Below are 40588 nucleotides of genomic sequence, written 5' to 3'. Positions count from 1 at the left end.
AAATCAATGATTTGAAGCGAAAATATCGGTCAGGCAGGCTGGAAGTTCAGACTAGAATCAATTCCGCACCAGATCTCCGATCTGAATATCGGACCCGGTGGTCACAGTGCCAACCGAGAAACCGGCGGCGACATCGTCGATACGGACCTGCCCCTGATCCTGGGCGACCTCTCGCAGAACCTTGCCGGTAGCAGGGTCCTTGACCGTTCGTGTCACCCGCAAAATCTTCAGCGTGTCGCCGACTTTGACACCCGCTGAGGAACCCACGTTCAGAGTCAACGTCGAGCCGTCCACGTCGGCCACCAGGCCACGAACCAGGATCACCCTCGCGGGCACTCGGTCGGCTTTCCTGATTAGCTTGTCGGACAGTTCGCTAACGGCGGCCTCAGTTGCCTCACCCAGCACCGTCTCGCGATAGTCGCTGCTGGTCATCGAGATCCCCCCTGCGCCAAAACCGCCTCCACTCACGCCGATGCCTCCCAGCAGCAGGCCGGAGCGCTCCGACTTACCGTTTCCCCTCTCGGAAGCTAAGATCTCGGCTGTGTTGATATCCACGATTCGGGCCGTCAGCTTGACCTCTGCTTTCCCCTTTTTGGTACCTATGCCTCCGCCCCCAAATCTCCGCAGCTTACCGGCGATGGCACCCAGGCCGAATCCCTTCTTCTCGACCCCAAACTGGGTGACGCTGCCGATGATGATGGCGTCCACTCCCAGGAGCTTTCCGATCTCGGCCGCGGATCCGGGATTGGCGCGGTTGCTATTTGAAAAGTCTTGCTCGGCCAAGATGGTGTCGAGCTGCTTTCGCTCAATCACGCTGAAGGTGCCATTGTTGACCAATTCGTCAACGATCAGGTCACCTATTCCCTTGCCGACGTCCCAGTTGCTTTCCCACCATTTCTGAATGGTGGAAAAATCGAAGTCCATCACTGCCACCCGCTTCTTCTGCGCAAACAGTCCGGTGGAATAGAGTACGATCGTTAGAAAGACAGCCCCGATCCGTTTCATGTGAAATCCTCCATCTGCGGCCACTAGCAACAATGAAGCCCGCCCGCCACGCCTTGTAGTCAGGGCCGTTGTGGTTCACTCCTATCGTGTCAAGAAGCCCCTTGTCCAAGGCCGTGTGATCGAGTGTGACAACCGTAAGGGTGCCGTTTTCGGGGGGCCACATCCGATGCTGGCGTCTCAAGCGATGCCACCTGCCAAGCGACTCTCGCCCCCGGCGCAACACCTTTGCCCCCCAGAATCGCTCCCAGTGCCGAACTCCGGTTATTCAGCATCGCGCTCCCCAACGCCAGTCATGTGGATGCCACCGCTAAACCGGCATCCATCTTCCAGAGCGACTCGGGGGGAGGTGATTTTGCCTCGAACCTTTGCGGATCGATCTAGAAGAATTTTGTCTTCACCCTGAAGTTCTCCTTCCACAGTACCCTCGATCCGAATCACCTTGGCGATCATGTCGCCTTTGACTAGGCCATCATGGCCCACGGTGATGCTGTATCCGGGGAGCGACACCGTTCCTTCGATGCGGCCATGGACGACCAGATCCTGATCGCCGCTCACATCCCCCTTGATGACGATTGAATTCCCGATGAAAGCCCGTTTATTGAGTTGATCGGGGGGATCAGACAAGGTGTGTTCTAAAGACATGTGGTCCTCGGAAGAGATCAAGGGTTCGGGAGGGGGTTTTCTCCAAATGGTGAACTTGGGGCTTCGAGGAATTGCACGGACCACCCGGAGGAAAAGTCCATCCGGCACATAGCGGACCGTCTAGGCGCTCCCACCCCCGGCCAGCTACTGAAAGGATTCATCGCACTCAGCGATCGTGTCGGGATCGGTCGCGACCTGATCGGCCCATTCGCGGGTCTCGAACCAATAATGGCGGCGCTGTTCGAGCCAACCATTGGCCTTGTTGGCCGCAATCCAGCTATTGAAGAAATTCAAGGTGTCGAGATCGCCTTTGCGGATGGCCATCGCTCCCACCTCCGAAGCAAACGGCTCCTCGAATGGCAGGTACAGGGTCTCCGGGTTGGCCTCCACCCACGTCTCTTGATTCGGCTCGAATGATGCCGCAGCATGAGCGTCCCCCGAAACGACGGCCTGGATGACCTCGGTATCGGTATCGACCAACAGCAACATTGCATCGGGAAAAACACTCGCCACAAAGCCTACGGATGAGGCTCCCCGCCGAGTCGCGATCGTGACGCTGGAACTGTTGAAGTCGGCTAATGTTTCCAAGTCGGAGGCTTTCGCTACGCTCGCCACCAAGTAGACACCGATCCCGTTGTACGGTGACGTGTAATTGACCTTGAGATTCCTCCCTGGAAGGATCGCCAGGCCACTGATGATGGCGTCAAACTCCTCTGCCACCAGGGCCGGAATGATGTAGTGCCAGTTCGTCCGCTCAAATTCCACCATCACCCCGATATCCTCGGCCAATTTGGTCGCGACATCGATCTCAAAGCCGATCAGCTCACCGTTTGTATCGCAGGCCGACCAAGGCGTGAACAGGCCCAGTCCGACTTTCAGCGCTCCCCTGTCCTGGATCTCCTCCAGAACGCTATCGTAGGCCCACCAAGAGAACCCCTGGGCCATTCCCTGTACGCTAACAGGGCCAATCAGGACAATAACGACCAGAGCACACACGGCGTGAGTTCTCCGCATCAGACACCTCCTTTGAATGTGTAGTCAGTCGGACGGCAGACCGCCCGAGACGTTCCCGCCTCGGAACACCGGAACTGCCGAGAGTGATCCCGTTCGCTTTCCGAACCTCAGTCCAACTGGTGCGAACGGTGAACCGTCATCCGTCCGCAGAAACAGTAGTCCACGGAAATTCTTCAGGAACTGAGTATGGACTCCCCTATCGGTGAACCATTCCTGAATTTTCCAAGCCCGTTGGTGAAAGTCCCCGTGCCGCACGAACACCCCCTCTACCGGGTCGTAGCCCTCCTTGTTCCGGATTCGGAGCTCGATTCGAGCGGCAGCCTCCCGTTTGAAGATCGCCACGCCGGTTCCGATGTCGCTCGACTCTTCCACGAACAAAGTGAATTGATCTCCCAACTCGACCGGTTCCACGCCGACCTCCACGCCGGAATCGGCGTTGCGGTAGGTCAACAATCCACGGATTAAACTGGAATCAGCATCGACCTCGATCCAACCGCGCCTAATGTCCCCCGTCCCCGGGCTTCGCATGAGCCGACTGCCAAGAGAGGGAATGTCGAAGCGGCTCCCAGAGCCGAAGAGTCCCGAAACCTCCCGCCCCTGGGGATCGAAGGCGGTCACGGCCGCCGATGCATTCCGGCTCGGGTCGAGGTTGCTGAGCACCATCTGTATGGTCCACCCTCCCCCATCGACATAGTCGGGAAAATAGAGTGTTGTCCCGGCCGATGTCTGTTCCTTACCGCAAGCCTTGACTGTTTCTGCCGAGGGGGCTCCAGCCAATGAAAACGTCGCCTGTTTCGTGCGACCGTTCTCTGTAACCGCCACGATGATGTTCAGTTCAGCGTGGCCTGTAAGTCGATCCAGGAAATCGTCAGTTTCCTGAGGTTTCAGTCGGTCAAGGAGCGAGACGGAGTCAAACACCCCATCATCGTCTGACAGGTGCATCCACTCTGTCCGCTGCGTGGAGTCTGGATCGCGCCAGTTGAGGGTGACTGGTTGGTCTTCAAAATCATCGTAATCGGTGCCGAGAGAATCCTCTCCTCGCCAAAGAAGAATGGCCCCATACGAATTTGCATCTGGGAGACATACTGCGCTCAACAACGTAGTCCGGTCCCCTGTGGCAGCAGCAAAGCCCTCTTCTGGAGAATTCACCAACACTTCCCAATCACTGTCAGCAGTCTGGTTTTGACGTAGCGATTCGAACTTTTGCAGAGCATTCTCCAACGCCTCCAATGTCCGATCGGGTCTTCGCTCCGCATACACCACGGCGGGCAATCTGAACAACGCAACCAATGGGACAAGGGGTTTCTTCATGCTAGCCTCACCCACTTCGCCTGCAAGCCGTCGCTACAAGCATCTGATGAGGACTACTGTGACGACGATGTTGACAGCGACGATCCCCAAGGCTGCCCAGCGCAGAGCCACCCTCAACTCCGCTCGGGTGACCGCCGGATCCCTGCTGTAGCCGATGGCATGCGCCACGGCTTCGGCCTGCTGGGCGTGCATGCCGGCGGTTTCAAGTTGAATGACGACGCTACGTTTGTCGTAATAGGAACCCCACATCCGTTTGTCCTCTCCCGTCCACGTGCCGGGCCGGTCGTCTCCAGGGCCAGCAGCGAGGCGGCTCCACCCCGAACCCGGCACGCCAACGGTTCCTTTCGCTCCGGCGCGAGTAACAAAAGGCGTGCAACCCTCTAAATCAGAGGCAACAGGATCAGTATAGATCGTGTTCGTGAAACAGCCGTGAAAGTATTAGTTGTTATGGAGAAAGTGTTGTGAAATAATCGATCTGCTGGTGGTTTTAGAGACCTAAGCAGCTGGATCCTCCATGGAGTCGAGTCCCATCCGGTAGTCCGACGAGGTTGGGCGAATGAAGAGTCGCGACGATTTGAGGCAAGAAACCGAGCTGCCGCGGGACCGCATCTCCAGGTTGACCGCGGCGATCCTGCGTATCAGCGAGAGCCTCGACCTCAGTACCGTCTTGCGCGAGGTCGTCGACGGCGCCCGCGCGCTGACCGGCGCCCGCTTCGGCGGGGTGGTGACACTCGGCGAGTCGGAACAGGCCCTGGAGTTCGTCACCTCCGGCATCACTGCCGCCGAGCACCAACGGGTGGCCGAATGGCCCGACGGACTCCGTTTGTTTGAACACTTCCGGGATCTCCCGGGCCCGCTGAGACTGCGCGATTTTCCCGGCTACGTCCGGTCGCACGGCCATTCCCCAGGCCCGATTCCGTCGCAGACCTTCCAGTGCACGCCCATGCGGCATCGAGGCGTGCATACCGGCTACTTCTTCCTCGGCGAGAAGGAAGGCGGACGAGAGTTCACGAGCGAGGACGAAGAGGTCCTGGTGCTGTTCGGCGCGCAGGCGGCCACGGCCATCGTCAATGCCCGCACACACCGGGGCGAACAGCGGGCCCGAGCCAACCTGGAGGTCCTGGTCGACACTTCGCCAGTGGGGATCATCATCTTTGATGCCCGAACCGGCAAACCAGTGTCGCTCAACCGGGAGGCGAAGCGAATCGTCAGGAGCCTCGGCCAGCCGGGCCGGGACCCGGAGCAACTGCTTGAATCCCTGACGTTTCGGCGCGCTGACGGACGGGGGATCTCGCTTGAAGAGTTGTCTCTGGCCCAGGCTCTGAGCAGTGGCGAGACGGTGCGCGCCGAAGAGATCGTCCTCGAGGTTCCCGACGGCCGGAGCATTACGACGTTGATCAATGCTACGCCGATCCATTCCGCCGACGGCGCCCTCGAGTCCATGGTCGTCACCCTGCAGGATCTGGCGCCGCTGGAGGAGTTGGAGCGGATGCGGGCCGATTTCCTGGGCATGGTGAGCCACGAGCTACGGGTTCCGTTGACCTCCATCAAGGGCTCGACCACCACCGCACTGGGCACCTCACCGGCACCGGATCCGGTCGCAATACGGCAGTTCCTGCGCATCATCGACGAGCAGGCCGATCATATGCAGGGCCTGATCAACGACCTGTTGGATGCAGGAAGTATCGAGGCGGGCACGCTCTCGGTCGCTCCCGAGGCCGTCGATGTCGCTAGCTTGGTGGACCAAGCTAGGAACACGTTCCTGAGCGGGGGCGGCCGGCACACCGTCTGCATCGACCTCCCGCCGGACCTGCCCCGGGTTGAGGCCGACCGGCAGCGAATCGTCCAGGTTCTGAACAATCTCTTGTCCAACGCAGCCAGAAACGCTCCCCAGTCGACCCCCATCGAGGTCGCCGCTGTGAGCGACGGTGTCTATGTGGCGATCTCAGTCGCGGACGAAGGCCGGGGAGTGGCTCCAGAACTGCTGCCGCACCTGTTCCGCAAGCATACGCGTGTCGCCGGTCGCGGGATCGGGGGGTCTGGCCTGGGTCTAGCTATCTGCAAGGGTCTCGTGGAGGCCCATGGTGGGCGGATTCGGGCCGAGAGTGGAGGGCCCGGTCTGGGAACGCGGTTCACCTTCACGATTCCGGTGGCCGAAGAATCTGCGAGGAATGCGTCGGCCGATTCTGCGAGGAGTTCGTCTCGCCCGCCCGTGGAAGGTCCGGAGAAACCGCGCATCTTGGTCGTGGAAGATGACCCTCAGACGCTCGGCTACGTTCGGGACGCTCTCACGGCGGGCGGCTACGATCCGCTGCTGACGGGGGAAACGGACCAGGTCTCCCATCTGGTCAGGATGAAACAGCCCCAAATGGTGCTGCTGGACCTGGTGTTGCCCGGGACCGACGGCATCGAGTTGATGCAACGTGTCCCCGAACTGGCCGAGTTGCCCGTCATCTTCATCTCTGGCTACGGCGGGGATGAAACCGTCGTCCGGGCCCTGGATGCCGGAGCCACCGATTACATCGTCAAGCCCTTCTCGCCGACGGAATTGGTGGCGAGAGTCCGGGCTGCCCTGCGTAAGCGATATAAGCCACCCGAATCGTTTCGGTTGGGGGACCTGACCATCGACTACGAGGGACGCCGGGTCACCCTGGCCGACCGCCCGGTGCCACTTACGGCCACCGAATACGAGTTGCTGCGAGCGCTCTCGGTCAACGCGGGACGGGTCACGACCTACGCCACCCTGCTGCGCCAAGTGTGGGGCCGGGATGAATCCGGAGACCATCGTCCGGTGCGCGCCTTCGTGAAGCTGCTCCGCCGTAAGTTGAGCGATGACGCGGCCAGTCCGGCCTACATCTTTACCGAGCGCAGGGTCGGCTACCGCATGCCCAGGCCAAATGATCCGTGAGGTCTCCCGATCCGCAGTGGCTCCTGACAGACCACGATCAGTTGATCTTCTTGTAGGCTAATCCCTCTTGGTGGCGCTGGGACGGCTTTTCCTGAACCGTGCTTCTGGGCGACGCGGGACCGATCCCCCGTTTATTAGCACTTTGGCCGCCAGATGAAGGGACAGTTCCAGGTTGCCGTTTCGGGAGGATAAGGAAGGGGCTCCAACCTCCTCGGACCCCGGACCGAGCCTCGGTTCATCGTCCCTATACGTCGATTCGATGGAGGATCTGGGTGCACCGCTCTCCGCAGCCCGCAAACGACAATCGATAATTTCACGATAAAATCGCCATATCTGGCCGCTATTTCACGTCAGTTTCACCCGAATAGTATAGCCTGTCTATTGCTTTCCAAGGAGACAGTTCCATGGGCAATCAGTTATTTCGCGCTTGCTGTGTCCGCCAGGATGGCCCAAGTCCTGCAGCGTGGGTTCCGACCACTATCTGATTGTGATGACGTATCTGGCTTGCTGATTGTGATGACGTATCTGGCTTGGCTGGGAGGATCAAATGGTCGTTTCCGTACGATGCATATTGGCGATTCTATTCCTAACCCACTCGTACACCCACGCCGAAACGTTCTACTTTCCTCACTACGGAGATGGGGATGGCCTCAGGATGACTTTCGTCGTGAGCAACCATTCGGAGGCGACTGCTACGGGGACATTGAGTGTCTACGACACTCTTGGAGATCCGGCACCGCTGCCCTTTGAAAGCGGGGCTGCTTCGGAGGTCGATTTGACCCTTGCGCCCAACTCCAGCACGGTCTTGAGGACTCTGGGCACATCCGATCCACTCAGAACCGGTTTCGTGCGCGTAGAGCTGGACCAGGAGGAAGTTTCCGGAGTTGCCACCTTCAGATTTGCCTCGGGACTGGAAGCCAATGTGCCGTCAAGCCAGACGGGAAAGCGCTTTGCCCTGTCCGTTGAGCGGTCTTCCGACCTGGACACGGGGATCGCCATTTATCGGGAAACACCCAGTTCCATCCATCTGAAGCTTTACGATAAAAATAGAACTCTCGTGGATGAGCGGCCCTTTGATTTTTCGGGGAGTCAGACAGCGAGATTCCTGACGGAGCTCTTCCCCGACCTCTCCAGCGTATTTCAAGGCTCGCTCCTCGTGGAATCCGAAGGCCTGTTTGCCCTGGTGGGGCTTCGGTTGGGTGAAAGCATTCTATCCACGATTCCGGTTGTCTCACTGACGCAAGACTCCGAGGGCAATCAAGACTCTGTGGATCCGTTCGCCCATTGGAACGACCTGAAGCCCGAGCCGTGGTGGAGAGAGTCGGCGCCCTATTCCTGCCGGCAGGAAGAAAAACAGACTTCTCCATGGATGCGTGCCGGACTGATCGATCTTGGCGGGTCTGATCCCCTCACGTTAATCCGCTACTTCGGGAATGGGAGCTATTTGCGGTATGGTCATATGGGCTTTCACGGATGCACACCGCTGAAAAAATACCCCGACTCCTTCCACTTGGATCCGCCTGCCGATCCGACCTACTACTCCCTGGGCGATCTGGACATATGGGTCGACGTTGCCCGGGTGCCGTCGGATGCTTCGGGGTGGGTCGATGACGATGGGAGCCGTGTCGATATGAGCATGGCTCGGGCAGTCGAACTTCTGAATCAGCATGTCGCGCCCTATTTCAGGAGGATCTCGCAGGACAGTCTCCGCATTACCTTCCGTGAGGGCAACGAATTCGACGTCGAGGGGGATGGTGGACCGGGGGATGCGCAGACCCAGCAGTTCAAGCTTGTCGGAGCCTGTCTGGAGGGCTGCGAGTACGGAGCACCGGGGGGACTGAACCGCATCCTGGTCAATGACGTGGCCTCCGATACGGGAGGGGAGGCGTACAATGGTTGGGCCCGCTTTGGTCTCGTGAGCTTCCAGGCTGCCTACATGGAAACGATCGTCCATGAAATGGGTCACGGGTGGATGGCGTGGCCGCACTCCTATTCGGAGGTGCCGTGGCGGGCTGAAGCCGGCGAAGAAATCTCGCCGCCTAACCCCTATTCCAACTTCTTTGACATCATGTCCAGCCTAGCCTTCTCACCGATATCGGGCTGGGATCATGAGATGCCATCGACCCTGGCGATCAATCGCTACGCCGCAGGCTGGATCAAACCTGAAGATGTGGCGTTGCACCTGGTCGATAGCGCCACCTACACCTTGAGCAAACCGCGTGAAAGCGGGTATCAGTTTCTGGTTGTGCATTCCGGCCGTCCCAACGCTTTCACGACCTTGGAGGTTCTGGAAGAACGCCCTTCACAATTCAGGGCGAACATCGACGTGTACGACCCCTCGGTTCCAGGGGAATACCGGCCTCGCAGATACGAAGGAGTGCTGGTCAGCCGCTACGACCAGACCGCTGGAACGGGCACGGCAGCCCGAGTTGGACCGGCTCTTTACGATAAGGAGAATCCGAACTTTCTTGCTGACGTGAGCTGGGGCCGGGACGACTATTCACTGTTAAGCGACGGCGAGACGCGTGAGATCGGCGGGGGCGTCAGTGTCGATGTGAAGAAGAATACGGACGGCAGCTATGACGTGAGCGTCAGCGGCGGCAAGGTGGCGGAGTTCGAGGTCTGGTGTGCGCCCATGTGGTTCTCAGGCGAAGAATACGATACCGGATGCTATCTGGACCAAGCGGTCTGGGATGAGTAGATCACTGCCCGTTCCGTGGCGCCCATCGACAACCAAAGCGCAGGCCGATTCACACCAGAATAGTATGAACTGTGTCCAACCTGGCACTTCCCAGATCGACACGGCGTAGCTCCCTGACCCCACTACCCCAACGACCTGGTCGACCCCGAGGTGGAAGAGCCGCCGCGAGGCATCCTGATGGAGCGGTTTTCCGCTTCTGCCAACGTTGCCAACGGATTGCCCACATCAGCGCGGCTGTCACGGCGCCGTAGACGTCGAAATTTTCGCCTCCCCCTTGAGCGCAGCTACAGCCCTGGGGCACAGAGGGGCTTGTCGAACGAAACCGGGGGCGGCTCACGGACGACTGGGCGAGCTGTCTGGTTGGCGAGAGTCGGCAACCGGCGTCCGTCCGGCTCCGTTGATCCGCCGTGGTGGTTCTCCGGGCAGGCTTCGGGATCTGGCGTTTGAGCCGATGTCCGGGAGCTCAAACTTGACCGTTGAAAAGTGGGGTTCCGTGCCGATCGGGGAGTGCACACGAGACAATGGGGGGCATGTGCACCATGAGGGTTCTTCGACGTGCACGGAGACTTTTCTCTAACCTGCTGTCCCCGTTCGGGTTACGGATCGTCTCGCGGCTCGGCGATCCCGTACGGGGAAAGCGGAGGTGGACGGGAGCGACCCCCCCTTCTTGCCTCCCGGATCGGCAATGCGGGCCGGGCTGATGTGCACTCTCCGTGCCATCGCCTTGAAGGGGTCGCTCCCGTCCAATTGATCCCTGGCGGGAAGGCCTTAGATGACACCTGAGATGTGGCAGATTAGAGCGTGATGAGCGCCCGGAACAGTAACCTGGAACTGGCTCCTCACCAAGCGGCCAAGGTGCTTGCAGATGGCCGCCAATTCAGACCGGCATCATTCCTTTTTTCGTAGTCTGAAACACTCCCCTGACTGCCCGCTATTCTTGCATCGCCTCGCCGGAGTAGCCGAGTTTGAAATTCTTCTACGCTCGGCGGAGCAGACGGAAGAAGGGCGCTTCGCCGCATAATTTCACGGTATTTTCTCCCGATTATCCTCGGATTTCACGCTAGATTCATAGGGATTTTGCCATAATATTCTCATTCGCTCTTGGAGCCCTATGGGAGTTCACGTACCGGCCGGATTCTTCCCGAAGGCCAAGGAAGGTCCGAACCACATCAGAATACCAACTGGCTTGGGTTGTCGTACCAGGGCGTGTGCGGCGCAAGGGGCTCGCAATTTGGGCGGCGCGTTGCCCGCCAGTCGGATTGCTGGTCCACCTTAGCGTCTGTTGCTTCTGCCGGGGGTTTCCTCCGTGTTCGCTCCAGTTCTCATCGTCGGCACAGGACGGTGCGGTTCGACGATGCTGTCCAACATGGTCCGGCAGCACCCCGACCTGCTCAGCGTCTCGGAGTTTTTCACCTCGTTGGCCAGCCAGGCGTTCCTCGGCCAGCGGCTGTCCGGGGAGGCGACCTTTCGACGTCTCAACTCGCTGACGCCCGAAGGGCGGGCGTTGCTCGAAAACGGGTTGCAGCTGGACGAATTCCTTTACGAATTCGCTCCTGGATCGCGATACCAGCGGCACAATATTCCGCCGATCATGGGTTCGACGATGCCCCATATTACAGACGACGCGGAGCGCACCTGGGACGAGCTGGCCGCGGCATTGCGCGAAAGAGGCGACGAATCGCTTGCTGACCAATACCGGTTCGTTTTCGAATGGCTTGGTCGCCGCTTCGGCAAGTCGGTCTGGATCGAGCGTTCCGGGGCTTCGCTGCCGTTCGTGCCGACACTGGCGCGGTTATTTCCCGACGCGCGGTTCGTGCACCTCTATCGAGACGGCCGGGACACGGCCTTGTCCATGCAAAGGCATCACTTTTTCCGCTGGCGCGTGCTGGCCGCAGGAAGGATGCGCCGGCTCGGGATCGACCCGTTCCACCCGTTCAACGTGCCTGGCACCAGTCCTTGGGTTCCTTGGCTAAGTTGGATGTGGTTCAAATTCATCTTCTCCGCTGACCACTACCGGCGGCAAGTCATCGAGCTTCCATCGTTCGGGAGGTTCTGGAGCGACATGATTGAGCGAGGTACAAAGTACCTGAACGCCTTGCCGCCAGAACGAGTCCTGGCAGTGTCATACGAGAAGCTTCTCGCCCACCCGCGCGAGGAACTCGGCCGATTCATCCGGTTCGTCGGTTCGGAATTCGAGGATTCCCGTTGGATCGAGTCTGCTGCTTCAGTCGTCCGTCCACAAGAGGCTCGCTGGCCTCGCCTCGCTCCGGACGAGCATCGGACCCTGGCGGATGCGTGCGAGCCCGGCCAGTCCATACTGGGCTACAGTACCCGACCTTCCCTGGCTTAGTTGCGAATGATCAGTCCAGGCGGTTCGCCCTATCCCCCCTTGTCCGAGGAACGAATCGCCTCGGCCCGGGCAGAGTATGGACATTCCGTTGACACGTACTTGGAGCACCTGCACATCGGGGATCCCTTGGCCGACGACGTCGTGAACTGCTTCGATCGGACGACGCACCGAAAGGGATACCGAATGTTGATGCAGGCTATCGATAGCGGGATCGGTTCGGTGGACAACCCCCCGGCCGAACTGGTGGCGCTCTTTCAGCAGCTTGATCACATTCCATCCTGGATCGAATGGGACCGCATGAAACTTGCGAGCGCGAAGATCATCCGGAACGCCCTGTTGCCGGCCATGTCATTTGCGGTCTACGCGCTGCCCCACGCCTATCTTGCGACCGGCAACAAACCCCTGGCCTTTTCAAACGCCCTGCTCAGCAACACCGCCCGGCGCTATGCCGTCGCGACGCGGTTCTTTACCGAGGTCTTCATGCCGGGCAGCATGCGACGTCATGCAGACGGCTTCAGGTTCGCAGTCATCACGCGGATTCTGCACGCCCGGATTCGGAGCCAGATCCTCAAGTCGGGCCGGTGGGACATGACCTTGGGGCTGCCCCTGAACCAGGCGCACATGGCGATGGGGACGATCATCTTTTCGCTCTTTGTCATCGATGGGATGCGGCGTCTCGGAGGACGGTTCCGCCAAGAGGACGTGGAGAGCATCCTGCAGATCTGGCGCTATGTCAGCTACCTGTTCGGCGTCAGCACTGAAATCTCCTTCACGTCCGAAACGGAGGCACGCCACCTGACGAAGGTGGCTTGCAGCCTGGAGTTCGATCCGGACGAAAACTCGAAGCTCCTGTGCAGAGCGCTCATCGAGGCGGCCCCGGAGTTCCTGAAAATCGAGAACCCATTTGTGGCCCGCAAGTTTGTCAACCTCCTCTGTGCGCTTTCGAGGAGGCTGCTGGGTGACCGGCTGGCTGATCGTTTAGGGTATCCCGAGGAAAAGCGACGGTTGCTTTGCACAGCCGGGATTTCGCTGACTTGGATTCTCGAACGATTCCCGTCGCTGATTCCCTGGAAGCTCCGTCAGTACATGGGAGTGAGGTTCTGGATTGAGCAGGGAGAGTACGACCTACGAATGTACGGAGTCGACCGGTAGCCGTCGGGCGAGGCATGGGAATCGAGAGCCGCTGAATCGGGGATCAGGACCCGTGGCTACGGGCGCTCGCCTTGACCGGAAGACCATTCTTGAAAGCGTAAGATGCAAGGGTGTTCAACTCTGGCATCTCCTCGGACACGAGATCAAACCGCCACCGCTGGGCGATGCTTGCCAGGGCGAACGTCAGGTTGATCAGCGCGAACGCCTTGCCGGCACAGTCGCGACTGCCCAAGCTGAACGGCATGTACGAGCAGCGTGGCCGTGCCGGCTGTCTCTCGAGCCAGCGTTCCGGCCGGAACACCTCAGCTTGCGGGAAGTAGCGTTCCTCTCTTTGTGCCAAATAGTAGAAGAGCTGCACATTGGAGCCAGCAGGAATGAAGAAATCTCCGACGTTGCAATCCCGTATTGCCTTCCGTCCCAGGTAGTAGGCCGGCGGTGCCAGCCGCAGCACTTCGGCAATCACAGCCCCCGTGTACTGGAGACGTTCGTAGTCCTCAAGGGTCGGAACTCGTCCCTTCAACGTCTCATCGACCTCACGCTCCATCTGCTCGCGCACCCCGGGGTTCCGCGCGAGGTAGTACGTTGCCCAAGTGATCGTGGTCGCGGTTGTGGTCAAGGATGCGATCAGCATCTCGATAACGCTGTCGACCACTTCCTCCTCACTGAAGGCGAATACTCCGTCCTCGTCGCCGGCGCGAGCCAAATACGAGACCAGGTCGTTCCGCGCCGTTTTGTCAGCGCGGGCGGTGTCAGTCAGTGTGACGACTTGGTCGGCCATGTTCCGGTACGCGCGCTGGAGCCGCCGAAACGAATGCAGGATCAACCGGCGCAGACTCCGACTCGGTAGCAGGGACGAACCAACGTCGATGACACACAGCTTGAGTACCTTCCGTAGCATCTCGGTATCGACCTGTACGGTGTTTCCGAAGAAAACCCTGAGGGAAATGGAAAGGGTCAGATCTTGCGCCGCATTTTCCATGTCGAAGACTTCACCATCCCTCAACCGGTCCCAGATCGCCGCCGCTTGTTCAGCCATGATGGTGGAGTAGGTGCCGAGGTTCTTCCGGTGAAAATATGGCTGGACGAGGCGGCGGCGCCGCTTGTGCTCCTCGCCGTCTCCCGTGATGATCGTCGGCCGGGGCAAGATCAGGCTTCGCTTGTAGATGAACCCCTTCACGAATGCCGACTTCTTTGCGTAAAGCACGTCGTCGATCAGTTCGGGGGCCGAAATCAGGCAGAACTCGAAACCTAGGATCTTGTATCGAACAATAGGCCCGTACTCACAGTGAAGCCATTGGTAGAGCCCGAGCGTGTCCCGGTACCTGGCGATCAGGTTGCTGAGACGGCGGCCAGGCACCAAGGGTGGCAGCTTCACCCGGTCGGTTCCGGCAGATGGGGATTCTACGCTCGCGGAAGCTGACGAGTGCATCATGTTCCAAGTTCTTGTCCGCGTCCACGCCAAATTAGCATGAGTTGGGTCGCGTCGCGCGTCAACTGCTTGGGACTGATGTCAATGCCCGTTGACAACGGGTAGGTTAGTCCTCCGATAGCTCAGGACAAGAATACGATAACGGGATTTGCCGAAATTAATCGCCTTCCATCAAGCTAGCTCGCAGAATGGACACATGGAGACCGAGACCGCACCCCTCGTAGCCGAATCCTCGCTGCCGTGAACCGCATCGATCCTAATCGGCGGCGCTGCCGGATTGCAGCGTGGCCGGTCCGCAGCATTGCCCAACTGTGAGCACCGTCTAGTATATTACTAATTCTAATACTGGACACAGTCCAGAGTTTATGATTGACTCAGTGTCATGAACGACGACGCCGAGCGGCTCCTGAGGCAGCACCGGCTGCAAGTCACGGCCCAGCGCCTCGCCGTGCTGCGGGCGGTGGCGTCCCACCCGCACTCCACTGCGGACGAACTCGCCGAGTATGTGCGGCGGAGCATCGGATCGATTTCCCGGCAGGCGGTGTACGACACCTTGGGAATGCTCGTCGAAAGGGGCCTGGCTCGCAGGATTCAACCCGCAGGATCGCCTGCGCGGTACGAGAATCGAGTCGGCGACAATCACCACCACCTCGTCTGTCGCACTTGCGGCGTCACGGTCGATATCGACTGCGCCGTCGGTGAGGCGCCCTGTCTCACCGCCGCCGACGCTCACGGCTTCGACATCGATGAGGCCGAGGTCATCTACTGGGGGTACTGCCCCGGCTGCCGCGATGCGCGCGGCAGCGGGAACGAAGGAAACGGAGGAGAAACCGATGACTAGACGAACCAGACTTGCGATTGCCGCGCTGGCAGTTGGGATAGCTGTGGTCCTGCCGGTCCGCCTGGGCGCGGCCCGGAGCGGCGCACCGGACAACGACTACTGGCGGCCGAACCGGCTGAGCCTCGAACCACTGCGCGAGGCGTCGCGGGAATCCAATCCCGTGGGGGAGGGCTTCAACTACCGGGAGGCGTTCGAGAGCCTCGACCTCGATGCGCTGAAGGCCGATCTGACGGAGTCGATGACCACTTCCCAGGACTGGTGGCCGGCGGACTACGGCCACTACGGTCCGTTCTTCATTCGCATGGCGTGGCACAGCGCGGGCACCTATCGGACCATCGATGGCCGAGGCGGCGGTGACGGCGGTCTGCAGCGCTTCGCACCGCTCAACAGTTGGCCCGACAACGCAAACCTGGACAAGGCCACGCGATTGCTCTGGCCGCTCAAGCAGAAATACGGGCGCAAGATCTCCTGGGCCGACCTGATGGTCCTGGCCGGCACCGTCGCCATGGAGTCGATGGGCTTCGAGACCCTGGGCTTCGCGGGTGGCCGGACCGATGCCTGGGAGCCCACGGAGGTGAACTGGGGACCCGAGGGGGAGTGGCTCGCCGCCGACCGGCGCAACGCGGACGGAGAGTTGCACCGACCCTTCGGCGCGACCCAAATGGGCCTGATCTACGTCAATCCGGAAGGCCCTGGCGGCAATCCGGATCCGCAGGCGGCCGCCGACGCCATCCGTGAGGCCTTTGGACGCATGGGGATGAACAACGAGGAGACGGTGGCGCTGATTGCCGGTGGCCACACCTTCGGCAAGGCCCATGGCGCGGCTGCTGCGTCGCGGTACGTAGGCGTCGATCCGGAAGGCGGCGACGTCGAGGCGCAGGGACTCGGCTGGCAGAACAGCTACGGCGCCGGCCACGGTGCCGACACGATCACCAGCGGTCTGGAGGGCGCGTGGACGGTGAACCCCGCCGCCTGGACGCATAACTTCCTGGAGAACCTGTACGGCTATGAATGGGAGCAGACTCGCAGCCCTGGCGGTGCAGTCCAGTGGCGGCCCGCTGGCGGCGCTGCGGCGGACCTGGTTCCGGACGCCCACGATCCGTCGAAGCGACACGCGCCGATGATGCTCACCACGGACTTGGCGCTGAAGGTCGATCCGGCCTATCGCGAGATCACGTTGCGCTGGCTCAAGAACCCGGACGAGTTCGAGGGCGCATTCGCCCGCGCCTGGTTCAAGCTGACGCACCGCGACATGGGTCCGGCGTCGCGCTACCTGGGTGATCTGGCGCCGGACCGGCAATTCATCTGGCAGGATCCGATTCCGGAAGTCGACCACACACTGATCGATGCCCGTGACACGGTCGTTCTGAAGGCGCAGATCCTGGACTCGGGGTTGTCTGCCGCAGAGCTGGTCAGGACCGCGTGGGCCTCGGCATCCACATTCCGAGGCACCGATATGCGCGGCGGCGCCAACGGAGCGCGAATCCGGCTCGCGCCCCAGCGAGACTGGACTGCCAACGACCCTGCTGAGCTGGGCCGCGTGTTGGAGACCCTTGGCGGTATCCGGAGTCGATTCAACGACGTGCAGACTGACGACAAGCGGGTCTCCCTGGCGGACGTGATCGTTCTCGGCGGTGCCGCCGCCATCGAGCAGGCGGCTTCGAAGGCCGGTGTTGACGTGGACGTGCCCTTCGCGCCGGGCCGCATGGACGCCTCGCCGGAACAGACCGACGTGGCGTCGTTCGCGCTGCTTGAGCCCGTTGCGGACGGCTTCCGCAACTACTTCGCCAACGGAAATCCCCGATCCCCAGCGGAAATGCTGGTGGAGAAGGCAGCCCTGCTCAACCTGACCGCACCGGAGATGACGGTGCTGGTCGGCGGCTTGCGAAGTCTGAACGCCAATGCCGGCGGCGCTGCGCACGGCGTGTTCACCGACCGCCCCGGCACTCTGAGCAACGACTTCTTCGTCAACCTGACGGACATGTCGACGTTGTGGACCAAGTCGTCCACCGAGGGCGTCTACGAAGGTCGCGATCGCGGCACCGGTGATCTCCGGTGGACGGCGACACCGGTGGACCTGATTTTCGGCTCCAACTCCGAGCTGCGCGCGGTTGCCGAATTCTACGCGGCCGACGACGCGCGGGAGGACTTCGTGCACGACTTCATCGCGGCATGGACCAAGGTTATGACACTGGACCGTTTCGACCTGCCCTGATTGGAGGAGAGGAGTAGCTCAAGCGGCGGGGCGAGTTTCTTGGCCGGCGAACGTCAAGACCTGCAAACCGATCCGATCCATTGATCCGACGCGCCCGGTGTGGGGAACCTAAGGGGCCTGGACACCCGAACCGATCCCGGGGTCCATGAGCTTCGAGCGGTCTTGCGCCGGTTGACGAGGCTGTCGGGCCGGGCCAAGTGAGCAGTATTTCGAACGTCGCGGGACGTTCGCCGAGACAGTTCCGAACATGGCAGTCGCAAAGGTCTACGGCGACTCGTTTCGGCTGGGCGCAAAGGGAGTCTCGTGCCGATCCGGGAGGGTGCATGGGAAATGCGGGATGGATTCACAATATGCGCTCACGGCGATTCATAAACACGTTTTCCCGGATCTTTTTTCCTTTCATGCAGTTACGGCCATATTGTTGGCCACAGGGTGGCCGCACGGGGAAATCGAAGGTGGACGGGAGCGACCCCCCCTTTTTGCTGCCCGGTGCGGGCGCGGGGGCGTTGCGCAATTCACATTTGCGCAACACCCCCTGGGGGGTCGCTCCCGTCTCATTATCCTTGGCGGTAAGGCCCAGAACAGACACCTGTGGTGTGGCAGGCTAGAGCCTGATGAGCGCCCCTGATATTAACGAGCAACGGCTGGAGGACCTCAGAAAGCAGGCGGTGGAGAGGCTCCGCACCCGTCGCGCTTACCGCTGTCCGGACTGCGGCTACCGGCGCTTTCGGAGAAATTGTCCCCGCTACGGTCAAACCTGCGAGGCCGCGTGCTGGCCACACTCATGAGACTCGAACGAACCGGTGCGGGATGCAGGGAGTTCCGGCTTGGTCCGGGCGAGGAACGTTGCCACTGCTGCGGATGTCTTGGCCAGGCTGTGCTCCGGAACCTGTCCCGTTGACGAATCTTCCCGCCGTGGGCGTATGTCTTGTAGGATGGGTTCTGCCGGGAGTGGTGCCCGGCAGCAGATTACTCATGGTAGTGATCGAGGCACGGGCGGCGGTTCACCTGCCGCCCCTTCCTCGTCTCCAACCGGTCCTCCCGGACACATCCCGATAAGAGTGCAGTGACTCAACTCTGGCCGGGAACCGAATCCTCCACAGGAGACGAGGACACCCCTATCTGAGAGCAGGGGCCGAATGGGGATAGACGCCAAGCCCTACCGATAACCTCGTTCCGGACGGTGCGAACGACGAGGCTCACGCTGATCCGCAGGCTGGCGGCGCTCAGCTTGGCGATGCGATCCCGCAACGCCTCGATCTCTCGCCTCAGTTTGCCGGGACTCTGAATTCCCCCCTCCGTGTCGGACCCTGGACTGAGACTCGGTTCAGCATCCCTGGACGTCGATTCGTTGGAGGATCCGGGTGCGCTGCTCTCCGCAGCCCACAAAGGATCGATCTTTTCACAATATTTTCGCCCTATCTGACCGCACTTTCACTCCAGTTTCACCCGAATAGTATAGCCTGTCTATCGCTTTCCAAGGAGACGGTTCCATGGGCAATCAGCTATTTCGTGCTTGCTGTGTCCGCCCAGACTGACCCACGGGGGAGAACCAACATGAAGTCCATACGAACGATGACTATTTGCGGAATATTGCTGAGCTTGGCCGTCACATCTGGTTCCCTTCCATCCTTGCTGGCTCAGGACGACCCTCCCACAGCCCGTGAGGTGAAGGATCGGGAAACCCTGAAGGCTTTTGTCCTCGGCGCAAGAAATTACATCATCAGCATTACTGATCCCGATGAAGGCGCCGCACTGGTGGATACCTTGCAAGAAGCGGATTGGAAACACGAAAACACCTATCTGATCCTTCTTCGGTTGAGCGGCACCGTGCTTTTTCATGCAAAGGATCAGAACTTCGTCGGAATCGACCTGTCGAACGTTGAAGACGACCGTGGTGAGAAGGTCTTTCCGAAAATGCTCGCGGCGGCCCAAAGCATGGAAGACGGAGACTTTGTCGAATATTCCTGGGACGATCCCTCAGACCCGGCCGACCCCAATCCCAAAACCTGCTACACCGTCCAATACACATCTCCGCTGGGTCGAGGGGCTCTTTTGCTGGTCGGTGGTTACTACCAGGATCTCTCTGATGTTGTGACCGACATCGGCGAATTTCCCGACCCGCCGGCGATCACCGCCGGCGATGTCGTGGACCGGGAGACGCTCAAGGCTTTCGTCCATGGAGCTGTTGGATGGAACCGGGAAGTCTTTAATGAGTTCGGCGCCGACCTGCTTCAATTGGTGGAAGAATACCGCAGAGAGGGAGGGCCTTGGAGACAGGGATCCACCTACCTGTACATTCTGACGGAAGAGGGGGTTGTCCTCTTTCACGCGACGCGTCCGGACCAGGTCGGCCGAAACCTGATCGATTCTCAGACCATCAACGATTTCCCAGTTGTGAGAAGGCTGATCGAGAAGGCCCAAGCGGGGGGAGGCTTCGTTGAATACTACTGGGACGACCCCTCGGTGGTCGGGGACGAGGACACAGGTTCCGCCAAGGTCGGCTACGCCGCCCCTTTCACACTTCCTGAAGATTTCCCCGTATTCCCCGGCCTGACGCTGATCCTCGGCTCCGGTTTCTACAAGGGAAGCCAGATGGCGCTGGACTTTGCCCATTTCGCCAACGGCGACTCCGTCAGCTCCGACGTCGTGTTGGTGAACCTGGCCGCCACGCCGATCCGGCCGCTGGTCTATTTCTACGGCAAGGGCGGCGAACTCATCGATCCAGAATCGATGGTGGACATCGTAGGGAATCTGGAAGCCACAGACTTCGGTGCCCTGACCCTCCAGTCCGAACTGCCGGTCCTGGGAGAGATCACCATTTCGACCAACGGCATGGGCGACCTCACGACCGGCTCGGTGAAGGTGGTCACCGAAGGCCTCGACAGCCCCATCGGCGGGGTGCTTCGCTTTGACGCCCCCGGTATCGGGGTGGCCGGCGTGGGAGCCAGCCAATCGGTTCAGGGCGCCATCATCCCGGTCCGCCGTCAGATGGGAGGGATCGACACGGGAGCGGCCCTGCGCAATCTGAGTGAGTCGGAACTGACGTTGACCTGCCACTTGATGATGAGTGGAGAGATGATCGAAATGCAGGAGGTCACGCTGCCGGCCAACGGGCAGACCGCCATGTTCATCAGCGAGCTGTTCGAGCACGATACGTCCAATTTCACCGGGTCCTTGCGCTGCACGGCCCTGGCAGGAGAAAGAAATCCGGAATTTACCGGCGTTGCCGTGGAGTTGGACGCCAACAACGGGATCTTCACCACGCTGCCGGTGGTCCCGTTGAGTGGACATATGAGGCCTGACGAGGAGATGGCATCGGAGGAATAAGTAGCGCGGATTCCCACCAAGATCGGATTTTGAAAAAGGGCCGTTGAGGGTTGCGATTGGCAACAATCGAGTCTACATGATAGCCCTCCGGGTGGACTATCTGGACCACGGTCAGTTTCACCTGACCAGCGTGCCTGTGACCCCGGTGCAGTAACAGGATGCTGTTCGTACCCCGGCAAGGTCTACAGGATTCCAGAATAGAGGAGGCGAGAAACATGACACCCAAGACTCAACTCGTTGTCATTGCCGTTGCAGCCGTTTTGGCCTTCACCGTTGGAGTTGTCCACAGCCGTCCGGACTACATCGCGCCGAACGCCGTACTCCACGTTCCGTCTGACACCGGGGAGTACACCCTTGTCTTGGAGGCGGAACTGGTCATAGTCTCGGACACCGGGAGACGACTGGCGCGGTATCACAAGGAAGACGTGATCCCGTCGCTGAAAAGCCTGCTGAGAGGAGAAGACCTCCAATTCGACAACATCCACGGGAGTCCCCATTACTTCGACGGAAGGGAGGTTCAAAGGCAAGTCCAAACCCAACTGCGCAAGGCACTGTTCGGGATGTAGGGCAGAAGGACTGGTCAAACCGGTGCAGGTTGAAACGAAAGACAAAAACTGGGAGTTGGTTCATTCCATCCTGGCCGTGTTACAGGGACAAGAGCGACGACCGGACTATGGGGCAGAAAGGGAGCGGAACATGACCAAGCAGGAGATGATCGAGAATCTGAATGAAGACCTGGCCGGAGAGTTGGGTGCGATCATCCAATACCTGACCTACGCCGCCAAGACGACGGGGCCCTACAGGCCTCAGTTGTCTCAGTTCTTTCTCGGTGAAGTGGCCGACGAGCAGCTGCATGCCCAGTACCTGGCAAACAAGATCGTGGCCTTGGGCGGCGAGCCGACCACGGTGCCCCGGCCGGTCCCGGCGGCTGCTACAAACAGGGAGATGGTCGAGCAGGTCCTGGCGGCCGAGCGACAGGCGATGCGTGACTATACGGAGCGGGCCCAGCATGCGGAAGAACTGGGTGACAAAGGATTGGTGGTCCAGCTCGAAGACATGGTACGCGACGAAACCACCCATTCGGAGGAAACGGAACGGCTCCTCCGCGACTGGCCTCTCTAGACCGCATTTCTAACCAGGGGGCTGATGATCGCGTTCCCGGCCTGCTGCCACGCTGTTGGCGGCCATGAAAAAGGTGTAGGAAAGTGGCCGCCCGAGTTGCCAGCCCACAGGCCATGGGCGGATGGTGATTCGGGACGGACGCGGTTCGTACGTAACCGTTCGGTCAACCCGTGGAAGAGCGGGCTGCTGGCATCCTCGCCGCAGTGACCAATGCACGTTGGGTTGCTGTCGGGCTTGAACCACTCTTCGCGGCGGTAAGAACTCTCTTGGAAAGGATAACGGCAGGTGATCGTCGGCCGTAAAGTCCTTACACATCACGCGATCCGACCAAATCGTTGCGAACTCTCGGTCCATCCCCGCCGGTACGGGGGAAACGGAATCAGGATCGTAGCCATAAACTTGCTTCGTCTGATGCTAGCATCCCCCTATTGTTCGTCAACATAGTAGGCATTGAACCGCGCGTCGCCGGCTCGGCGTCGCGGCAGCTCGGCTGTCCGTTCGAGCCGCGTCCGAGAAAACACCATGCCGCTCCGATTCTTTGCCAACGCCGAGGAACTCAGGGATTGGTTCCGCGACCATCACGACAAGCTGGACGAACAGTGGATTGGTTTCTACAAGAAGCACACAGAGATACCGAGCATCGACTGGGCACAGTCGGTCGACGTTGCGCTCTGCTTCGGCTGGATCGACGGTCTCCGCAAGAGTCTCGGCGCCACGAGCTACAAGATCCGGTTCACTCCACGCCGGGCGGGGAGCCGCTGGAGCAAGCGCAACGTCTCGCGGATGGAAGCCCTCATGGCCGAAGGGCTCGTGGAAGAGGCCGGGATCGCGGTGTTCCAGGCCCGGGCCACGTCCTTGCCGGACTACCAGACGGCCGCCAGGGCCCTGCCCGCGTCGCTGGAGAAACGGATCCGGGCCCGTCCCAAGGCATGGGGCTTCTTCCGAGCCACCCGGCTGGCGTACCGAAAGGGCGTATCGGCCTGGATCAACAGCGCCAAGAAGGAGGAGACCCGTCTCCGAAGGCTGGACCAGTTGATCGAGTGCTGCGAGCGCGGCGAGCCGGTCCCGCCGCTGCGCTGGGGCGGCAGGCCGGTCAGCAAGCGGGACTGACCGGGGTTCGGGCCGTGCCTTGGTGCCGGTACCTTGGGAGGCGCAGTGAGCAGAACCCACGGATCGCCTGTGATTGCAGGCACCTCCAACCTCGTCCGGGTACAAGCCTTCACGGCCTGACCGAACGGTTACAACGGTTACCGTCCACGGACCTCCAATACGGTCGCATGGATTCCGGTTTTTAAAGTGGGATTCAATGAGGTAATCTATTCTGGAGAATAGATCATAACTATAATTATTGCACCACTTACGAGATTATATCCGTGGACGCAGGGAAAACAGCACTCCGCCCAGTTGGGGGATTGGGTGTCGGCGACGTCGATACCGGCCTTGCTGCCGATACGCGTCCAGCAACTGCGCCACCTTCTCGGCTGGCCCCACGGCCAAACCGTCCGTCAGGAATCGCAAACGCTGGCGGAACGCTCCGGCTCGGGCGAATCCACGCCGCTCCTCCTGCTGGAGGATCCACTGCGGGATCGCGGCTTGGTTGTCTTTGGTGGGGACGGCTCCCCGATAGTACAAGCGAGCCCGGTAACCACCGTACACGTCGGTTCCGGGAACCGACGGAAACAGTTCCTCCAGGGGAATCAGGTCCTCATCCTTGCCCAACCGTCGCCAGCGGGCCGAGCCCCACTTCCACTGCTCCGGCCGGTTGGCCAGTCCCGCCCGCACGGCGTTGAGTTCCACGTACAGGACGGCGTCCTGTACGGCTTCCATTCCCAAGAGTTCCGAGTTCTTGAAACGATCACTCCAAAAATGGCCTCGCCGGCCGAACTGGCGGTTGAACCACCGGGCATAGAGTCCGTTGACGTCCGCCATCAGCCTCGACACGTCGAACAGACGCCGATTGAGAGCCTCCCACTGGACGTCGGTCCAATCGGCGGTCTTCTTCTCGGCCTGCTCGCCATAGAGCTTGTGGGTGCTCTTTTTCAACTCCTTGCGGGACAACGACCGGGGCTTCTCGAAATGGACGATGAGGTGATAGTGATTGCCCATGATCTGGAAGGCGGCCAGACGGCAGCGGTAGGCATTGACGTAAAACACCATCATGTCCAGGAGTTTGCGACGGGCCTGGGGGTCTTCCAAGGGGAACCAATCGGGTCGGCCGGCGACTCGATTGGTGAGGTGATAGAAGGCGGCTTCGGTGCTCTTGTGCCGTGCGGTTCGGGGCATGGCGGTGGTCCTAGGTCGTCCGAACTCGGAATCGGCGGAGATCGGTTCGTGCCTCTGATAACAAGAACGACTCAGAACCGGGAAAGGCGAAGGAAACTCAAGAAAATCAGCATACGGAGATACAGACTGTCCCCTTCCGGAACGGTCCCCTTCCGGAACGGAATGCGCCCTTCGTTTACTATCTGGGAGGGATTACCCTGGATCCGCACATTGACCGGCGATTCAGGCAGGCGACTTTGATTTTGCGGTGATGTCAGACATTCGCAATGCGGGTCAATGAGAAGGAAAGAGAAGGAGCCCATGCTGATCGCAACCGGGGCACTACTCGTTTTGCTGGGGAACCTCGCTTGGGCGACAGTTGAACGCGTCTCCTGCGGCGGGCAGGCGCAAGGCGCTGAGTGTTGGATGGAGGTGGCCAACCGGCCAGGATGCTACATCTGGAACGGGCACCTCATGCGTAACCAGACGGTGACTTGGACGGGCGAGTGCGCCGGGAGCTTGGCTCAAGGGGTGGGGACTCTCAAATGGGTCTGGGCGAAGGGAAAGAAAACATCCGAGGAGACTGGGCAGCTCCGGACCGGCAGGCAACACGGGCGATGGGTGGTGCGGCTCGCGGATGGCACTGTCGCACAAGGCCCGTTCGTGGAGGGGAAGCGACACGGGCGGTGGATCGTGCAGGATGCGAACGGAAACAGACGAGAGATCGCCTTCAAAAAAGGCAAGCGGAGTTCTCGCTAGCTCTTCTCCCCCAGCGTAGAGGCGTGCGGAGAAACATGCAGGGAAACAGACTTTCCCGTTCCGCGCGCGGTCCCCTTCCGCGTTCCTCGCAGAAACAGACCGCAGAAACAGACTGTCCCCTTCCGGAATCGTCCCCCGCAGAAACAGACTGTCCCCTTTCGGAATGGCCGTCCCCTTCCGGAATGGCCGGGCGCGACGGCCATTCTCATCCTGATCCACGTCGTGGGCCGTCGGGCGTGAACGGTCTCCGAGCGTGTCCGTCTTCCCGTTGACAGGGCCGGAAAAGCCGCTATATGCTGACGCCCTTCCCGGTTAGTCATCGACGTATTGGAGGACCTGAATGATGTTGCGACGGACAAGCATATTCCTGTTGCTGGCGGGGTTGGGATTCACCCAGGCCTGTCAGGCTTCGAGCCATAAGGATCAAGGGACCCGGTATCTGCGTTTCAGCGTGGATGGCCAGGAAGCGTACGGCATTCTGGAGGGGGATCAGGTCCGTCAACTGAGCGGGGACCTCTACGGCGATTGGGAGAAGACCGAAACCACCCATGCCCTTTCGGAAGTCACCATTCTGGTGCCCAGCAAGAACCCCTCCAAGGTCTTGGCCCTGGCCGGGAACTACAAGTCCCACATCGGGGATTCGGAGCCGAACCCCTATCCGGAACCCTTCATCAAGCTGCCCTCCTCCTTGCTGCCCCAGGGGGGAGATATCGTCCAGCCCACCGACACGGATCCGGTGCACTACGAGGCCGAAGTCGTCATCGTCATCGGCAAGCGGGCCCGGAACGTGTCGCTTGAGCAGGCTATGGACTATGTCCTGGGCATCACCTGCGGCAACGACATCAGCGCCCGGACCTGGCAGAGAAACGACGTCCAATGGTGGCGGGCCAAGGCCGCGGATACCTTCAGCCCCACCGGGCCCTACATCCTCTCAGGCGTGGATTTCAGCGACTTGAACATGGTGCTCAAGGTCAATGGGGAGGTCCGCCAGGAAGCCAAGATCTCCGACATGATCCACGGCATCGCCGAGTCGGTCAGCTTCATCAGCAAGTACGTGACACTGGAACCGGGAGATCTGATCTTCACCGGAACCCCGGGGACCACCAAGGGCATGCAGCCCGGAGACGAGGTCACCGTGGAGATCGACGGGGTCGGAGTCCTGAAGAACAAGGTCGTCGCCGCCGGTTCCTGACGGCTCGAGAGAACAAGAATTCGGCGTCCCCCGGGGCACTCCCCGGCGGGACGCCGAAGATCCATTCAGCTCTTGGAATCGTAGAGCACGGATGCGGTGAAGCTCAGCAGGTCTCCCTGGTCTTGGGACACCTCGCGGAGGCGGTCGTAGTCTCCGGAAATCTGGCAGAGCTGCGGGACCGACAAACACTTCAGTTCGTGAGCCGGAAAGTCCTTCAGATACTTCACCCCGACCTCGATGGCCTCGTCGTAGCGTTCGATCCTCTCCAGCAGGCGCACCAGGGCCTGGGCGGCGGAGGTCCCATCCGGGTCCGAATCCGATCCACCCAGCTTCTTCCGGAAATGCGCCACCCCCTCCGAGACCTCCCGGCCCAGTAGCGCCTTCAGGTAGAAGGAGTGGTCCGTGTAGAGGTCCTCGAACGGAGGCTCGCCGGGGTACTGGAACATATCCGACAGGCACCGCCCGTAGTCGGTGAGTTCCAGGGCCAGGATCAGAGAGTCTCGATCTTCCAATCGGGGACTCAATTGGACCACGGAACTGACGTGGGAGGTGTCGATGTAGTAGGTGTTGCCTTCGAAGAGCCAGTCCCGGCCGGCGATCAGCTCGCTGATGCTCCCGGTGTCCGGAGCCGTCCCGTCCCGGCGCCGGACGCTGCTTTTCAGGTTGGCCAACAGCTCCGCGTGGAGCGTCCGCACCAGTAGCCGTCCCGACTCCTCCTGTCCGTCCGAACTCGGAAACTGGGAGAATGAGGTGATGGCCCGGCAGGTTCCGTAGCGGGCCAGGATCATCTCGAATCCCTTGCTGGGATTCGCCCCTTCGTAAAAGGCGATCTCGATGACGGCGTCCTCGGCTTCGTCGGCGGGGATGGCCTCGATCGCCCCGGCGATGGAACCGTTCTCGCCGATGGCCCGGAAATAGGGCCAGGAAGCGATGATGTCGCCGTCCGCCAGGAAGTGTTCTCCCACCTCCCGGGCGGCGGCGATGGTGGCCTGCTCGTATTCACCCTGAGTCTTGGGATCGAGTCCGGAAGCCGATTCGGTCAGGATCAGCGGAAGCCCCAACTGATGGCGCTTCTGCATCAGTCTGGCTTCGAAGAGCAGCGGATATTTCTTCTCCGCCTTGAGGTTCGAGATCAGGGACCCGAATGCCGCTTCCGATCCCGCGGACCGGGCCGATTCCAGAATCTCTCCGAAGGGGTCCCGAACCGGATTCACGGTCGCGGTCAGGCCTTTCAGGAACCCGCGCCGGTCATGTGCCATGGGTCACACTATAGCACTTCCAGACGTGGCGGAGAGTCGGCGAACCGCCGCCGAAGCTCCTGGAATCATGGCGGCCCAATTGACACTCCCGGGCTCAGCGCGTATACGGGTGCGACCGATCAACCCGTGGCGAAAAATCAGCAAAAAATCACGTCTGAACTTTGGGGATGGAGCCGGGACTTCAAGCTGCTGGCGCTGTCCTCCGGACTCTTGAGCGCCGGGTTCGCGGTCTACATGACCACCTTCAACAACTTCATCGTCGAGGAGATCGGGATCCAGCCCCATCAATTCGGCGTCTTGGAGTCGATCCGGGAAATCCCAGGGTTCCTGACGGTGGGGTTGGTCGCCATCTCCATCCGGTTTCCGGCCGCTCGTCTCGCGGGGTTTCTGCTTATCTTGACCGGCATTGGCGTCGCCGCCTACTTCGGCGTCCACTCCGTCGGCAGCCTGATCCTGGCCTCTCTGGTATGGAGCGTGGGCTTTCACGGCTGGCTTCCGCAGCGGGAGACCCTGGCCCTGACCCTGTCGGACGCCCACAAAGGGAGGCGCCTGGGGCAACTCCGGAGCATCGACGAGTCGGGATTTCTGCTGGCCATGGTCCTGACCTTCGGGTTCATCGGATTCGTGGGGTTCCGCTGGGTCTTCCTGGCGGCCGGTCTGGCGGTGATCCTGGGAGGATTCGCCATCTTTCCGGTCCGTCTCCCTGCGGCCGTCACATCCGAGGACCGGTTCGTCTTCCGCCGTGAGTACTTCATCTATTATCTCCTGACCTTCTTCCAAGGGTGCCGGCGCCAGGTCTTCGTCATTTTCGCCGTCTTCTCCATGGTCTTCGTCCATGGCGCGACCACGGAGCACATCATCGTCCTCATGTTCGTCAGCACCCTGCTGGCGGTCCTGGCGGCGCCCACGGTCGGACGCCTGATCGACCGGTTGGGAGAGCGCAAGATTCTCAGCGCCGCCTACTCGATGTTGATCCTGATCTTCTGGGGCTACTCCTTCATTCAGAACAAGTGGGTGCTCTATGCCCTTTATTGCGTGGACCGCCTTCTGTTTCTGGCTTCCGTATCTTTGAGCACCTATCTCAACAGGATCGCCCGCACCGCCGACCTGCGCCCGACCATCTCACTAGGTGTGACGCTGAACCACGTGGCGGCGGTGACCCTGCCACTGGTCGGCGGATTCCTGTGGGATCGATTCGGGTACGCCCTCATCTTCCAGATCGGATCCGTGGTGGCGGTGATCATTCTGATCATTGCCCAGTTCATCGAGCCTGCTGAAACCACGCCCTCAACTGACAGCGTTGAGGAATCGTTCAGAACAGCTCCAGCTGACGATCATCACCGATGACCTTCGCGAACTTCAGGCCCAGGTGGTCCAGGACCGGTTGGGCCACCGAGCGAACCTGTTTTTGGACGTAGTGCTCACGGTCGATGCCGGCCGTGGTCTCGCCTACCGGTTCCGGACCGGCCAGAGTCATGAGATAGGAGATCCGGCGTCCCGGCTTCCCGGTCATCTTGCGGGCCGCGGCAACGTGCGGGGGAGTCGTGCTCCGGTATTCGTCGAGCGGTTTCCCCAGCGTCTTGCTGTAGACGAGCAGGTGGTCCAGACGGCCCGCGCGGAGGCTCGCCACGGTATCGCGCAGGTAGGGGCCGACGTCGGTTTCGGCGAAGAGCCTCCGGTACAGTTCCTTCTGGACCGTCCTGGCCAGTGCGGTCCAATCGGTCCGGACCACCTCCATGCCGGTGAAGACCACCTCGGCATCGGGCCCGTCGCCGACGAAGCCCACGTACCGCTTGCGGGCGCCGCGCCCCCCTTGGCGGGTCGCCGGGATGAAGAATTTCCGGTAGAGCCGCTCCAGCTCCAACTCCAGGCGGCTCTTCACCCTCCACTTTTCCGAGACATGGCTCACCAGGTCCCGGTTGAGGCGCCGCGCCAATTCGTCTCCCCGGGCCTGGGCCGCGGCGGTGGTCTGCTCGCCGGAGAGTACGAAGAGGCTGTCGGTGTCTCCGTATAGGACGCGGTAACCGTAGTGCCGGAATCGGTCCCGGGACCAGAGCAGGATCTCCCGGCCGAAGGTGGTGATGGCCGCGGCCAGTTGGGGCCGGTAGAAGCGGCAGGCCGGAGTGCCCAGGACGCCGTAGAAGGAGTTCATGAGGATCTTGATGGCGTGGCTGGCGACTTGGTCGCCTGCGGCCTTGGCGGCGTCGCGGCGCGGAAAGAGATGGTTCAGCAGTTGCGTCAGGATGCCGGGTTCGCGCCGGAAGGCGGCCCCGTTGGGGGCCACGATGGGGTCCTGATCCGGATCGGGCCGGGCGAGGTAGCCCAGGGGATCGATCTGGAAGGTGCGGATCAGGCTGGGGTAAAGGCTCTTGAAGTCGAAGACCAGAACCTGTTCGTAGAGGCCCGGCTCGGGCTCCAGGACGTGTCCCCCCGGACTGGGGGCCGCGCTGGAGGCGGCGCCGACACTGGGAGCGGCGATGCGCCTCTTGTGGAGCTCCGTCAGGTAGCGGAAGTCGAAGGCCGCGATGGACCCGCTCACCCGGTCGATGGGGAGGCCGGTCAACCGGCTTCGCTCCACGGCCAGGTCCATGACCTTCAGTTTTTCCAGGATTTCCAGGGCGAGCCGGGCGTCGGTCCGGTTGTAGAGGACGAATCGTTCCCGGTCGTTGCGGAAGCTCTCCACGATCTCGGCCGGCCGGTCGGCCCCGTGGAGCGTCTTCCCCTCTCCCAGCACGTGACGGGCGGCGAAGTCCAGGGTGTAGCGTTCGAGCCGGACGAAGGATCCCCGGAGAAGGTGGATCCCGTCGGCCACCACCCGGCCCGGAATCCGGGCCTCCCGATTGACCCACGGGGAGCGGGACGGCCGCAGCCTCATGGACTCGCGTCCTCGCCCCAACCGAAGTGGAACACCGCAGTCACGGCTCAGGCGGTCCAGGACACGAAGGTCGAAGTCCACCACGTTCCAGCCGGTGAGGACGTCCGGGTCCAGTTCCCGGACTCTCCGGCAGAAAGCCCGTAGAAATCCCTCCTTCCGCCGGAAGCAGACGGCCCCTCCCGCCGATTCGCCCCCGTCCGGGTCCAGCAGCAGGACCTCCGACGTCCCGCAGCCGTGCAGAGCCACCGAAAACACGGTCTTGGCGCCGGGGTCGGTCTCGATATCCAGGGAAAGGGTCGAAAGCCGTGGTGTCCAGTTCGCCGGAGCCAGATCGGGGTTCTGGTAGACCCATCCCAGTCCGGGAACTCGGCGCCCCTCTCCGTCGATCTCCAGCGAACCGCGGATCCCGCGATTGATCAGGAACCGGGTGGCGAAGGGGATGTCCGCCTCATAGCAGGGGATGTGATGCTCGATGAGGCGATTGCGCAGAGCGGGAGTGTCGGACGGCATCCGGAGATTGACTCGCGCCAGAGGAGTTCCATCCATGGCGCGAAAGCGGGACGGGACCAGGGACCGCGCGTTCAGTTGCCGCGCCCGGGCCTGGTGCCGCGAAGCGATGTAGAAGTGGGGGATCTCCCGGTCGTCACGGACCAGAAACGGATCGCCGTTTTCCAACCGGCCGAAGAGATGCACGACGGGACGCCGGGACTCGATGCGATAGGTCGCTTGCAGAATGAACCCGCGGATGGGCATCTCGGATTTCCGAATATGACCCCATTCTAACCTTGCGCAGGGGTGTGGTGGACAGGCTCGCCGGTGGGAACGAATCGCCGGTCGCCGTGTCGACTCGAGCAGCGCCGCCGATCAGTTCCGATCCGGGGGAATCGGTTTCCGGTAGTCCTTGTTCCGATGTCGGATCAGATCACCGTCCACCATGAAGACCACGTCTTCGGCAATATTGGTGCAAAGGTCCGCAATCCGCTCCAGGTTCCGGGAGGTGGACAGCAGGTGGACCGACCGCTCCACCGTGTCGGATTCCTGTCTCATCAGCTCTTGCAGCGAGGTGAACATATCCCGGTTGATGGCGTCGATCTCGTCATCCATGCTGAGGACCGTCCGGGCCAGGTCGGTGTCCATCCGGATGAGGGCGTCCAGGCTGTCCCGCACCATCCGGCGGACGCCGGTCACCATCTGTGCGAAGTCCAGCGAAACCTTCAGCGCCGGGTGAACGGAGAGGTAGGAGGCGCGTTCGGCGATATTGACGGCCAGATCGCCCATGCGCTCCAGGTCGTTGTTGACTTTCAGCACCGTGATGATGAATCGAAGGTCTCCGGCGACCGGTTGATAGAGCGCCAGGGCCTTGAGGCAGTCCTCCTCCAGATCCACTTCCTTGAGATCGATCTGGCGGTCTCCGGAAATGACCTCTTCCGCCAAGTCGTGCCGGCGGTCGAGCAACGCCAGGATGGCGTTGTTGATGGCCTCCTCGACGATGCCTCCCAAGCCGAGGAGCTTCCGCTTCAGGTTTTCGAAGTCGCGCACCATGTGCTTGGTCATGGTTAGCCTCCCGGACCGGGACTGCCCGACGCCGGTATCGTCGGGCTACGGCCCGCCGATTCTCCTAGCCGAAACGTCCCGTCACGTACTCTTCGGTTCGCCTCTCCCGGGGACGCGTGAAGATGGTCTGGGTTGTACCGAACTCGACCAGCTTACCATTCTCGAGAAAAGCCGTATGCTGCGAGACACGGGACGCCTGCTGCATGTTGTGGGTCACGATCACGATGGAATAGCGCTCCTTGAGCTCGAACATCAGGTCCTCGATCCGGGCGGTGGAGACCGGGTCCAGCGCGGAACAGGGTTCGTCCATCAGGATGACCTCCGGTTCCATGGCCAGGGCCCGGGCGATGCAGAGCCGTTGCTGCTGGCCTCCCGAAAGGTTGATGGCGGATTCGTCCATCCGGCCCCGAACCTCTTCCCAGAGAGCCGCCTGTCTCAGTGACCGTTCGACTCGCTCGTCCAGGTCCCCGGGATAGCCGTTGATGGAAGGCCCCCAGGCCACGTTCTTATAAATGGATTTGGGGAAGGGATTGGGCTTCTGGAAGACCATTCCGGCCCGCCGCCGGACGTCGGCCGGGTCCACGTCCGGAGCGTAGATGTCCTCGCCGCGGTAGAGCACCGTGCCCTTATGGCTGGCTCCCTCGATCAGGTCGTTCATGCGGTTGAAAGCCCTGAGCAGCGTGCTCTTGCCGCAACCGGAGGGGCCGATGATGGCGGTGATCCCACGTTCCTGAACGGAGAGGGAGACGTTCCGGACGGCCGGAATCCCTCCGTAGGAGATGCTGAGATCGATGGTCTGCAGAATCGGTTTGTTCATGGCCAACAATTCAGTCTGGACTTATCTTCCCGTTTTTCTCCCCAGCCGGTGCCGGATATAGATGGCAGTCGCGTTCATCAGAAGCAAGACTACCAGCAGCACGATGATGCCGGCGGCGGCCACATAGTGGAATTCCTGCTGGGGCCGTGAAGACCAATTGAAGATCTGGATGGGAAGAGTCGTAAAAGGCGACATCGGATTCTCCGGCACGAAGGCCACGTAGGTGAGGGCTCCGATCATGATCAGGGGAGCCGTCTCGCCGATGGCGCGGGAAACGGCCAGGATGACGCCGGTGAGGATTCCAGGGAAGGCGGACGGCAGAACATGGTGCCGCACCGTCTCCCAACGAGTCGCTCCCAGGGCGTACGAGGCGTGCCGGATGGACTGGGGCACGGCCCGGATCGCCTCCCGTGCGGCAATGACGATCACCGGCAGGATCAGCAACGCCAAGGTCAGGCTGCCGGCCAGCACGCTTCGCTCAAGTGACATCATCCGCACGAAGATGACGAGTCCCAGGATGCCGAAGACGATGGAGGGGACTCCCGAAAGATTGGACAGGTTGATTTCGATCCAGCGCGCCAGCCTCCCCTTCCTTGCATACTCCTCCAGGTAGATGGCGGTCGCCACTCCCAGAGGGATGGAAAAGAGGGCGGTGAAGCTGATCACCCAGCAGGTTCCCCAGAGCGCCGACTTGATGCCGGCCCGATCGGGAAAACGGGAGGGGAACGATTGGAGGAACTCCAAGTTGAGCCAACCCACTCCCTGGCGGCTGACGTGATAAAGCAGCATCGCCAGCAGCAGGACGCCGCCCCAGGTCACCATGGCGCAGACGTGACGGAAGATGGAAGCCAGACGCCGGCGAGCGGCCAGACTCTTCACTCGTACACCTCCCGGAACCGGCGCAGGACCCGGTTGGCGACCACGTTCATGAACAAGGTGATGGCGAAAAGCAGGGCGGCGACCGCAAAGATGGTCTGGTACTCAATGGTGCCGGCCGGAGTGTCTCCGAGACTGACCTGGACGATGTAGGCCGTCATGGTCTGGATGCTCTCCGCGGGATTCAGCGTCAACTTCGGAGTCGCTCCCGCCGCCAGGGTGACCGCCATGGTTTCTCCGATGGCTCTCGAGACCGCGAGCACGAACGATGCCACCACACCCGATGTCGCCGACGGAAGGGTCACGCCCAAGGTGACTTCCAGCCGGGTGGCGCCCAGGGCATAGGCCCCATACCGGAGCGACTTGGGCACGGCCCGGAAGGCGTCGTCGCAGAGTGAGGCCACCATGGGCAGCACCATGATGCCCACGACGATGGAGGCGCTCGCTGCGTTGAAGATGCGGATCTGGTCGAACAACGTCTGTAGAACCGGCGTGACGAACGTCAGGGCAAAGTACCCGTACACGACAGTGGGGATGCCGGCGAGGATTTCCAAAACCGGCTTGACCACCTCCCGGATCCGGTCCGAAGCGTATTCAGACAGATAAATGCCCGTGGCCAAGCCGACCGGAAGAGCGACCAGGGAAGAGCCGATCACGATGAGCAGGGTTCCGGAGAGCAAGGGCAGGACGCCGAAGGAGCGGGGTTCCAGCAGCGGCGTCCAGCGGGTGCCGAACAGGAAATCCAGGATGGGGACTTCGCGAAAGAAGAGGGCCGATTCCGTCAGCAGAACCAGGATGATGGCCACGGTCGTGGCCACCGAGACGCAGGCGCAACCCAGCAGGAGCCAACCGATGAGCTTCTCGCGAACCTTCCCTTTCTTCCGGAGTTGGAGTGTCATTTCTGAGGTGAATTGTGCGGAGGAACTTTAGTTGGCGGCTAGCTGCCCACCTGGAACAGATCCAGTAATGAGACGCCTGCAGCATGCCCGCCGCCGTAGACCGTTCCCGTGATGCCGTTGGTGAAGCGGTGCAATGCCAACTCGTAGATTTCTGGCGGCAGCGCCACGTAACCCACTTCCTGAACCAGATTGGGAGCCTCCCGGAGGTAGAATTCCACGAACGCCACGACCTCCTCCCGGCGGGCCTGGTCGTTGACGTAGATGAAAACGGGCCTGGAGAGTGGCTTGTACGTGTTCTGGTTGATGGTCTCGTGCGTCGGATAAACGGGTCCGTCGCCCCCGTCGACGGGGATCAGTTTCAGGCGCGAGGCATTTTCGGCGTAATAGGCGAACCCGAAAAAGCCCAGAGCGTCCGGATCTCCCGAGATGCCTTGAACCAGGACGTTGTCATCCTCGCTGGCAGTGAAGTCGGGACGGCAGACTTGGGACTTGCCGTTGACCGCCTCGGTGAAGTAATCGAAGGTCCCCGAATCGGGTCCGGGCCCGTACAAGTTGAGTTTCCTGTCGGGCCATTCCGCACGGATGTCGCTCCATTTGTTCACCATGCTCCCGGGCTGCCAGATCTTTCTCAACTCCTCCACGGTCAAATGGTCCAGGAAATCGTTTTCGGGATTGGCGACGACGGAAATCCCGTCGAAGGCCACGGGCAGTTCGATGAACTGGACCGAGTTCGCCTTGGCGGCCTCCTCCTCGATGGGTTTGATGGGACGGGAGGCGTCGTTGATGTCGGTTTCACCGGCACTGAACTTCTTGAATCCTCCGCCCGTCCCGGAAATCCCCACCGTGACCTGGACCCTGCCATGGACCTTCAGAAATTCCTCGGCGACGGCCTCGGTGATGGGAAATACCGTGCTGGAACCATCGACCCTGACTCGGCCGCGCATCCCGCCTGAATCGTCGCCACCGCCGCAAGAGGTCAGGAGAAACCCCGAAAGACACAGCCAGCGCATCATTTTCGTCATCGATCCGGTTTCCTCATCTGGTTGCAGATATTAGAAATTCAGTTGGAGCCGCGTGACCACGGCGTGGGTGGTGCCGACCTCGTACAGGTCGCCGTGGACATAGTTGAACATGACCCGGGCCACCGGATTCAGGTACCAATTCACGGCCGCCGTAACGTTGTTGAGGCGGCCTCCCTGGATGGCGCGGTCGGTCAGGTCGAGCCTGGAATACCGGAGCGCCAGCTCCCAGGCCCCAGGTCCCTCTCCCGGCGCGAAATTCTTTCGGGGCCGCAGCCGGTCGAAGAACCCCGAGGAAGCCTTGTAGTTCCGCTGCTCGCCGGTCAGGAAGACGCTGGCATAGACATAGAAGCCCCCGAAAACCGGGTCTCCGGCGATTCGCGACCGGGCCGCCGAGTGGGTGTATTCGGACTGGACCGAAAAGGGTCCGCTCACCACGGCGCCCTCCAGGACCAGCATTTGAACCCGATCGGCCGCAAAGGAACGAGTGTCCACGTAACGGTCGGTCAGGTGGAGTTCCGGGCGCTGCCGCCAACGCAGGACGCCGTCGCTGGGCCGTCTCAAACTGTAGCTGACACCCAGGTGCGCCAGCCGGTCCTTCTGCTTGTCGAGGGCCGGTACACCCGTCAGGCGAAAGGTGCTGCCGACTCCGTTTCCCAGGCTGGTGCCGCCGTTGTCCGTATCCCGGAAGACGCCGGCGGCCCAGGTCAATCGCTGGCCCAATTGGGAGTTGTAGAAGGTCAGTCCCACATTCCTGGAGTAGGAGAAGACGTTGGCCACCGATCGCTCCACGAACGTCATGTAGTTACTGCTGGTGAGTTCCTCCAGGCTGAATGGTTCCTTGTAGTGGCCGACCTTGACGTTCCCGAATCCGGGGATCGACTTGAAGGCGACGAATACGTCTTTCAGCGCCGTCGACCCTCCGGCGAAGTCGAACTGGCTCTTGAAGCTCAAGTTACCGTACAGGTCGCCCGACATGTATAGGCGCGTCCTGCGGAATTCACTGCCGCTGGTTTGGTCTCCGATGGCGTCCCTCACGGCTTGATCCTCGTTGATCCACATCCAGTCGGCCTGGATTCGTCCGCCGATCTTGAGACTCACACGCTTGTCCGGAGTTTCGAGCCGGACTCCATCCTTCCAGTAGGGCCGGAGGGAGTCCGGGTCCTGAGGTCGGTCTGCCGATTCCTTTTTTCCAGGCTCGTCCTGCTGCGCCCGGGGGCCTTTCTCCTGGACAGTCGACGACAGCCCGGCGGTCAGGAAGGCGCCACCAGGTTGCAGCAGAAGCGAGCTGAGGATGAGCAGACCTGTGCGCTTCACGGGGCTCCCGTTTCAGTTTCCGCACTCGGAGGATACGAAAGGAATATGAAGAAAAAATGAAGAAGGCATAAAAAAACCGATACCTCCAACCTTGTCGAATGTCCGATCTTGAGAGTTTCCCGCGCCTGGTCGGCAGGGCGCCTCACCGGGCTCGGCGCCGTCCAGGGCTTTCACCGCCGACGCGCACGCCATTTATTTCGATCAGCCGGATCGCTTGGCGTACACAGGTGGAGATTATACTTGCGAAGCTGATGGCTGCAAGGCTCCGCCGGAAATATCCTCGGCAGCGCGCGGCTTCGCCAACTGGTCGAATTCCGCCTTGAATCCCGCGGTCCGGTGTGGGTTTTCAGTCGAAACAGTAGAGGGCGCTGACGGTGCGTAAATAGATCTTGCCGTCAACCAGCGCCGGCGTGGCGTAGGCATCCTCACCCATTCGATTTACGGCCAGCACCTCCCATTCCGGTCCGGCCTTCAGGACCGGGACGTCGCCGTTCTCTCCGAGCAGGTAGACCTTGCCGTCGCCTCCGACCGGAGACGCGAAATACCGGCTCATGGCCTCCGTCAGCCTGGCCAGCTTCAGGACGGCTCCGGTGTCCGGATCGAGAGCAGTGACGATGCCTCCGTCCTTGATCAGGTAGATGACGCCGTCGTAAAGGAGAGGGGAGGGCACGTTGGGCAGGCTCTTGTGGTATTGCCACCCCCGGGCGGTCCCGGTCACGTCGCCCGTTCCTCCGAGGCGAATCCGCTGAATGGAGTTGACCGATGCCCGGCGCATACGAAACAGCTCCCAGTCCCGTTCTCCCAGGTAGCCGTCCAGATCAAGATCCATGTTGCGCCAAGACGTGGAGAAGTTGGGCGAAATCGCTCCCTCGGCTTCTTCCTCGGAGAGTTTCCGGTCGCCGTTGCCATCGTGTTTCTTCAGGGCTTCGTCAAAGGGGATCACGTCCTCCTGATTGCCCGGGTCGGCGGCGCCCGCCCACCCCAGGACGTAGGCGAAGTCTCCGTCCATGACCGGCGTCGGTTTCATCTGCCACGTCAGTCCTCGGCTCCACCAGATCTTCTCGCCCGTGGCCGCCGAATAGGCGACCAGTTGAAATGACCCCGGAACCAGGACCTGGAGCTCTCCGCCGTCAGGCCGGTAGAGGACCGGCGTCGAGAAGCCGCGTCTCATCAAGGGACGCTCATTTCGCCAGGCGATCCGTCCCGTCTCCTTGTCCACCGCCACCATGAACGATCCGGATTCACCGTCGCAGACCTGAACGACATGGTTGCCGGCGAGAATCGGAGAGGCGGCGATCCCGAAAGGAGTATTGTACGGCCCCAGCGAAACCCGCCAGAGTTCGTTTCCCCGTGCGTCGTAGGCGAGAAGGCCCAGATCCTGGAAAAAGACGTAGACGTTGCTTCCGTCCGTCACCGGACTGGGAGAGGCGGGGGAGTTGTCCCGGTGGAGCTTGCCCTCTCTGTTTCTGGCGACGTTCCGGGTCCACTGGATTTCTCCTGTTTTCCGATCCAGAGCAGTCGTGGAGAGGATTTCTCCTTGGAAGCCGGTCACGAAAATGCTCTCCCGGGAAAAGACGGGAGAGGAATGGCCCGGAGGAAGGGAAGTTTTCCAGTGGACATTTTCCTGGGGGCCGAAACGATGCGGCAGATCCCGGGTGGTGGAGACACCCGACCCGTTGGGACCCCGAAACTGCGTCCAGTCTCCGGCCTCCGAGACCTGCATCAGGAGGGCCAGCAGGGGGAACATCGCCAAGCGGGACCGGAGCCCGATGCAGGTGGGACGCCGTCGGGAAAAGCAAGAACGCGTTAGGGGTCTCATCCTCAATGTCTCTCCTGCCGACGGGGTTTGCGGCCTGTTGGAGTCGTGACGGAGACTATCGTCCATGGACGCTTGGAGACTAGGCTGAAACCGGGACTGAGTCAAACTCCGGACGGTTGTTCTTGGGGTGGACTTTCCGCGCTGGTGATCCATACTAAAGTCGATTTGCAGAGAAACGAGGGGAGGGCATGATGGCCGAAAGCAGCAATGGACCGGGTTCGGTCAAAGAGATGATTCTGGTGCCGGGAGTGATCACCTTGGCCGTGACCATCCTGCGCCTGACCGGAGAGCTCAACGGTTGGTCTCCGGTGTTGTTCAATTCCGAAGCGGGCGGCGGCGGTGCCATTGTGGGGATCGCCTGGCTGGTGCCGGTCTTCGGGATCCACTTCGCCTTGAAGCTGGTCAGGTCGGGCAGTGCTCCCGCCTCCGCGGGCCGGGTGCTCGCCTATTCGGCGGCGGGGCTGGCGGCGGCTGTGGCCATCATTATCGGGGGCAGCTGGCTCGTGGGCGAGAACTACCCGGTTGCCATGCTGGTTCCGGCCGTCGGCGGAATCGCCGGAATGTCCATCGCCTGCCGGGGCTGGTGCGCATTGGGCAGGGTCCTGTTCTACTACGCCCTCGCGGCCCGGATTCCGGTGATCCTCATCACGCTGCCGGCGGTTCTGGGCAACTGGGGCACCCACTACGACGCCGCGCCTCCGGGGTTTCCGGAGATGAGCGCCATGGGGAAGTTTTTCTGGTCGGGCGTGGTTCCCCAAATGACCGTCTGGGTGGGCTACACCATGATCGTGGGAGCTCTGTTCGGAGGAATCGCCCTCGTGGTGGCGGGCAGGAGAAGATCGGCATAGGGACGCCGGAGAGATCGCATGACGAAGGCCAGGATTGGCCGGTTCGATGATTTGGTCCGGCTCTCGACCGGACCGCTGGTACCCGTCGTCCATCGTCTGCGCGCAGTGATCCTGGAGATTCATCCGGATGCCTGCGAAGTGGTGCGCCTGGGCGACCGGGCCGCGACTTACGGTTGCGGGCCCCGGAAAATGATCGACGGGTACGCATACATCATGCCGTTCAAGTCCTGGGTCAATCTCGGCTTCTACCGGGGCACGAGCCTGGCGGACCCGGAGAAGCTGCTGGAAGGGACCGGCGTCAGGATGCGCCATGTCAAGATGCGGACGGTTGAAGACGTCGAACGGCCCGGCGTCCGGGGGCTGATCCGGGATGCCTGTGCCGAGCGCGGGGCCGCGCTCGGAATCAGTCGAGCGGAAAGGTAACGGCGCCGTCCGAGGGTGAGGAGACCGTACGGGCGTACTTGGCCAGGACGCCGGTCCTGGACCGCTCCGCGGGGGGCTTCCAGTTCCGGAGGCGGCCCCGGATCTCCTCGTCGCTCAAGTCCACGTTCATCACCCGTGCCTCGATGTCCAGCGTGATGATGTCGCCATCCCGCAAGGCGGCCAGGGGTCCGCCGACGGCCGCTTCGGGAGCCACGTGCCCCACCACGAAGCCCCGGGTGGCGCCCGAAAAGCGCCCGTCCGTGATCAGAGCCACCTTGTCGCCCAGGCCGGAACCCTGCACGGCTCCGGTGACCTGCAGGAGTTCTCGCATGCCCGGTCCGCCCACGGGGCCTTCGTTGCGGATCACAATGACGTCTCCCGCCTTGATCCGGCCTTGCTTAATGGCGGCGAACGCCGGTTCCTCCCGGTCGAAGACCCGGGCCGGACCCGTGTGACCGTCCCGGTCGACGCCGGAGATCTTCAGCACGCACCCTTCGGGAGCCAGGTTTCCCCGCAGGATGATGAGGCCCCCCGTCTTCTTGATGGGGTCGGACAGGGGCCGGATGACCTCTTGTCCCTCCGGCGCCCGGCCGCGGGGGGGGGGGGGGGGCGGGGGGCGGGCGGGGGGGGGGGGGGGGGGGGGGGGGGG

At 61.4% G+C, this 40588-nt stretch carries 31 protein-coding genes; 14 read left to right on the top strand and 17 right to left on the bottom strand.

All coding sequences use genetic code 11. The features are described from left to right. Positions 1-57 precede the first annotated feature (57 nt). From OXT71_02520 to OXT71_02500, 5 genes are all read right to left on the bottom strand, one after another. Positions 58-1005: a curli production assembly protein CsgG gene (locus OXT71_02520; GenBank protein ID MDE2925256.1), complete on the bottom strand. Its 948-nt coding sequence runs from the start codon at positions 1003-1005 to the stop codon at positions 58-60. Positions 1006-1266: 261 nt separating this feature from the next. Next, positions 1267-1647, bottom strand: a complete 381-nt coding sequence (locus OXT71_02515; protein MDE2925255.1) for a polymer-forming cytoskeletal protein — start codon at positions 1645-1647, stop codon at positions 1267-1269. Between the two features lie 144 nt (positions 1648-1791). Continuing rightward, complete coding sequence (locus OXT71_02510) at positions 1792-2661, bottom strand: transporter substrate-binding domain-containing protein (GenBank protein ID MDE2925254.1); 870 nt, start codon at positions 2659-2661, stop codon at positions 1792-1794. A gap of 24 nt (positions 2662-2685) precedes the next feature. After that, complete coding sequence (locus tag OXT71_02505; GenBank protein MDE2925253.1) at positions 2686-3972, bottom strand: hypothetical protein; 1287 nt, start codon at positions 3970-3972, stop codon at positions 2686-2688. Positions 3973-4005: 33 nt separating this feature from the next. After that, positions 4006-4302: a hypothetical protein gene (locus OXT71_02500; GenBank protein ID MDE2925252.1), complete on the bottom strand. Its 297-nt coding sequence runs from the start codon at positions 4300-4302 to the stop codon at positions 4006-4008. A 226-nt stretch (positions 4303-4528) separates the two neighbouring features. Here OXT71_02500 and OXT71_02495 point away from each other — a divergent pair, with 226 nt between their 5' ends. The 4 genes from OXT71_02495 (at position 4529) to OXT71_02480 (ending at position 13083) form a co-directional block, all read left to right on the top strand. After that, on the top strand, positions 4529-6880 hold the full coding sequence (locus OXT71_02495) for an ATP-binding protein (protein MDE2925251.1): 2352 nt from the start codon (positions 4529-4531) through the stop codon (positions 6878-6880). Positions 6881-7937: 1057 nt separating this feature from the next. After that, a complete protein-coding gene (locus tag OXT71_02490) occupies positions 7938-9581 on the top strand; it encodes a hypothetical protein (GenBank protein ID MDE2925250.1) in 1644 nt (547 codons plus the stop codon). 1306 nt (positions 9582-10887) lie between these two features. Further along, entirely contained in the window at positions 10888-11931 is a 1044-nt protein-coding gene (locus tag OXT71_02485; GenBank protein ID MDE2925249.1) for a sulfotransferase, read from the top strand. A 6-nt stretch (positions 11932-11937) separates the two neighbouring features. After that, positions 11938-13083 carry an oxygenase MpaB family protein gene (locus OXT71_02480; protein MDE2925248.1) on the top strand — a complete coding sequence of 382 codons (1146 nt, stop codon included), beginning with the start codon at positions 11938-11940 and terminating at the stop codon, positions 13081-13083. 43 nt (positions 13084-13126) lie between these two features. Here OXT71_02480 and OXT71_02475 read toward each other — a convergent pair whose 3' ends face one another. After that, the gene (locus OXT71_02475) at positions 13127-14458 is read right to left on the bottom strand and encodes a cytochrome P450 (GenBank protein MDE2925247.1); all 1332 of its coding nucleotides are present in this window, start codon (positions 14456-14458) and stop codon (positions 13127-13129) included. A 436-nt stretch (positions 14459-14894) separates the two neighbouring features. Here OXT71_02475 and OXT71_02470 point away from each other — a divergent pair, with 436 nt between their 5' ends. From OXT71_02470 to OXT71_02445, 6 genes are all read left to right on the top strand, one after another. Further along, complete coding sequence (locus tag OXT71_02470) at positions 14895-15353, top strand: Fur family transcriptional regulator (protein MDE2925246.1); 459 nt, start codon at positions 14895-14897, stop codon at positions 15351-15353. Continuing rightward, positions 15346-17568, top strand: a complete 2223-nt coding sequence (gene katG, locus OXT71_02465) for a catalase/peroxidase HPI (GenBank protein MDE2925245.1) — start codon at positions 15346-15348, stop codon at positions 17566-17568. Before OXT71_02470 ends, katG begins: the two co-directional genes overlap by 8 nt. 1602 nt (positions 17569-19170) lie before the next feature. After that, entirely contained in the window at positions 19171-20898 is a 1728-nt protein-coding gene (locus OXT71_02460; protein MDE2925244.1) for a cache domain-containing protein, read from the top strand. A 215-nt stretch (positions 20899-21113) separates the two neighbouring features. Continuing rightward, positions 21114-21464: a hypothetical protein gene (locus tag OXT71_02455; protein MDE2925243.1), complete on the top strand. Its 351-nt coding sequence runs from the start codon at positions 21114-21116 to the stop codon at positions 21462-21464. A 130-nt stretch (positions 21465-21594) separates the two neighbouring features. Next, positions 21595-22020: a ferritin-like domain-containing protein gene (locus OXT71_02450; protein ID MDE2925242.1), complete on the top strand. Its 426-nt coding sequence runs from the start codon at positions 21595-21597 to the stop codon at positions 22018-22020. Positions 22021-22542: 522 nt separating this feature from the next. Next, positions 22543-23130 carry a YdeI/OmpD-associated family protein gene (locus OXT71_02445; protein MDE2925241.1) on the top strand — a complete coding sequence of 196 codons (588 nt, stop codon included), beginning with the start codon at positions 22543-22545 and terminating at the stop codon, positions 23128-23130. Between the two features lie 255 nt (positions 23131-23385). On the opposite strand, the gene OXT71_02440 is transcribed toward OXT71_02445, so the two are convergent. Continuing rightward, the gene (locus OXT71_02440; protein ID MDE2925240.1) at positions 23386-24303 is read right to left on the bottom strand and encodes a hypothetical protein; all 918 of its coding nucleotides are present in this window, start codon (positions 24301-24303) and stop codon (positions 23386-23388) included. A 1078-nt stretch (positions 24304-25381) separates the two neighbouring features. Here OXT71_02440 and OXT71_02435 point away from each other — a divergent pair. Continuing rightward, entirely contained in the window at positions 25382-26233 is an 852-nt protein-coding gene (locus OXT71_02435) for a fumarylacetoacetate hydrolase family protein (protein MDE2925239.1), read from the top strand. A 65-nt stretch (positions 26234-26298) separates the two neighbouring features. Here OXT71_02435 and OXT71_02430 read toward each other — a convergent pair whose 3' ends face one another. After that, on the bottom strand, positions 26299-27492 hold the full coding sequence (locus tag OXT71_02430; GenBank protein MDE2925238.1) for a hypothetical protein: 1194 nt from the start codon (positions 27490-27492) through the stop codon (positions 26299-26301). A gap of 126 nt (positions 27493-27618) precedes the next feature. On the opposite strand from OXT71_02430, the gene OXT71_02425 reads away from it, so the two are divergent. After that, positions 27619-28839: an MFS transporter gene (locus OXT71_02425; protein MDE2925237.1), complete on the top strand. Its 1221-nt coding sequence runs from the start codon at positions 27619-27621 to the stop codon at positions 28837-28839. Here OXT71_02425 and OXT71_02420 read toward each other — a convergent pair. The 8 genes from OXT71_02420 to OXT71_02385 all read right to left on the bottom strand — a co-directional run bounded on the left by OXT71_02420 (position 28805) and on the right by OXT71_02385 (position 38668). Continuing rightward, positions 28805-31120, bottom strand: a complete 2316-nt coding sequence (locus tag OXT71_02420; GenBank protein ID MDE2925236.1) for a DNA polymerase II — start codon at positions 31118-31120, stop codon at positions 28805-28807. The two genes, OXT71_02425 and OXT71_02420, sit on opposite strands and share 35 nt — an antisense overlap. Before the next feature lie 111 nt (positions 31121-31231). After that, positions 31232-31921: a phosphate signaling complex protein PhoU gene (phoU, locus tag OXT71_02415; GenBank protein MDE2925235.1), complete on the bottom strand. Its 690-nt coding sequence runs from the start codon at positions 31919-31921 to the stop codon at positions 31232-31234. A 64-nt stretch (positions 31922-31985) separates the two neighbouring features. Continuing rightward, positions 31986-32738, bottom strand: coding sequence for a phosphate ABC transporter ATP-binding protein PstB (pstB, locus tag OXT71_02410; protein ID MDE2925234.1), 753 nt, complete (start codon positions 32736-32738; stop codon positions 31986-31988). A gap of 21 nt (positions 32739-32759) precedes the next feature. Further along, positions 32760-33617, bottom strand: coding sequence for a phosphate ABC transporter permease PstA (gene pstA / locus OXT71_02405; GenBank protein ID MDE2925233.1), 858 nt, complete (start codon positions 33615-33617; stop codon positions 32760-32762). Beyond that, on the bottom strand, positions 33614-34513 hold the full coding sequence (gene pstC / locus OXT71_02400; protein ID MDE2925232.1) for a phosphate ABC transporter permease subunit PstC: 900 nt from the start codon (positions 34511-34513) through the stop codon (positions 33614-33616). The genes pstA and pstC overlap by 4 nt, the downstream gene beginning before the upstream one ends. Before the next feature lie 38 nt (positions 34514-34551). Then, entirely contained in the window at positions 34552-35526 is a 975-nt protein-coding gene (locus OXT71_02395; GenBank protein ID MDE2925231.1) for a PstS family phosphate ABC transporter substrate-binding protein, read from the bottom strand. Between the two features lie 39 nt (positions 35527-35565). After that, positions 35566-36849 (bottom strand): porin, encoded by a 1284-nt coding sequence (locus OXT71_02390; protein MDE2925230.1) that lies wholly within the window; start codon positions 36847-36849, stop codon positions 35566-35568. A 346-nt stretch (positions 36850-37195) separates the two neighbouring features. Beyond that, positions 37196-38668, bottom strand: coding sequence for a PQQ-binding-like beta-propeller repeat protein (locus OXT71_02385; GenBank protein MDE2925229.1), 1473 nt, complete (start codon positions 38666-38668; stop codon positions 37196-37198). A 188-nt stretch (positions 38669-38856) separates the two neighbouring features. Here OXT71_02385 and OXT71_02380 point away from each other — a divergent pair, with 188 nt between their 5' ends. Both OXT71_02380 and OXT71_02375 read left to right on the top strand, forming a co-directional pair. Beyond that, the gene (locus OXT71_02380) at positions 38857-39516 is read left to right on the top strand and encodes a hypothetical protein (GenBank protein MDE2925228.1); all 660 of its coding nucleotides are present in this window, start codon (positions 38857-38859) and stop codon (positions 39514-39516) included. An 18-nt stretch (positions 39517-39534) separates the two neighbouring features. Further along, the gene (locus OXT71_02375) at positions 39535-39939 is read left to right on the top strand and encodes a DUF1801 domain-containing protein (GenBank protein ID MDE2925227.1); all 405 of its coding nucleotides are present in this window, start codon (positions 39535-39537) and stop codon (positions 39937-39939) included. On the opposite strand, the gene OXT71_02370 is transcribed toward OXT71_02375, so the two are convergent. Continuing rightward, the coding region (locus tag OXT71_02370) for a dihydroxy-acid dehydratase (protein ID MDE2925226.1) at positions 39920-40588 on the bottom strand (669 nt) is incomplete at its 5' end. The two genes, OXT71_02375 and OXT71_02370, sit on opposite strands and share 20 nt — an antisense overlap.

It is taken from the genome of Acidobacteriota bacterium (assembly GCA_028874215.1).
Classification (GTDB): domain Bacteria; phylum Acidobacteriota; class UBA6911; order RPQK01; family JAJDTT01; genus JAJDTT01.
This window is presented reverse-complemented; position numbering and strand designations above follow the sequence as displayed.

Excerpts from the sequence above, each read along its gene's own strand:
- OXT71_02520 (MDE2925256.1), bottom strand. The coding sequence starts at position 1,005 with ATGAAACGGATCGGGGCTGTCTTTCTAACGATCGTACTCTATTCCACC.
- OXT71_02515 (MDE2925255.1), bottom strand. The coding sequence starts at position 1,647 with ATGTCTTTAGAACACACCTTGTCTGATCCCCCCGATCAACTCAATAAA.
- OXT71_02510 (MDE2925254.1), bottom strand. The coding sequence starts at position 2,661 with ATGCGGAGAACTCACGCCGTGTGTGCTCTGGTCGTTATTGTCCTGATT.
- OXT71_02505 (MDE2925253.1), bottom strand. The coding sequence starts at position 3,972 with ATGAAGAAACCCCTTGTCCCATTGGTTGCGTTGTTCAGATTGCCCGCC.
- OXT71_02495 (MDE2925251.1), top strand. The coding sequence starts at position 4,529 with ATGAAGAGTCGCGACGATTTGAGGCAAGAAACCGAGCTGCCGCGGGAC.
- OXT71_02480 (MDE2925248.1), top strand. The coding sequence starts at position 11,938 with ATGATCAGTCCAGGCGGTTCGCCCTATCCCCCCTTGTCCGAGGAACGA.
- OXT71_02470 (MDE2925246.1), top strand. The coding sequence starts at position 14,895 with ATGAACGACGACGCCGAGCGGCTCCTGAGGCAGCACCGGCTGCAAGTC.
- katG (MDE2925245.1), top strand. The coding sequence starts at position 15,346 with ATGACTAGACGAACCAGACTTGCGATTGCCGCGCTGGCAGTTGGGATA.
- OXT71_02455 (MDE2925243.1), top strand. The coding sequence starts at position 21,114 with ATGACACCCAAGACTCAACTCGTTGTCATTGCCGTTGCAGCCGTTTTG.
- OXT71_02450 (MDE2925242.1), top strand. The coding sequence starts at position 21,595 with ATGACCAAGCAGGAGATGATCGAGAATCTGAATGAAGACCTGGCCGGA.
- OXT71_02445 (MDE2925241.1), top strand. The coding sequence starts at position 22,543 with ATGCCGCTCCGATTCTTTGCCAACGCCGAGGAACTCAGGGATTGGTTC.
- OXT71_02440 (MDE2925240.1), bottom strand. The coding sequence starts at position 24,303 with ATGCCCCGAACCGCACGGCACAAGAGCACCGAAGCCGCCTTCTATCAC.
- OXT71_02435 (MDE2925239.1), top strand. The coding sequence starts at position 25,382 with ATGATGTTGCGACGGACAAGCATATTCCTGTTGCTGGCGGGGTTGGGA.
- OXT71_02430 (MDE2925238.1), bottom strand. The coding sequence starts at position 27,492 with ATGGCACATGACCGGCGCGGGTTCCTGAAAGGCCTGACCGCGACCGTG.
- OXT71_02420 (MDE2925236.1), bottom strand. The coding sequence starts at position 31,120 with ATGCCCATCCGCGGGTTCATTCTGCAAGCGACCTATCGCATCGAGTCC.
- phoU (MDE2925235.1), bottom strand. The coding sequence starts at position 31,921 with ATGACCAAGCACATGGTGCGCGACTTCGAAAACCTGAAGCGGAAGCTC.
- pstB (MDE2925234.1), bottom strand. The coding sequence starts at position 32,738 with ATGAACAAACCGATTCTGCAGACCATCGATCTCAGCATCTCCTACGGA.
- pstC (MDE2925232.1), bottom strand. The coding sequence starts at position 34,513 with ATGACACTCCAACTCCGGAAGAAAGGGAAGGTTCGCGAGAAGCTCATC.
- OXT71_02395 (MDE2925231.1), bottom strand. The coding sequence starts at position 35,526 with ATGATGCGCTGGCTGTGTCTTTCGGGGTTTCTCCTGACCTCTTGCGGC.
- OXT71_02385 (MDE2925229.1), bottom strand. The coding sequence starts at position 38,668 with ATGAGACCCCTAACGCGTTCTTGCTTTTCCCGACGGCGTCCCACCTGC.
- OXT71_02380 (MDE2925228.1), top strand. The coding sequence starts at position 38,857 with ATGATGGCCGAAAGCAGCAATGGACCGGGTTCGGTCAAAGAGATGATT.
- OXT71_02375 (MDE2925227.1), top strand. The coding sequence starts at position 39,535 with ATGACGAAGGCCAGGATTGGCCGGTTCGATGATTTGGTCCGGCTCTCG.